At 60.0% G+C, this 47,108-nt stretch carries 42 protein-coding genes, 1 tRNA gene and 1 pseudogene; 5 read left to right on the forward strand and 39 right to left on the reverse strand.

Annotated elements, in window-relative coordinates; all coding sequences use genetic code 11:
• Nucleotides 1–78: 78 nt before the first annotated feature.
• The 29 genes and pseudogenes from ABJ99_RS00185 to ABJ99_RS00325 all read right to left on the reverse strand — a co-directional run bounded on the left by ABJ99_RS00185 (nucleotide 79) and on the right by ABJ99_RS00325 (nucleotide 26,616).
• Nucleotides 79–154, reverse strand: a tRNA-Val gene (locus ABJ99_RS00185).
• Nucleotides 155–303: 149 nt separating this feature from the next.
• On the reverse strand, nucleotides 304–1,098 hold the full coding sequence (locus ABJ99_RS00190; RefSeq protein WP_054084097.1) for an SDR family oxidoreductase: 795 nt from the start codon (nucleotides 1,096–1,098) through the stop codon (nucleotides 304–306).
• An 8-nt stretch (nucleotides 1,099–1,106) separates the two neighbouring features.
• The gene (locus ABJ99_RS00195) at nucleotides 1,107–2,318 is read right to left on the reverse strand and encodes an O-succinylhomoserine sulfhydrylase (RefSeq protein WP_007253372.1); all 1,212 of its coding nucleotides are present in this window, start codon (nucleotides 2,316–2,318) and stop codon (nucleotides 1,107–1,109) included.
• Between the two features lie 20 nt (nucleotides 2,319–2,338).
• Nucleotides 2,339–3,847, reverse strand: coding sequence for an amidophosphoribosyltransferase (purF, locus tag ABJ99_RS00200; RefSeq protein WP_054084098.1), 1,509 nt, complete (start codon nucleotides 3,845–3,847; stop codon nucleotides 2,339–2,341).
• A 10-nt stretch (nucleotides 3,848–3,857) separates the two neighbouring features.
• Nucleotides 3,858–4,445, reverse strand: coding sequence for a CvpA family protein (locus ABJ99_RS00205; RefSeq protein WP_007253374.1), 588 nt, complete (start codon nucleotides 4,443–4,445; stop codon nucleotides 3,858–3,860).
• A gap of 118 nt (nucleotides 4,446–4,563) precedes the next feature.
• Nucleotides 4,564–5,238: an SPOR domain-containing protein gene (locus ABJ99_RS00210; protein ID WP_054084099.1), complete on the reverse strand. Its 675-nt coding sequence runs from the start codon at nucleotides 5,236–5,238 to the stop codon at nucleotides 4,564–4,566.
• A complete protein-coding gene (folC, locus tag ABJ99_RS00215; protein ID WP_054084100.1) occupies nucleotides 5,222–6,526 on the reverse strand; it encodes a bifunctional tetrahydrofolate synthase/dihydrofolate synthase in 1,305 nt (434 codons plus the stop codon). Before folC ends, ABJ99_RS00210 begins: the two co-directional genes overlap by 17 nt.
• A complete protein-coding gene (accD, locus tag ABJ99_RS00220) occupies nucleotides 6,523–7,443 on the reverse strand; it encodes an acetyl-CoA carboxylase, carboxyltransferase subunit beta (RefSeq protein ID WP_007253377.1) in 921 nt (306 codons plus the stop codon). Before accD ends, folC begins: the two co-directional genes overlap by 4 nt.
• Nucleotides 7,444–7,691: 248 nt before the next feature.
• Nucleotides 7,692–8,312: a phosphoribosylanthranilate isomerase gene (locus tag ABJ99_RS00225; protein WP_054084101.1), complete on the reverse strand. Its 621-nt coding sequence runs from the start codon at nucleotides 8,310–8,312 to the stop codon at nucleotides 7,692–7,694.
• Nucleotides 8,313–8,373: 61 nt separating this feature from the next.
• Entirely contained in the window at nucleotides 8,374–9,198 is an 825-nt protein-coding gene (gene truA, locus ABJ99_RS00230; RefSeq protein ID WP_054084102.1) for a tRNA pseudouridine(38-40) synthase TruA, read from the reverse strand.
• A gap of 146 nt (nucleotides 9,199–9,344) precedes the next feature.
• On the reverse strand, nucleotides 9,345–12,158 hold the full coding sequence (locus ABJ99_RS00235) for a FimV/HubP family polar landmark protein (protein WP_054084103.1): 2,814 nt from the start codon (nucleotides 12,156–12,158) through the stop codon (nucleotides 9,345–9,347).
• 109 nt (nucleotides 12,159–12,267) lie between these two features.
• Nucleotides 12,268–13,281, reverse strand: a complete 1,014-nt coding sequence (locus ABJ99_RS00240) for an aspartate-semialdehyde dehydrogenase (RefSeq protein WP_054084104.1) — start codon at nucleotides 13,279–13,281, stop codon at nucleotides 12,268–12,270.
• 85 nt (nucleotides 13,282–13,366) lie between these two features.
• Nucleotides 13,367–13,927, reverse strand: coding sequence for a DUF1285 domain-containing protein (locus tag ABJ99_RS00245; RefSeq protein ID WP_054084105.1), 561 nt, complete (start codon nucleotides 13,925–13,927; stop codon nucleotides 13,367–13,369).
• Nucleotides 13,928–13,969: 42 nt separating this feature from the next.
• Nucleotides 13,970–14,572, reverse strand: coding sequence for a DUF4823 domain-containing protein (locus ABJ99_RS00250; RefSeq protein ID WP_054084152.1), 603 nt, complete (start codon nucleotides 14,570–14,572; stop codon nucleotides 13,970–13,972).
• 123 nt (nucleotides 14,573–14,695) lie between these two features.
• The gene (locus ABJ99_RS00255) at nucleotides 14,696–15,358 is read right to left on the reverse strand and encodes a TetR/AcrR family transcriptional regulator (protein WP_054084106.1); all 663 of its coding nucleotides are present in this window, start codon (nucleotides 15,356–15,358) and stop codon (nucleotides 14,696–14,698) included.
• Between the two features lie 76 nt (nucleotides 15,359–15,434).
• A pseudogene (locus ABJ99_RS00260) lies at nucleotides 15,435–16,084 on the reverse strand (LysE family translocator).
• A 397-nt stretch (nucleotides 16,085–16,481) separates the two neighbouring features.
• Entirely contained in the window at nucleotides 16,482–17,267 is a 786-nt protein-coding gene (locus tag ABJ99_RS00265; protein WP_054084107.1) for a TatD family hydrolase, read from the reverse strand.
• Between the two features lie 14 nt (nucleotides 17,268–17,281).
• Complete coding sequence (locus ABJ99_RS00270; RefSeq protein ID WP_054084108.1) at nucleotides 17,282–17,638, reverse strand: PilZ domain-containing protein; 357 nt, start codon at nucleotides 17,636–17,638, stop codon at nucleotides 17,282–17,284.
• Nucleotides 17,639–17,688: 50 nt separating this feature from the next.
• Nucleotides 17,689–18,675, reverse strand: coding sequence for a DNA polymerase III subunit delta' (locus ABJ99_RS00275; RefSeq protein WP_054084109.1), 987 nt, complete (start codon nucleotides 18,673–18,675; stop codon nucleotides 17,689–17,691).
• Nucleotides 18,668–19,300, reverse strand: a complete 633-nt coding sequence (tmk, locus tag ABJ99_RS00280; RefSeq protein ID WP_054084110.1) for a dTMP kinase — start codon at nucleotides 19,298–19,300, stop codon at nucleotides 18,668–18,670. The genes ABJ99_RS00275 and tmk overlap by 8 nt, the downstream gene beginning before the upstream one ends.
• A 19-nt stretch (nucleotides 19,301–19,319) precedes the next feature.
• On the reverse strand, nucleotides 19,320–20,441 hold the full coding sequence (gene mltG / locus ABJ99_RS00285; protein ID WP_054084111.1) for an endolytic transglycosylase MltG: 1,122 nt from the start codon (nucleotides 20,439–20,441) through the stop codon (nucleotides 19,320–19,322).
• 3 nt (nucleotides 20,442–20,444) lie between these two features.
• Entirely contained in the window at nucleotides 20,445–21,260 is an 816-nt protein-coding gene (gene pabC, locus ABJ99_RS00290; protein ID WP_054084112.1) for an aminodeoxychorismate lyase, read from the reverse strand.
• Complete coding sequence (gene fabF, locus ABJ99_RS00295) at nucleotides 21,260–22,504, reverse strand: beta-ketoacyl-ACP synthase II (protein WP_054084113.1); 1,245 nt, start codon at nucleotides 22,502–22,504, stop codon at nucleotides 21,260–21,262. Before fabF ends, pabC begins: the two co-directional genes overlap by 1 nt.
• A 113-nt stretch (nucleotides 22,505–22,617) precedes the next feature.
• Nucleotides 22,618–22,860: an acyl carrier protein gene (acpP, locus tag ABJ99_RS00300; RefSeq protein WP_054084114.1), complete on the reverse strand. Its 243-nt coding sequence runs from the start codon at nucleotides 22,858–22,860 to the stop codon at nucleotides 22,618–22,620.
• A 191-nt stretch (nucleotides 22,861–23,051) separates the two neighbouring features.
• A complete protein-coding gene (gene fabG / locus ABJ99_RS00305; RefSeq protein WP_007253395.1) occupies nucleotides 23,052–23,795 on the reverse strand; it encodes a 3-oxoacyl-ACP reductase FabG in 744 nt (247 codons plus the stop codon).
• A gap of 15 nt (nucleotides 23,796–23,810) precedes the next feature.
• Nucleotides 23,811–24,749, reverse strand: coding sequence for an ACP S-malonyltransferase (gene fabD / locus ABJ99_RS00310; RefSeq protein WP_054084115.1), 939 nt, complete (start codon nucleotides 24,747–24,749; stop codon nucleotides 23,811–23,813).
• A gap of 116 nt (nucleotides 24,750–24,865) precedes the next feature.
• Complete coding sequence (plsX, locus tag ABJ99_RS00315) at nucleotides 24,866–25,888, reverse strand: phosphate acyltransferase PlsX (RefSeq protein ID WP_054084116.1); 1,023 nt, start codon at nucleotides 25,886–25,888, stop codon at nucleotides 24,866–24,868.
• Nucleotides 25,889–25,892: 4 nt separating this feature from the next.
• Entirely contained in the window at nucleotides 25,893–26,075 is a 183-nt protein-coding gene (gene rpmF, locus ABJ99_RS00320) for a 50S ribosomal protein L32 (RefSeq protein ID WP_002552688.1), read from the reverse strand.
• A 13-nt stretch (nucleotides 26,076–26,088) separates the two neighbouring features.
• Nucleotides 26,089–26,616, reverse strand: coding sequence for a YceD family protein (locus ABJ99_RS00325; RefSeq protein WP_002552687.1), 528 nt, complete (start codon nucleotides 26,614–26,616; stop codon nucleotides 26,089–26,091).
• Nucleotides 26,617–26,722: 106 nt separating this feature from the next.
• On the opposite strand from ABJ99_RS00325, the gene ABJ99_RS00330 reads away from it, so the two are divergent.
• A complete protein-coding gene (locus tag ABJ99_RS00330; RefSeq protein ID WP_054084117.1) occupies nucleotides 26,723–27,301 on the forward strand; it encodes a Maf family protein in 579 nt (192 codons plus the stop codon).
• A 66-nt stretch (nucleotides 27,302–27,367) separates the two neighbouring features.
• Here the strand turns inward: ABJ99_RS00330 and sppA are convergent, their stop codons facing one another.
• The 3 genes from sppA to rluC are packed head-to-tail and all read right to left on the reverse strand — an operon-like array spanning nucleotide 27,368 to nucleotide 29,999.
• A complete protein-coding gene (gene sppA / locus ABJ99_RS00335; protein WP_054084118.1) occupies nucleotides 27,368–28,366 on the reverse strand; it encodes a signal peptide peptidase SppA in 999 nt (332 codons plus the stop codon).
• A 24-nt stretch (nucleotides 28,367–28,390) separates the two neighbouring features.
• Complete coding sequence (locus tag ABJ99_RS00340) at nucleotides 28,391–29,053, reverse strand: HAD-IA family hydrolase (RefSeq protein WP_054084119.1); 663 nt, start codon at nucleotides 29,051–29,053, stop codon at nucleotides 28,391–28,393.
• Nucleotides 29,043–29,999, reverse strand: a complete 957-nt coding sequence (gene rluC, locus ABJ99_RS00345; protein WP_054084120.1) for a 23S rRNA pseudouridine(955/2504/2580) synthase RluC — start codon at nucleotides 29,997–29,999, stop codon at nucleotides 29,043–29,045. The genes ABJ99_RS00340 and rluC overlap by 11 nt, the downstream gene beginning before the upstream one ends.
• Before the next feature lie 726 nt (nucleotides 30,000–30,725).
• On the opposite strand from rluC, the gene rne reads away from it, so the two are divergent.
• Entirely contained in the window at nucleotides 30,726–34,010 is a 3,285-nt protein-coding gene (gene rne / locus ABJ99_RS00350) for a ribonuclease E (RefSeq protein ID WP_054084121.1), read from the forward strand.
• Nucleotides 34,011–34,194: 184 nt separating this feature from the next.
• Here rne and murB read toward each other — a convergent pair whose 3' ends face one another.
• Genes murB through ABJ99_RS00385 form a run of 7 tightly spaced genes read right to left on the reverse strand, consistent with a single transcriptional unit; the run spans nucleotide 34,195 to nucleotide 40,611 of the window.
• A complete protein-coding gene (gene murB, locus ABJ99_RS00355; protein WP_054084122.1) occupies nucleotides 34,195–35,214 on the reverse strand; it encodes a UDP-N-acetylmuramate dehydrogenase in 1,020 nt (339 codons plus the stop codon).
• A 34-nt stretch (nucleotides 35,215–35,248) separates the two neighbouring features.
• Complete coding sequence (gene kdsB, locus ABJ99_RS00360; RefSeq protein ID WP_054084123.1) at nucleotides 35,249–36,013, reverse strand: 3-deoxy-manno-octulosonate cytidylyltransferase; 765 nt, start codon at nucleotides 36,011–36,013, stop codon at nucleotides 35,249–35,251.
• A complete protein-coding gene (locus ABJ99_RS00365; protein WP_007253405.1) occupies nucleotides 36,010–36,195 on the reverse strand; it encodes a Trm112 family protein in 186 nt (61 codons plus the stop codon). The genes kdsB and ABJ99_RS00365 overlap by 4 nt, the downstream gene beginning before the upstream one ends.
• A gap of 17 nt (nucleotides 36,196–36,212) precedes the next feature.
• Complete coding sequence (gene lpxK, locus ABJ99_RS00370; RefSeq protein WP_054084124.1) at nucleotides 36,213–37,208, reverse strand: tetraacyldisaccharide 4'-kinase; 996 nt, start codon at nucleotides 37,206–37,208, stop codon at nucleotides 36,213–36,215.
• Entirely contained in the window at nucleotides 37,208–37,639 is a 432-nt protein-coding gene (locus ABJ99_RS00375) for an ExbD/TolR family protein (protein WP_007253407.1), read from the reverse strand. Before ABJ99_RS00375 ends, lpxK begins: the two co-directional genes overlap by 1 nt.
• The gene (locus ABJ99_RS00380; RefSeq protein ID WP_080377951.1) at nucleotides 37,636–38,352 is read right to left on the reverse strand and encodes a MotA/TolQ/ExbB proton channel family protein; all 717 of its coding nucleotides are present in this window, start codon (nucleotides 38,350–38,352) and stop codon (nucleotides 37,636–37,638) included. Before ABJ99_RS00380 ends, ABJ99_RS00375 begins: the two co-directional genes overlap by 4 nt.
• 42 nt (nucleotides 38,353–38,394) lie before the next feature.
• Nucleotides 38,395–40,611 carry a DNA internalization-related competence protein ComEC/Rec2 gene (locus ABJ99_RS00385; RefSeq protein WP_054084125.1) on the reverse strand — a complete coding sequence of 739 codons (2,217 nt, stop codon included), beginning with the start codon at nucleotides 40,609–40,611 and terminating at the stop codon, nucleotides 38,395–38,397.
• Nucleotides 40,612–40,837: 226 nt separating this feature from the next.
• Here ABJ99_RS00385 and ABJ99_RS00390 point away from each other — a divergent pair, with 226 nt between their 5' ends.
• Genes ABJ99_RS00390 through ABJ99_RS00400 form a run of 3 tightly spaced genes read left to right on the forward strand, consistent with a single transcriptional unit; the run spans nucleotide 40,838 to nucleotide 47,027 of the window.
• Nucleotides 40,838–42,868, forward strand: coding sequence for a type VI secretion system Vgr family protein (locus ABJ99_RS00390; RefSeq protein WP_054084126.1), 2,031 nt, complete (start codon nucleotides 40,838–40,840; stop codon nucleotides 42,866–42,868).
• Entirely contained in the window at nucleotides 42,865–43,716 is an 852-nt protein-coding gene (locus ABJ99_RS00395; RefSeq protein WP_054084127.1) for a DUF4123 domain-containing protein, read from the forward strand. Before ABJ99_RS00390 ends, ABJ99_RS00395 begins: the two co-directional genes overlap by 4 nt.
• On the forward strand, nucleotides 43,713–47,027 hold the full coding sequence (locus ABJ99_RS00400; protein ID WP_054084128.1) for a toxin VasX: 3,315 nt from the start codon (nucleotides 43,713–43,715) through the stop codon (nucleotides 47,025–47,027). Before ABJ99_RS00395 ends, ABJ99_RS00400 begins: the two co-directional genes overlap by 4 nt.
• Nucleotides 47,028–47,108: the final 81 nt, after the last annotated feature.

The raw sequence follows: 47,108 nt of genomic DNA on the forward strand, positions 1-47,108 counted from the left end.
CGACTGAACTACCGCTGCGCATTGTGTGCTGTTTGCTGCATTTGAAAGCCCTCCTACTTCAGCTTTCAAACTCAACGATGGTGGGTGATGACGGGATCGAACCGCCGACCCGCTGCTTGTAAGGCAGCTGCTCTCCCAGCTGAGCTAATCACCCTTTGCTTCGTTGAGGCCGCGAAATTTACGCACCTAACGAACCTAAGTCAATAGCCTGATTGAAGTTTTTTAAAAAACCGCCTCAATCGAAAATCCCTTACCACACATCAAAAGCACCGCACAGAGCCAATATCGACCCATCGCCGGAAACTACTCGGCATACACCATCTTTCTGGTCATCCCGCCGTCGACAACGAATTCCTGGCCGGTGACAAAACCTGCATTGCGCGACAGCAACCAGGCCACCATTGCCGCAACGTCTTCCACCGTCCCGACCCTGCCCGCAGGGTGCTGGGCGTGATCGGTCTCGGAAAGCGGCTCGGCGCGACGCAGAGAAGGATCGCGCGCGTCGATCCAGCCAGGGCTGACCGCGTTGACCCGAATCTCAGGCCCGAGACTGATTGCCAATGCATGCGTCAGGGCCGTCAGACCGCCCTTGCTGGCCGCATAAGCTTCTGTATCTGGCTCGGACTGCCTGGCACGCGTGGACGTCAGGTTGACGATACTGCCGCAATGCGCACGCAAGTAAGGCGCGCAGTGCTTGGCCAGCAGCATCGGACCACTCAGATTGACCGCCAGCACCCGATTCCAGTGCGACAGTTCCAGGCTTTCCAGCGTGGTGTTGTGCGGATCGGCAACCGCCGCGTTGCACACCAGCGCATCCAGCCGCCCGAACTTCCTGAGCACTTCGGCTACGCCTTGCGCCACCTGCTCTTCACTGGCAACGTCCATGCCGATGAACAAGGCATTTTCACCCAGCACAGTTGCAACCTTCGCACCCCGGGCACGATCCAGATCGGTCAGGACCACTTGCCAGCCCTCGGCAATCAGCCAGGCGGCAATGCCCAGACCGATGCCGCGAGCGGCACCGGTCACCAGCGCAACGCGACCATTGTGGGTGCCCGCAAATTTCAGCGCCCACTCCTGACCTGCTTCTGCGCTCATCGGGTCACTCACAACGCAGCCAGGCCACGCGCAAGGTCAGCCTGAAGGTCAGCGACGTCTTCAAGGCCTACCGCCACGCGGATCAGGCTGTCACGAATCCCGGCCGCTTCACGCTCTTGCGGCGCCAGACGGCCATGCGAAGTGGTGCTCGGGTGGGTGATAGTGGTTTTGCTGTCGCCCAGATTGGCGGTGATCGAGATCAGGCGTGTAGCATCGATAAAGCGCCATGCGCCGTCCTTGCCACCCTTGACCTCAAAGCTCACGACCGCACCGAAGCCCTTTTGCTGACGCTGGGCCAGCTCGTGCTGCGGATGGCTCTTGAGCCCGGCGTAGTGGACCTTTTCGATACCGTCCTGCTGCTCCAGCCACTCGGCCAGTGCCTGTGCATTGGCGCAATGAGCGCGCATGCGCAGGTTCAGGGTTTCGAGGCCTTTAAGGAAGATCCAGGCATTGAACGGGCTCAGCGTCGGCCCGGCTGTGCGCAGGAAACCGACCACTTCTTTCATCTGCTCGCTGCGACCGGCAACCACACCGCCCATGCAACGCCCCTGGCCGTCGATGAACTTGGTCGCCGAATGCACGACGATGTCGGCACCCAGCAGCAGCGGCTGCTGCAAGGCCGGCGTGCAAAAGCAGTTATCGACGATCAGCATCGTGCCCTTGGCATGCGCGATCTCGGCCAGACCGGCGATGTCCACCAGCTCGGCCAGCGGGTTGGACGGCGATTCGACGAACAACATTTTCGTGTTGGACTTGATCGCCGCGTCCCAGCCGCCCAGATCAGCCAGTGGAACGTAATCCACCTCGATGCCGAACCGCTTGAAATACTTGTCGAACAGGCTGATGGTCGAACCAAACACACTGCGCGACACCAGCACGTGGTCTCCCGCACTGCACAGGCTCATGACCACGGCCAGCGTCGCGGCCATGCCGGTGGCCGTGGCGACCGCCTGCTCGGCGCCCTCAAGCGCAGCAATACGCTCTTCGAAGGAGCGCACGGTCGGATTGGTGTAACGCGAGTAGACGTTGCCCGGCACCTCGCCGGCAAACCGCGCGGCAGCATCGGCAGCCGTGCGGAACACGTAGCTGGAAGTGAAGAACATGGGGTCGCCATGTTCACCTTCCGGTGTGCGGTGCTGCCCGGCACGTACGGCGAGGGTATCGAAACCCACGCCTTCAAGGTCGCTGTCCAGCCGACCTGCATCCCATTCCTGAGTCATGCCGCCCACTCCTTGTCCGATTAGTTGTTGTACAGATCGATGATCGCGCTCACTGCCTGGGTCTTGACCTTGGAAGCGTCGTTACGCGCATGCTCGATCCGGTTCAGGTAGTGCTCGTCGATATCGCCCGTCACATACTTGCCGTCGAAGACCGAGCAATCAAAGTTGTCGATCTTGATTTTCTTGCTACCGCTGACTGCCTCGATCAGGTCGTTCAGATCCTGATAGACCAGCCAGTCGGCACCGATGAGGTCGGCCACGTCCTGAGTGGAACGGTTGTGAGCGATCAACTCGTGCGCACTCGGCATATCGATGCCGTAGACGTTGGGGTAACGCACTGCCGGGGCAGCCGAGCAGAAGTAGACATTCTTGGCACCGGCTTCGCGGGCCATCTGAATGATCTGCTTGCAGGTGGTGCCGCGAACGATCGAGTCATCCACCAGCATGACGTTTTTACCGCGGAATTCCAGCTCGATGGCGTTGAGCTTCTGACGCACGGATTTCTTGCGCGCAGCCTGACCCGGCATGATGAAGGTACGGCCGATGTAACGGTTTTTGACGAACCCTTCGCGGAACTTGACGCCGAGGTGATTGGCCAGCTCAAGTGCAGCGGTGCGGCTGGTGTCCGGAATCGGGATGACCACGTCGATGTCGTGATCCGGACGCTCGCGCAGGATCTTGTCGGCCAGCTTCTCGCCCATGCGCAGGCGCGCTTTATAGACAGAGATGCCGTCGATGATCGAATCCGGACGCGCCAGATAGACGTGCTCGAAGATGCACGGCGCGTATTTCGGGTTGGCAGCGCACTGACGGGTAAACAGCTTGCCGTCTTCCGTGATGTAAACCGCTTCGCCCGGTGCCAGATCGCGGATCAGGGTAAAACCCAGCACGTCCAGCGAGACGCTTTCCGAGGCGATCATGTACTCGACGCCCTCGTCGGTGTGACGCTGGCCGAACACGATGGGACGGATGGCGTCCGGATCGCGGAAGCCGACGATGCCATAACCGGTGATCATCGCTACAACGGCATAACCGCCACGGCAGCGATGGTGCACGTCGGTCACGGCGGCGAAGATGTCCTCTTCGGTCGGCTGCAATTTGCCGCGCACGGCAAGTTCGTGGGCGAAGACGTTAAGCAGCACTTCCGAATCGGAATTGGTGTTCACATGGCGCAGGTCGGATTCGTAAATCTCCTTGGCCAGTTGCTCGACGTTGGTCAGATTGCCGTTGTGCGCCAACGTGATGCCGTAAGGCGAGTTGACGTAAAACGGCTGGGCTTCGGCCGAAGTCGAACTGCCCGCAGTGGGATAACGCACATGGCCGATGCCCATGTGCCCGACCAGACGCTGCATATGGCGTTGATGAAACACATCACGCACCAGCCCGTTGTCCTTGCGCAGAAATAACCGGCCGTCATGGCTGGTTACGATACCGGCAGCGTCCTGGCCGCGGTGCTGGAGGACGGTAAGCGCGTCATACAGCGCCTGATTGACGTTCGACTTGCCGACGATACCGACGATGCCACACATGCCACAACCCCTACTTAGTGGAACTGGATTTACCGAACACATCCTGCGGTGGTGTAGACGGCAGGATCTGTTCCTTGAACGGCAAATCAGCGGGTACGCTGATGCCGCTGGCAAGCCACTTGCTGGACATCCCGAGAATCAGGTTTTTCGACCAGTCAGCGACCATGAGAAATTGCGGCACCAGCCTCGACTGCTGCCACCATTGATCCTGTTGCACCGGCCCGAGGCTCAACAGCCCCACCGCTACAACGACAAGCAGACCTCCGCGCGCTGCGCCGAAGACCATGCCGAGAAAACGATCGGTCCCGGAAAGCCCGGTGACGCGAATCAGTTCGCCAATAAGAAAGTTGACCATGGCGCCCACCAGCAAGGTGGCGACGAAAAGGATGGTGCAGCTCGCGATGACGCGGGCCGAAGGTGTTTCTATGTAATTGACCAGATACTGCGACAGCCCCGCGCCAAACATCCAGGCTACTACACCTGCAATGATCCACGTCGTCAACGACAGTGCTTCTTTGACGAAGCCGCGTTTCAGACTGATCAGGGCGGAGATGGCGACAATTCCCAGAATTGCCCAGTCAACCGGAGTAAATGGCACGTTGCAGCCTGCAGACAGATAAGGCGGCGCATTTTAGCAGAGCGCCCGCCTGCCGGTAAGCAGCGATTACCGGCGAAAGGCATTTTACTTCACTGCAGCCGCACGAGGCGCCGGACGGTCAGCCACGCTCGGGCTGAAAGCGCACGACAATACCTTTGAGCTTCTGCTGCTTGTCCAGCTGATCACGCAGACGATCGGCCTCGGCACGTTCGATCAACGGCCCGACGAACACCCGGTTCACGCCATCAGATGTACGGATGTAGGCATTGTAGCCCTGAGTGCGCAAGGTTTTTTGCAGGTTATCGGCATTGGCGCGATTGGACATGCTCGCCAACTGCACCGACCAACTGATCGACAGGCCGTTGGCATCAACGCCAGCCGGTGCGGCAGGCTTGGCGGGAGCGGCCGGTGCGGGCGCCGGAGCAGACGGCGCTGCTGCCGGTGCGGGCTTGACCACCGGTTTCTGTGCGGGTGCCGAAGCTACAGGCGGCGCTGACTGGGCGGGTGTCGCCTGGTAGGGTGCCGGGGCGATCGGCATCGCGGGTGGTTGATTGCTCGCCGTGTCGTCGCCGGGAACCGGTTCCTGAGGCAATACCTGCGGTTCCGGGACAGGAACAGGATCGACGCGCACCTGTGACGTCGCCGGAGCCTGAGGTGCCGAAGGCGCTTCGACCTGCACGTGACGCGTTTCATCTTCACGCGTAAAAAGCATGGGCAGAAAGATGACCGCCACAGCGATCAACACCAGCGCTCCAACCATCCGCTGCTTGACTACGTTATCCAGCAAAGCCATTTGCAGCTTCCTCGTCGGTGTGCAGGGCCAGCCATTCAAGGGCCTCGGCAACACAGTAAAAAGATCCGAACAGCAGAATTTCATCATCGGCTGTGGCGTGCGCGCACTGAGCCTCCAATGCCAGCGCAATACTCTGATAGGACGTCACGCAAGCGCCAAGGTTCTGCAAAGCCGCCTGCAACTCTTCGGCAGGCCTGCTGCGCGGAGTAGGCAGCGGCGTGACGGCCCATTCGTCGATGACGGGCACCAGGGGAGCGACCACGCCTGTAAGGTCCTTGTCACTCAGCAGACCGAACACGGCGTAGCGCTTGCCGACAACCGGGAGCTGCGTCAGACGCTGGTGCAGAAACTGCGCGGCATGCGGATTGTGGCCCACGTCCAGAAGCAGATTGAGGCGCTTGCCCTGCCAGTGGACGATGCGGCGATCAAGCCGCCCGGCAAGCCGCGTGCGGGCCAGCACTTGCCCAAGCGCGGCGGACTCCAGCGGATAGCCCAACAGGGCATACAACTGGAGGGCCAGCGCAGCATTCTGCATGGGCAAGTCGAGCAACGGCAGACCCCGCAGCTCAACCTGTTCGCCATGCGCAACGCCGCGCCAGGCCCAGCTGTCCGGACCCACGGTCAGGTCGAAATCCGCGCCGCGCAGCAATAGCGGGCAGCCCAGTTCACGGGCTTTCTCCAGCAGCGGCGCGGGTGGAGCCGGATCACCGCACAGCGCGGGGCGTGCAGACCGAAAAATACCGGCTTTTTCGAACGCAACCGATTCGCGGCTATCGCCCAGCCACTCGGAATGATCGACACCGATGCTGGTCACCAGCGCGAAATCCGCGTCAATCAGGTTCACCGCGTCCAGACGGCCACCCAGGCCAACTTCCAGTACCACGGCGTCAAGCTGAGCCTGCTCGAATAGCCAGAAGGCTGCCAGCGTGCCCATTTCGAAATACGTCAGGGTGACGCCATCACGCGCTGCCTCGACAGCTGCAAAGGCTTCGCACAACTCGGTATCGGTCGCTTCGACACCCTGAACCTTTACCCGCTCGTTGTAGCGAACCAGATGCGGCGAGCTGTAAACCCCGGTTTTCAGCCCTTGGGCTTGCAGCAACGCGGCGATAAAAGCGCAGGTCGAGCCTTTGCCATTGGTGCCGGTGACAGTGATGACCCTGGGTGCAGGCCTGGTCAGGCCCAACTGTTGCGCTACCTGTCGCAAGCGATCCAGCCCCATGTCGATGGCCGACGGATGCAGTTGCTCCAGATAGGCGAGCCAGTCGCCCAGGGTTGCAGGGGTCATATCGAGGCCGGAGCTGGCGGTACGACGATCGGCTCGATGACAGGCGCAACGAAGCGCGGCGTAGGCAGGTTCATCATCTGTGCCAACAGGTTGCCCAGACGTGGACGAAGCTCGCTGCGTGCGATGATCATGTCGATGGCGCCATGATCCAGCAGGAATTCGCTGCGCTGGAAGCCTTCAGGCAGCTTCTCGCGAACGGTCTGTTCGATGACGCGAGGACCGGCGAAACCGATCAGCGCCTTGGGCTCGGCAACGATAACGTCACCCAGCATCGCCAGACTCGCAGAGACGCCGCCGTAGACCGGATCGGTGAGCACGGAAATGAATGGCAGCCCCTCTTCGCGAAGACGCGCCAGCACTGCGGAAGTCTTGGCCATTTGCATCAGCGAGATCAGGGCTTCCTGCATGCGCGCACCACCGGATGCAGCGAAACAGATCATCGGGCAGCGATTTTCCAGTGCGTAGTTGGCGGCACGTACGAAACGCTCGCCGACAATGGCGCCCATCGAACCGCCCATGAAAGAGAACTCGAACGCCGCTGCGACCACCGGCATGCCGAGCAGGGTGCCGCTCATCGAGATCAGCGCGTCTTTCTCGCCGGTCTGCTTCTGGGCTGCGGTCAGGCGGTCCTTGTATTTCTTGCCGTCACGAAATTTCAGACGATCGACCGGCTCCAGGTCAGCGCCCAGTTCGGCACGACCTTCGACATCGAGAAAGATGTTCAGACGCGCGCGCGCGCCGATACGCATGTGGTGGTTGCACTTGGGGCAGACGTCCAGGGTCTTTTCCAGTTCAGGGCGATAGAGCACCGCTTCGCAGGATGGGCATTTGTGCCAAAGACCTTCAGGAACCGAGCTTTTCTTGACCTCGGAACGCATGATCGATGGGATCAGTTTGTCTACCAACCAGTTGCTCATGCTTTATCTCTCCAGTACCGGTGTGGCTCGAACGGCTGACAATCACACGTCAGTCGCATGCCCTCGGGTAAATTCTTATGGACGATGATGAAGGGGCAGCGGGCGACCCATGGCCTGACCTGCACACCCTTCAGCCCGGTTTTCATAACAACGACGGTGCACACTGGCACCCTCGCCTACTTGATTCGACCCGCATCTGTAGCGTCGGGAACAGGCTTATGGACGGCGGCCGAAGCGCAACCGTCACATCAGACGCCCTGCACCGCGCTCATGAACGCCAGGATCTTTTCGCGATCCTTGATACCCTTGCTCTTTTCCACTCCGCCGCTGACGTCCACCGCATAGGGCCGGACCTGAGCAATGGCCTGAGCCACGTTGGCCGAGGTCAGCCCGCCCGCCAGAATGACCGGCTTGTCCAGATCGTCCGGAATCAGCGCCCAGTCAAAGGTTTCGCCAGTGCCGCCAGGGACGCCTTCGACGTAGGTGTCGAGCAGCACACCCCGCGCATTGCGATAGGCGCGGCAGGCCAGGGCAATGTCGTCACCCGCCTTGACCCGCAAGGCCTTGATGTAAGGGCGATGATAACCGTCACATTCTTCTGGCGTTTCATCGCCATGAAACTGCAGCAGATCCAGCGCGACAGCCTCCAGCGTTTCGTTGAGCTCGCAGCGACTGGCATTGACGAACAGGCCGACGGTGGTCACGAACGGCGGCAAGGCCGCAATGATCGCGCGCGCCTGCTGGATCGTCACCGCGCGCGGGCTTCTGGGGTAAAACACCAGGCCAATGGCGTCAGCTCCCGCCTCGACGGCGGCCAGAGCATCTTCTATGCGGGTAATCCCGCAGATCTTGCTGCGAACGGCTGACATATGGTGGAAAACCTCAGTCCTTGCGGAAAGTCCCGGATGTTAGCAAATGCTGTTCAGGTCGTCAGCCGTCAAGTTCTGCAAAGCCTGTAAGAAAGTGCGGACCAATGTAGCGGTCCGGCAGCGGAAACTCGTCGCGATACTCCACCTGAACCAGATACAGCCCGTAAGGATGGGCCGTCACGCCGCCAGTACGCCGCACCTTGCTCTCCAGTACCTCACGCGCCCATTCGACCGGCCTTTCACCCGCACCAATGGTCATCAGAACGCCAGCGATATTGCGCACCATGTGGTGCAGAAAGGCATTGGCGCGCACGTCGATCACAATCATCTTGCCGTGACGAGTCACGCGCAGGTGATGCAATTGTTTGACCGGCGACTTGGCCTGGCACTGACCGGCGCGAAAGGCGCTGAAGTCATGAGTCCCCACCAGATGCGTGGCGGCCTGCGCCATCCGCTCCACGTCCAGCGGACGATGATTCCAGGTGATTTCCTGATTCAGATGCGCCGGACGGATCTGATCGTTGTAAATCACATAGCGGTAGCGACGGGCGATGGCCTTGAAGCGCGCATGAAAGGTCGCGGGCATGACCCGCGCCCAGCTCACGCTGATGTCATGCGGCAGGTTGATATTTGCGCCCATGACCCAGGCTTTCAGTGAGCGCTCTGCCTGAGTATCGAAATGCACCACCTGCCCGCAGGCATGCACGCCCGCGTCGGTACGCCCGGCACACATCAGCGAGACGGGCGACGCAGCCACTTTCGAAAGCGCGTCTTCGAGGGTTTCCTGCACGGTCAGCACACCGGACGCCTGCCGTTGCCAGCCGCAATAGCGCGAGCCCTTGTACTCCACGCCCAGCGCGATTCGGGAAAAGCCCTCAGCCGCCATCTCGGCAGCCGGGTTATCTATGTTCGCCAATGTGGAAGAGCCTGTCGGTTCGCGAAAAGTCGGCCATTATACGGTCGCAGAAAAAACACGCCAGGTGAAAGGCCAACGGCCGCATAAGCGGCCGTTGGCAGGTTGGCAGGCTTGAGTCAGACCAGGCGCGAAAGCATCTCCCGCGCTTCGGTCTTCTGACCGTCATCGCCCTCGGTGACCACTTCGTCGAGAATATCCCGCGCCCCGTCGGCATCGCCCATGTCAATGTAGGCGCGTGCCAGATCAAGCTTGGTCGCCGCCTCGTCAGTACCGGACATGAAATCGAAGTCGGGCTCGTCATCCAGTGCTGCTGCGTCCTCGGCAGTAAACCTTGGCTCATCGAGCGGCGGATGCTCAAGGTTTTGCGCAAGACGGTCCAGCTCGGCATTGACGTCATCGATTTCGCTGGCGAACGCCTGACTTGCCTGATCGGTTTCAATCTCGTCAGCCAGCGACAGGTCGAAATCTTCCGGCAGTTCCAGATCGTCACTGACCGGCGGTGGCGTGGTCTTGCCCAGATCAAGCGAATCGTCGCCAAGGCCCAGCAAGAAGTCGTCTTCGTTCTTCAATGCCGGGTCTTCTTCGGAAAGATCCAGATCGAAGTCGGCCAGCTCTTCAGTCGATGCTGCGGCGCGGGCCTCTTCCTGCTGTTGCATGATCGACTCGAATGTCAGCGCTTCGTCGTCGGGCACAGCAGCTGCTTGCGGCGTGTCGGGTTTTGGCTCGTCGAGCGTCAGGTCATCAAGATCGTTCATGGTCGAGACTTCAGGCGTGGATGCTTCTTCGAACTCATCCAGGCTCAGGTCAAAATCATGATCGAACTCATCCGGCTCTGACGTCACGACCGGCTCTGGCGCAGGCACAGCGGCCTGTTCCGCAGGCTCGTCGGGATTATCGTTGTCCGCCAGCAACTCTTCGACGTATTTGGCATCAAGCTCGGCAGCCAACGCCGCAGCACTGGCCGCTGCAGCCGCAGCCGCGACGGCAGGCGCCGCCGATGGCGTCGAGACAGGTTCAGAAGCCAGTGGCGCCGCAGGCTTCGGGGTCGAGTGACGTTCTTCTAGCTGCTCGACCTCAGCTTCAGGCTTTCCCGCAGCCACCAGCTTGCGCTCGTGAGCGGCGTAGGCTTTGTTATTGCCCTGTTCAGCGTAGATTTCCATCAGCTTGAGGCGAATGTCATCGCGCTTCGGATCTTCCTGCACCGCTTCCTCAAGCAACTCGACCGCCTGATTCATGCGCCCGTAAGCGATATGAATCTCGGCCTGCACCAGCGGATCAGCCTGACGCTCACGCGTCGCTGCTGCTGCGGCTGCCGCACCGGCAGCCCCCATGCGGACATTCGGCGGCGACACATCAAGCCCGTCGAAACTGGCCTGCGGCGTATCCAGATCCATATCGGAGACGAAATCGGACTCTTCAGCCAGCGCCCGCGCCATGCGCTTGTGTTTCTCGGCTTCGGCTTTTGCCGCGCGACGACGGGCGAGAAACAACAGCAGCAAGGCCAGAATCAGCAACACTGCGCCACCGATGAGCCCCAGCAGAACCGGGTTATCGAGGATCTTCTGCAGCGAATCATCTTCTTCAGGTACTGCAACCGGCTCGACGGCCAACGGCTGATCTGCCGCAGGCGTCGCAACCTGAGCGGCACCTGCCGGCAAGGCATCTTCGGGAGCGACCTCACCTGCCGGTTTGACCGGGGCGCCATTGGCATCGACCAGCGAAGCAGGTACCGCCGCGTTTGCTGGCGTCGTTGCGTCAGGCGTCGCAGCAGCAGGCGGCACGGCTACACCAGCGGCCTGCATTTGGGCCAACTGACCGTTTTTCAGCTCGATCAACCGCTGCAACTTGTCGAGCTGGCTTTGCAGGTCGTTCATGCGGCTTTTCAGCTCGGCATTGTCACGACGCGTGGTATCGAGTGCTTCCTGAGCGACAGCCAGCTTGTTACCGAGATCGCTGTCACCCGCCGCACCTTTGGCTGCGGGTTTACCGCTGGCCGACACCAGACTGAGGTTGTCCGGGGTTTCGACCCGTGACGGCGCTGCACCTGCACGATCACGGCGGGTCGCGTCGACTTGCCGTGTGCCGGTCGCGGGCGAACGACGGCCGCCGCGCCACTCGGTGTACTGGCGGGAAACTTCGGTAACTGCCTGCGGTTGCGGCAATGCAGTGGTCTGCTGAGGCGTCGGCAAGCGCAGCACCTGGCCTTTCTTCAGACGGTTGATGTTGCCGCCGATAAATGCATCCGGGTTCAGCGCCTGAATCGCCAGCATGGTTTGCTGGACTGTTCCGGCAGTACGCACCTTCGCGGCAATTTCCCACAAGGTGTCGTTATTGGCAGTGACGTATTGCGCCGGTTTATCTGCGGTGGGCGGCGGCAGTGCGGTTGCGCCTGAAGGCGCTGCCGGAGCAGGTGCTTCAGGTGCTGCAGCCTCGACCGGTGGCGCTACCGCTGCCAATTGGGCAGGTGCTGCGGGAGCGGCAGCGGGCGCAGGAGCAGGTGCCGCCGCAGCGGCGGCCGCCTCTGGCGAAAACTTCGGCGGATCGAGCAACAGGCTGTACTCACGCAGCAAGCGCCCATTCGGCCACAGCACCTGAACCAGAAACTTAACGTAGGGCTCGCGCACCGGCTTGCTGGAGGTGATCCGCAAGACACTCTTGCCGCTGGCGTTGATCACCGGGGTAAACGTGAGGTCGTTGAGAAATGCCTGACGCGTGACACCCGCCTGAGCGAAGTCGGCTGTAGTTGCCAGGCTGGGCACGACTTGCGTCGCGTTGAGCCCCTGCGCTTCGGTCAACTCGATTTCCGCTACCAATGGCTGATTCAGGGTCGACTTGACCGACAATTCCCCGAGCCCCAGCGCCTGCGCCATACCCGATGACAGCGCTGAAGCCGCAGCGATTGCTAATACCAGTTTACGAACCTGAACCATAGCCCATCCCTTGTTTAAAGATTCCCCGACATCCGGGGAGGTAGTCCTGCATTTGGGTGTAAGGCGTGTCGCCGCTAAAACAATTGTTCAAATTATTGCCAAGTATCTTTTACACATAGCCTTTTATCAACAATTCGCCAACCTGCACAGCATTGAGCGCCGCGCCTTTGCGCACATTGTCTGACGTCAGCCACAGATTGAGTTGCTCGGGGTCATCGATTCCGCCCCGGACACGACCGACATACACCACATCCTGGCCTACCGCATCGCCAACCGGCGTCGGGTAATCGCCCGCATCGACCAGCTCCAGACCGGGTGCTGCCTCGAGCGCGGCATTGACTGCAGCCAGATCGACCGGCCCCGTGGTGCGCAACGCAACGGTGAAACTGTCGCCGAAGAACACCGGCACTTGAATGCAGGTAGCGGAAACCTTGAGCGATGGCTGTCCCATCAATTCGCGCAGCTCATCCACCAGGCGTCGTTCCAGCGGCAAGTGACCGGAATCGTCGGGCGTACCGACCTGAGCCAGCACGTTAAAGGCCATCTGACGATCGAAGAAACGGGTTTCCAGCGGGCGTACGTTGAGCAGTTCAGTGGTCTGCCGCGCCAGCTCGCTCACCCCCTCGCGCCCCAATGCCGATACAGCCAGACACGCCGTGACCGATACACTGTGCAGGTCGAGCATGGCGCGCAACGGGGCCAGCGCCAGGGCGACCGCAGTAGCCGCCGCGCTGGGGCTGGCGACCAGATGCGCACCAGCGCCGCTTGCGCTCAACAACGCTGCGTTGATCTCCGGCACGATATTGGCCGCTTGCCCGGCCGGGAACGCGCCTGCCAGGTCGACGACCGAACAGCCCGCCGCCACGGCTTTTTCTGCATAACTGCGGCTGATCGCCGGGCCGGCGGCAAAAAATGCCAGGCGGACTTTACTGAAATCGAACTCGTCGACTTCACGCACGCGTACATTCTTGCCCCGGAACGGCACGGAGTGACCGGCGGACTCGATGCTCGCCAGCAGGTGCAGATTGCCGACAGGAAAATCGCGCTCCTCCAGAACCTGGACAAGGGTTTCGCCGACAGTTCCGGTTGCGCCGACTACGGCGATATCAAAGGACTGGCTCATGCAAAAACCTCAGGAAAATCAGGGAGCGGCACTTTAACCGCGGCAGTGCCCGCAGGCAATTCAAGCGCGCCAACCACGGGGCATTTCAAGGCTCCAGACCGATCTTGAAAAACATTCCGTGACTCCAGACGCCCAACCAGCGCTGCCCGTCGATCTCGCGGGCCATCGCGAGTTCGACCAGTTGATAGAACACGTTGCGGTGGATCAACGCTTCAAGATTGTTGCGCACCAGAACGTAAGGCGCAGGCTCCTGAGTCTCAGGGTCCGTCACGACCCGCAGCGGATGCTGCGGCCCGGCTTCGGTTTGATCCTCGACGTTGGTCAGGAAACGCAGTACCTGTCCCTCGCCCTCGCCCTGCACATCGAGACTGACCGCCACGAACGGCGCGTCATCCACCTTGATGCCGACCTTTTCGACCGGCGTGATCAGAAAGTAATCGTCACCATCGCGCCGCATGATGGTAGAGAACAGCCGCACCATCGGCTTGCGCCCGATCGGCGTGCCCTGGTAATACCAGGTGCCGTCGCGGGCGATACGCATATCGATATCGCCACAGAAATCCGGATTCCACAGATGAACAGGCGGCAACCCCTTGGTTTTGGGAATCTGCGCAAAAAGATCGCCCGCCTTGCTTGAATCAGTCACTCCACTCTCCTGAGATTTCTCAAGGCTCGACGCCAGATGTTTCTAGCGCTCGACCCCCAGTAGAGTACGAGCGTAGTCTTCAAGAGGCGGACCTAGCAAATCTTCGGGGTTGGTATCGTAAAGCGTCAGCAATCCGCCACGGCTGCGAATGCGGGCGCTGTCGATGAGGTAGCGCGTGCTGGTCTCGATCAACATCAGTTGAATCACACCACTGTCGACGCCCAGGCGATCAACCGCTTCCTGATCGGACCATTGATCCCAGTTGCTGATCCGGTCATCGGCCCGGGCAAAACGGGTGTAAAGCAGATAATGCGCGCCAGCGCTGCGCGCCTCGGTCATTGCGTCATCCAGCCCCATCGGCGCTGGCGCACGGCGGACCATCGGGAAGTACTCGACGAAGCCTTTGAAGGCTTCTTCGGCAACGACGTTGGGACGCGGGTAGGCTTTGCCGGGAGGTACGAAAGCGCCTTGGGCGATGTAAATGAATGAGTCAGGCTGTACACGCCAATTGGCGGTACGACGGGTGCTGCTATGGTCGAGCAGACCTGCATCGCTGAATTGCTCGCGAACGCCTTCACCCATATCACTGACTTTCATGCAGCCATTCAGCGCCAACAGCGCGAGCAGCAGAACCAGGCTACGCATTATCCCCTCCCAGATGCCGGTGACGGAAAACCGGCGAATGGTCGTCGGATGCAGCTTCCGCGCCATCTCCGGCGCGGCGGCAGCAAAAGCCTCGAGCCAAAAGCTAAAGGCCGGCCTGGTGGGTTACGTGCCGGCGGGATCAGGCTTGATTTCGACAGGGGTCTCACTGTCGCGCTTGCGCTTGTTGCCCATACGCACGCCGATGTCCATGAGGAAGTTGAAGAAACCTTCCTGATCTTCCAGCACATTGCTCCAGAACGGCGAGTGGTAGAGCGCGACCGCGCCGTGCACCAGCGCCCAGGCTGCGCAGTAGTGGTAATAAGGCGGGACATCTTCGAGTTTGCCTTCGGTGATGCGCCCCTTGATCAGCAAGGTGAGGTGTTCGAAGTTGGATGCGCGGATCTTGTGCAGCTCCTCGACCAGCTCGGGCACCTGATTACCCTTGACCACCTTCTCTTCCAGGCGGTCGAACAAGCGGTAGCGCTGCGGATCACGCATGCGGAACTCGAAGTAGGCACGCGACAGCGCCTCTTTGTCCTTGTCGACATCGGCAGAGTGCAGCAGCTCGTTCAAATCCCGCTCGTAGTCGAGCATCAGGCGCAGGTAGATTTCCGCCTTGGACTTGAAGTGCTTGTAAATAGTGCCTTTGCCAATGCCGACGGCGTCCGCGATCATCTCGACGGTGACGCTGTCTTCGCCTTGCTCCAGGAACAGCTTTAGCGCGGTGTCGAGAATTTCCTGCTCACGGCGGCGAAATTCACGGACCTTACGAGGTTCTTTCTGCATGAGAAGGTCTGTCAGAGATCGAAATCGAAGCGGGCTATTATGCCCATTCGGCGCTAAATTGCACGGCTCATCAGAATTAGTCGACCTGCACCGGAACGGCAGCGACAAACTCCATGTATCCGCTGATCACCACATACAGCGTGAAATACGCGAATATCAGCGCTGACGCGATGTAGGACCAGCGCAATATCCGCTCGCCCATGAAGCGCCCACCTTGGTGGGCCAGTGCACAGATGGAGATCGACCAGACAACGCCTGCACGAGGAAGCCCGCCAGAAAGGTCGATGCAGTGGCCAGATCCGAGCCTTGCCGGGCAATCAGCGCACCGCCGACTGCGGCGAACCAGAGAATGGCGCTGGGCGAGGACATCGCCAGAAAGATACCGCGCAGAAACAGCTTCGGCGCCGACTCGCCCGATTGAGCATCCTGACCGGCAATGCCGGTGCTGACGGTGGTCGCACTCATCACCATCTTGAAGCAAAAGTACGCCAGCACCGCCGTGCCACCCAGCCAGAGCACAAAGCGAACCGTTTCATACTGAAGTAGCACGGCCATGCCGAGCATTGCCAGAATCGCGTAGGCCAGATCACCGACGCAGGTTCCGAGCCCCAGCCACAGGCCTTTGGAGAACCCGCGCTGCATGGACAGCGTGATCATCGCGATATTGGCCAGACCGATATCCAGACACAACGACAGACTCAGCAAAAAACCGTTGGAAAATTCCACCCGCAACCTCGACCCGATTCAAATGACCGTCGCACATCTGAAATGGCTATGCGCCCGGAATCCTTGATGTTTTTACCATCGCGCAGCGTTGCCCTCGCTTTCATCAGCTTATAGAGGACTCAAGAAGCGTTTTAGTATTCCAAAACTGTTTAAAAAACGAACAGAAGACACTGGACGAGACGCCATCCTGGGCAATACTTAAGGCGCTGGTGCCTCATTCCCCCAAATGACGCGCCCGTAAGGGTACCAACGGATGGAGTGCCTTTGTTTTACTCCTAATGGTCTTAACCCGGCTTCACCCCCCCAGAATCCGGGTTTTTTTTGCCTGTGATTTGACGGTTGCGGCCTAGGGTCTGTTCCCGTTTCATCGCGAGCCGCGATGAAACGGGAACAGACCCTAGTGCTTCAAATGGGCGAGCGGAAACAAACGGGCAAAGTTGGCGGTAGTCTGCTCTGCGAATCGCTCGTAAGACTCGCCGCGCAACATCGCCAGAAACTCGGCCACCTCGCGCACATACTGCGGCAGATTCGGTTTGCCTCGATAAGGAATGGGCGCGAGATACGGCGAGTCGGTTTCGACCAACAGGCGGTCGGCAGGTACCTGCCGGGCCACGTCACGCAAGGCGTCGGCGTTGCGGAAGGTCACGATGCCGGACAACGAGATGTAGTAGCCCATGTCCAGCGCTGCCTTGGCCATGTCCCAGTCTTCGGTGAAACAATGCAGCACGCCTGCGCGGGGCAAGGCTGCTTCACGCAAAAGGCTCAGAGTATCGGCGCGCGCGCCCCGGGTGTGGATGATCACCGGCTTTTCGGTGATTCTGGCGGCCTCCAGATGCACCCGGAACGACGCCTGCTGCAATTCGGCCGCTTCTGGCTCATAGTGGTAATCCAGACCGGTCTCGCCAATCGCCACCACACGCGGGTGATCCAGTTCCTTGAGCAACCAGTCCAGCGGCGGCATCTCGCCGGGTTTGACGTCAAGCGGATGAATGCCTACCGAGCAATCGACGTCAGCATAGCGCTCAGCGACTGCCTTGACTGCGCCCGCATTGTCGGCGCTGACGCCGATGCACAGAAAATGCCCGACGCCCCGGCCCCGCGCGGCTTCAAGCGCTGCGTCCAGAGAGCCATCGTGCTGGGTAAGGTCAAGACGATCAAGGTGGCAGTGGGAATCTACAAGCATGGGCAACACTACAACTACATCGTATGGGTGGGACGATCGGACTTGAGAGCGCCGACCAGGTGGGTTTCGATCAGGTTGCGTGCGGTGTTGTCGCCGTCATTGAATTGCACACCGACACCGGCAGTCCGGTTGCCCTGTGCGCCCTTCGGCGTGATCCAGGTCACGCGACCAGCGACGGGAACCTTCTCGGGTTCGTCCATCAGATTGAGCAGCATGAACACCTCATCGCCCAGCTTGTAGCTTTTGCTGGTGGGAATGAACAGCCCGCCGTTTCTGATGAATGGCATATAGGCCGCGTATAGCACAGACTTGTCCTTGATAGTCAGGGACAAGATGCCATTACGTGGACCTGGGTTCAACGGCTCACTCATCACAACACCTCAGCGTTTCCGAATAATGCACAGTCGGGTTAAAACGGAGTCTACGCCTGTCCTGGCAGCCCTGCCCACTGCACCAGCAGCGCTTCAAGCAGCAAGACCCGATTGAGATTGGCCTTGGACATGACTTTCTGTCGTTGCGCGAGTATCCAGTCCTGAATCTCCAGCACCTTGCCGCGAGAGGATTTCTGCGCCAGATACTGCACCACCTTGCGCATGTCAGGCAAACCAAGGCCCTCTTCGTCCTGGGTCATCTGATAGCGCAGAGTCAAATGCGACCAGTCGCAGAACCAGTCGAACAGCAACAATAGCGGAATGTCTTTCCAGCCTTCAGCCAGCTGGGTTGCCGACTGCTGCTGTTTGAGAAGCTTTTTGACGCCGTCAACCACCAGCGCGCGCTGCTCGCGAACACCCTGGGCGTGCAATGAAACCGCGGCCAGCGGCGAACCGGCGGCCAGGGTCAATAATTCGATGCGCTCCTCCGCCGTGCAGTCAGGCAAGGCACTGCCCAACCAATCCAGGCTCATCTGCTCACCGGGCAGCGGGCAGGCCTGCTGCACGCAACGGCTTTTGACGGTCGGCAGCAGGCGGCTCGGCTGATGGCTGACAAGCAACAGCACGGTGTTGCCCGACGGTTCTTCAAGACTTTTCAGCAAGGCGTTAGCCGCATTGACGTTCATGGCCTCCACCGGCTCGACGAGCACGACCTTGCGACCGCCCATTTGCGCGGTCTGCACCACGAAACTGACCAGATCGCGGACTTGATCGACCTTGATCGGCTTGTCAGCCTCTTCCGGCTCCAGCACGTAATTGTCCGGATGGCTGCCCGCCAGCAGCAACAGGCAAGACTTGCACTGACCGCAGGCGTCCAGCCCGGCGGGCGTCTTGCACAGCAGACTGGCCATCAACCGCTCGGCCAGCGCGCGCTTGCCGATACCGGCCGGGCCATGCAAAAGATAGGCGTGGGCATGCTGGGCACGACCGGCCATTTGCTCCCAGAGCGACGCCTGCCACGGGTAGGCTTCAGCCACGTTGCAGCTCCAGCAACTGAGGCAGCAACGTGTCGAGCGACGCCTGGACTTGTGCCAGGGTCTGCGAGGCATCCACCAGACGATAACGCGCAGGCTCGGCCCTGGCGCGGTCCAGATAGGTTGTGCGAACGGCGTCGAAAAAAGCTCGCCCTTCCTGCTCGAAGCGATCCAGACGGCCCCTCGCTGCAGCCCGCGACAGTCCGATTTCCACCGGCAGATCAAAGACCAGCGTCAGGTCGGGGCGCAGATCGCCCTGAACGAATTGCTCCAGCGCGACAATGCGCTCGCGGGGCAAACCACGTCCGCCGCCCTGATAGGCGTAAGTGGCATCGGTAAAACGGTCACACAGCACCACTTCGCCACGCGCCAGCGCCGGACGAATGACCTCGGCCAAGTGTTGCGCACGGGCTGCGAATACCAGCAGCAGCTCGGTGTCGGCGCTCATGGCTTCGTCACTCGGGGCCAGCAACAGCTCGCGGACACGCTCGGCCAGCGGCGTGCCGCCCGGTTCGCGGGTCAGCAAGACCTTAACGCCCTGCGCACGCAACCTGGCGGCAAGGTAGTCGCGGTTGGTACTTTTGCCAGCACCTTCCGGGCCTTCGAGGGTTATAAACAGGCCAGTCACAGGCAATCCTTAATCGTCATCATTCTGCATTCGGCTCGGACGGCTGGGCATCCGGGGCAGTCGCGGGTGGTTGTTCTGCAGGCGTCGCCTCGGCGTCGGGCGTAGGCGCAGCCGCCGGGCTGGATCGATAATCAGCGCGGCGCTTGAGCTGATACTCGCGCACGGCTGCATTATGCGCGTCCAGATCGTCGGAAAATACGTGACTGCCGTCCCCCTTGGCGACGAAATACAGACTGCTGCCGGCCACCGGATTGAGCGCGGCATGAATCGCTTCGCGCCCTACCAGTGAAATCGGTGTCGGCGGCATACCGGCGATCACGTAGGTATTGTACGGCGTGGCTTCTTTGAGATTGGCCCGGGTCAGCTTGCCGTTGTAGCGCTCACCCATGCCGTAAATCACGGTCGGGTCGGTCTGCAACTGCATGCCCAGTTTCAGGCGACGCACGAAGACGCCGGCAATCTGGCCACGCTCCTGTGGCACGCCGGTCTCCTTTTCAACCAGCGAGGCCATGATCAGCGCCTGATAAGGATTGGAGTACGGCGCCTCTGGCGACCTGGCATTCCACTCTTCATCCAGCACCTCTTCCAGACGGCTGTAGGCCTGTTTGAGCAGCTCGACATCACTCATCCCGCGCACGTAACGATAAGTGTCAGGGAAGAAGCGGCCTTCGGGAAAGACATCGGGATGGCCGATTTTTGCCATCAGGTCGCTGTCGGACAGGCCTGTCAGGGTCTGTTCGAGCTTGGCCTGTTTGGCCAGGGCGGCGCGAACCTGGCGAAAATTCCAGCCTTCGACCAGTGTCAGGCTGTATTGCACGACTTCCTTGCGTTTCCAGACGTCGAACAGGCCTTTTACGTTCATGCCTGGCACCATGCGGTACTCACCGCTGTGCAGCGGCTGGCTGGCCAGATTGAAACGCCAGTAGAGGCGCAGCCAGAAAGCGTCCTTGATCACGCCATCGGCCTGCAGACGATTGAGCACGCTGGTTGGCGTCGAGCCGGCCGGTACGTCCAGCAACTGCTCCTGAGCCACTTCAAGCGGCTGATTCAAGGCTTCGTTCTGCTGCCAGAACGCAAAGCCGAGCAGCAGGCCAGCAACTACAATGCCGGTTTCCAGCAACAGCAATAGTTTTCGGATCACGAATCAGATATCCAGAAGGGCGCGAGCGATGCCTTGCAGTTTACGGGTCAACGGACCAACCGGCCAGTTCAGTGCCGCAAAGCCGCGAACTGGCCAGACGCCATAAACGCTATTGCACAAAAACACCTCATCCGCTGCTTCAAGATCGGAGAGATGCACGTCACGAATGTCGACCGCCATACCCAGAGCGGGTGCCTGATCCAGCAGCTCGGCGCGCATGACGCCTGCCACCCCGCAACGGCTGAGGTCGGCAGTCAGCAAACGGCCATGAGTGACCAGAAACAGATTGCTGTAGACCCCTTCGATCAGACGACCAGACGTGTCACGCATCAGCCCTTCGGCATGATCGCTGTCGCTCCATTCGGAACGCGCCATCACTTGCTCCAGACGATTCAGGTGCTTGAGCCCTGCCAGCAGCGGCTGCTCGGCAAGACGGGTCTGGCAGGCAAACAGGCGAACACCCTGTTCGGCATGGGTAGCGGGATAAGCGGGTGCCGGGCTGCCCTGGAGGATCCGACGCGAGTGTGTATCAGGAGCTGGCGCATAACCGCGCTGGCTGTCGCCACGGGTGACCAGCAGCTTCATGACCCCCTCACCCAGTTCAGCGGCAAAGCGGGTCATTTCAGCACGAACCTGCACAGGGTCGACAGTGATCTTCAGTTGTTGGCACCCGCGCTCGAGACGCTGCAGGTGCCGCTCCAGAAGCACCGGCTGCCCGGCCCTGACGGCGATGGTTTCAAACAGTCCGTCACCGTAGGCCAGCCCGCGATCCTTTACAGACAGGGTGTCTGCAGGAGAGCCATCAACCCAACTGGGCATTACTCGGCGAACCGGCGGAACACCAGCGAGCCATTGGTGCCACCGAACCCGAAGGAGTTCGACAGCACGACATCGATCGGCATCTGGCGCGCTTCATGCGGTACGAAGTCCAGGTCACAGCCTTCGTCCGGTTCGTCCAGGTTGATGGTCGGTGGCGCGACCTTGTCGACCATTGCCAGCACGCTGAAGATCGCTTCGACAGCACCGGCAGCACCCAGCAGGTGACCGGTCATCGACTTGGTCGAGCTGACTGCCAGCTTGTAGGCGTGATCGCCAAATACCGACTTGATGGCCGAGGCCTCCGCCAGATCGCCCGCCAGCGTCGAAGTGCCGTGCGCATTGATGTACTGCACCTGCTCGGGATTGACTTTGGCATCGCGCAATGCGTTTACGATACAACGCGCGGCACCGGCACCGTCATCCGGCGGCGACGTCATGTGGTAAGCATCGCCGCTCATGCCGAAGCCGACCAGTTCGGCGTAGATCGTCGCGCCACGCGCCTTGGCGTGCTCGAGTTCTTCGAGGACCATGGCGCCAGCCCCGTCGGACAGGACGAAGCCGTCACGGCCCTTGTCCCACGGGCGACTGGCGCGCGCCGGATCGTCGTTGCGGGTGGACAGCGCACGCGCTGCGCCAAAGCCGCCAAGACCCAGACCACAAGCTGCCATTTCGGCACCGCCCGCGATCATCACGTCAGCCTCGTCATAGGCAATGTTGCGTGCCGCCATGCCGATACAGTGCGTAGCCGTGGTACAGGCTGTCGCGATGGCGTAGTTAGGCCCCTGTGCACCCAGATGGATGGACAGAAAACCGGAAATCATGTTGATGATCGAGCCTGGTACGAAGAACGGAGAAATCCGTCCCGGACCCTGCTCGTGCAGCAGACGGCTGCTGTTTTCGATGTTGGTCAGCCCACCGATGCCCGAACCCATTGCAACGCCGATGCGCTCGCGGTTTGCATCCGTGACTTCAAGGCCAGCGTTACGCACCGCCTGAAAGCTGGCCGCCAGGCCATACTGAATAAAGAGATCGAGCCGGCGTGCCTCTTTGGGCGCCAGGTACTCTTCGACGTTGAATCCCTTGACCGAACCGCCGAAACGGGTCGTGAAGGCTGACAAGTCCGTGTGCTCGATAAGGCCAATGCCACTGCGGCCCGCCAGAATACCTTGCCAACTGCTGTGCACATCAGTGCCCAGTGGCGAAAGCATGCCCATCCCGGTGACCACGACGCGTCTACGCGACACAGGACTCTCCTTCTCTCTTGTTAACGGAACAATCACAGCGTTTTTTAAAGAAAAAACCGCACGCCGGTTAAAGCAGTGCGGTTTTCCCGTGACAGCAGGTGCGATTACAAATCTTATGCCTGATGGGCAGTGACGTAATCGATGGCTGCTTGAACGGTCGTGATCTTTTCCGCTTCTTCGTCAGGGATTTCGGTCTCGAATTCCTCTTCCAGAGCCATCACCAGCTCAACGGTGTCCAGGGAGTCAGCGCCCAGGTCTTCAACGAAAGAAGCAGTGTTGACAACCTCGTCTTGCTTGACGCCAAGTTGCTCGGCAACGATTTTCTTGACGCGCTCTTCGATGGATGTGGTGCTCATACCTAGTTTTAACTCCTAGTGGAAATGTTCAGGCATCTGGCCAGCGGGTAAGTGTATAGAAGAGGTTTTGCGAATTTCAAGCTAAACGCTCCTCTCTTATGCCCAACCGTACCTTTGCCCATTCATAGATTGCAGCTTTATAACGGATTTTAGACAGCTCGTATGACATTTTTTTGAAACAGTTCGTCACATCAGCTCATGTACATGCCGCCGTTGACGGGAATTGTCGCCCCCGTAACGTAACCTGCGCCTTCTGAAGCAAGAAAAGCGACCACATGAGCGATCTCTTCAGCCTGCCCCAGACGACCCAGGGGAATCTGGGTTATCAGGGACTCTCGCTGAGCCTCTGGCAACTCACGTGTCATATCAGTATCGATGAAACCCGGTGCCACCGAATTCACGGTCACCGCACGCGAACCCACTTCTCGGGCCAGGGCCCGGCTGAAACCTTCCAGCCCGGCTTTCGCGGAAGCATAGTTTACTTGACCGGCGTTGCCCATGGCACCCACAACCGAACCAATGCTGATGATACGCCCCCAGCGAGCCTTGGTCATGCCCCGCAGAACACCTTTCGAAAGACGGAAAAGGCTGTTCAGATTGGTGTTGACCACGTCATACCATTCGTCATCTTTCATGCGCATCATCAGGTTATCACGAGTGATACCGGCATTATTGACGAGAATCAACGGCGCACCGACACGTTCCTGAATGGTCGACAGCACCGAATTGACCGATGCGGCGTCGCACACATCGAGCATCAGGCCAAAGCCTTCGATGCCGTTTTCCTTGAACGTCGCGCTGATGCGCTCGGCGCCGGACTCGGAAGTCGCAGTACCCACGACAACAGCACCGTTGCGTCCCAGTTCCAGGGCAATGGCCTGGCCAATACCACGGCTGGCACCGGTCACCAGTGCAACTTTACCTTGAAGGCTCATGCAGTCTTCTCCTAATCAGGCCAGTGCCGCGCGTGCGGCGGCAAAGGCATCCGGGGTGTCAAGGTTGTAGGTCATCACGCCTTCGGCGCAACGCTTGTTCAAACCTGCCAGCACTTTGCCAGGGCCGCATTCCACCAACTGTGTTGCCCCCTGGCTCGCCAGAAATTGAATGGATTCAACCCAGCGTACCGGCTTGTACAACTGTTCAAGCAAATCGCGCTTGAGTGTCGCCAGATCGCTGACCGCGCTGGCGCTGACGTTCTGCACCAGAGCAATTTCCGGCGCCTGCCAGTCGATCGCCTCGATGGACTCGGCAAAACGCTCTGCAGCCGGGCGCATCAGTTCGCAATGCGAAGGCACGCTGACCGGCAACGGCAAGGCGCGCTTGGCGCCACGGGCCTTGCACAATTCCATGGCGCGCTTGACCGCTTCGGCGGAACCGGCGATGACCACCTGCCCTGGCGAGTTGAAATTGACCGCACTGACGACCTCACCCTGAGCCGCTTCGACACAGGCTGCGATCACGTCAGCATCATCAAGACCAAGAATCGCCGCCATGCCGCCCTGACCGGCCGGCACGGCTTCCTGCATCAATTGACCCCGACGCTCAACCAGCTTGACTGCGTCCGCCAGACTAAGGCTTTGCGCAGCGACCAGCGCACTGTATTCACCCAGGCTGTGACCTGCAACAAAAGCGGGAATTGCACCGCCCTCGGCCAGCCACACGTGCCACAAGGCCACAGAAGCGGTCAGAATTGCAGGTTGGGTCTTGTCAGTCTGATTGAGCAGCTCGGCCGGGCCGCTTTGGGTCAACGCCCACAGATCGTAGCCAAGGGCCTCGGACGCTTGCTCGAACGTATCGAGAATCAACGGATGCTGCTGGCCTTGCTCGGCAAGCATGCCCAGCGATTGCGAACCTTGACCCGGAAATACAAATGCGAGGGATGCAGACATGTGACAAGCCTCTGAATTATTGTCGCCAAAATGGGCGTCCGGAATGGCCGAACGCAGGTTTCCAAACATGCATGACTGATCGGTTGGATGACTGACCAGTCGAGCACGTCACATTTTCACCCCCGAGCGTCACGAAACATCGCTTCAAGCTGGCAGCTCAAGCGTTGCGGCAGGTTTTCCGAGACCTCGGTCATGGCCCGGTAAATTGCACTCTGGAACCCGGAAACACTTGCCGAACCGTGACTTTTCACGACGACGCCCTGCAACCCCAAAAGACTTGCGCCATTGTGTCGCGCGGGAGCCAGCTCGACCTGAAGCCGCTTCAACAACGGCAAGGCCAGCGCCCCCACCGCCCTGCTGAGCAGATTGCGATTGAACAACGTGTCGATTCTGGCAGCAATCATGGTTGCCAGCCCTTCGCTCGATTTGAGCAGCACATTACCGACGAAACCGTCGCACACCACAACATCCGCCTCGCCCCGGTACACACCGTCACCTTCAACGTAACCGATATAGTTGAGCTGCGCGGCTGCCTGTAACAGCTCTGCCGCCTGCTTGACCTGCTGATTGCCCTTTATGTCTTCCGTACCGACATTGAGCAGGGCAACCCTGGGCTGTGCAACGCCGAGGATTTCAGCAAGGACCGAGCCCATCACGGCAAACTGATAGAGCGCCTCGGCACTGCAATCGACATTCGCCCCCAGGTCCAGCAACTGGCAATGACCTGTGCGGGTGGGAATGGCGGCGATCATTGCCGGCCGATCGATACCTGGCAAGGTCTTAAGCACATGCCGGGAGAGCGCCATCAGCGCACCGGTATTGCCAGCACTGACACAAGCCCCGGCCTCCCCGCTCGCTACAAGCTCAAGGGCCAAACGCATCGACGATTCGGGTTTGCCACGCAAGGCCTGCGAAGGACGCTCGCCCATGGCGATGACTTCGCTGGCGTTGACAACACGCAGACGCGAGCGATCCACACCACGATGGCTGGCGATCAGTTCTTCAATCAGTGGGGCCTGGCCGACGAGGGCCAAATGGAGCGAGGGCGTAGCTGTCAGGCACGCAAGGCTAGCCTGAACAATGTTGCGGGGACCGAAGTCCCCGCCCATTGCGTCGATCGCGATGATCGGAGCGGACAAGAAATTACTCGTCAGCGCCCTTGTCGATCACTTTACGACCACGGTATACGCCTTCTGGCGATACGTGGTGACGCAGGTGAATTTCACCAGTGGTCTTTTCTACCGACAGAGTGCTTGCCTCAAGAGCATCGTGCGAACGACGCATGTCACGGGCAGAGCGGGATTTTTTGTTCTGCTGAACAGCCATAATTGATTAACTCCTAAACGTTTGGGTCACGCTTTAACTGCGCCAATACACTGAACGGGTTGGACCGCGTTACCTCGTCCACGCTCGGTTCGGGCTCATCGAGACCCGCCGGTTGCTGGCATTCTTCAGGATGATGAGCAGGCACAATGGGCAAGGCGAGCAAGAGCTCCTCCTCGATCAATGCCAGCAGATCCAAAGGATCTTCGCCCAGTTCCAGCACGTCATAACCTTTCGGTAACGACTGGGTATTCGCACCCTCCTTCACCACGGCATAACTGCATTCGCTGTGGATCGGCAGGGTGACCAGCTCAAGACAACGCTGGCAAACCATCTTGACCGGGACGTCTATCGAACTGTGGATAACCACAGAACGACGTTCGTCACGCTCAAAAACGAATTTCGCCTGCACCGTACCGACAGTGTCGGCAAGCGGGTCGCAGAGTCTTTTCAGATCGCCCAGCAGCACTTCACCCTGAAGGGTAGTGCCGCGATCGGACAATTTGCGCGGGTCAACGTGAGATGGAATCGGGTCATTCAACATAGGCGCAGCATTCTAGGGATGCCCCCTTGGCATGTCAAAGGAAATTCAGGCCTGTTCGTCACTCTGGTCACTGATTAGAATCGCCGATCAGAAAACGGAGAACCGCATGCCATCCCTGCTCCTTGCCTCCAGCTCCCCATACCGCCGCGAACTGCTTGCCCGCCTGCGCTTGCCGTTCACCTGCAAATCCCCGGATATCGACGAAAGCCCTCGCCGCGACGAAGCCGCGCGCGACCTGGTCATGCGCCTTGCCAGGCAGAAAGCCGAGGCGCTGGCAGGTGAATATCCGCACCACCTGATTATCGGCTCCGATCAGGTCGCAGTCCTCGATGGCCGGATACTGGGCAAACCCCACACATTCGAGCGCGCCATGGAGCAGCTTGGCGCCGCGAGCGGCGCCAGCGTGACCTTTCTGACCGGCCTGGCGCTGCTCAACAGCTCGACTGGCGAATGCCAGATCGACTGCGTACCCTTTACCGTGCACATGCGCGAACTGGACCGAGCCAGCATCGAACGCTACCTGCGCGCAGAAGAGCCCTACGACTGCGCTGGCAGCTTCAAGGCCGAGGGGCTGGGTGTCAGCCTGTTTCGCAGCACCGAAGGCAGTGACGCGACCAGCCTGATCGGGCTGCCGCTGATTCGCCTGGTGGACATGCTTATAAAGGAAGGAATCAGCACCCCCTGAGCCGCCCGCCCCCCAATAAAAAACCCTGACCGGCGACGATCAGGGCTTTTCGGAGCGACAACGGTATCAGCGCAGCACAGGACCGTTAAAGCCCACCAGCATGGCGATCCGCTCGGCAATACTGGCGCCCAGTTTCTTCGAGAAACGATCAAAAGGAGACTCTTCGACGGTGTACTCGACGATATTCTTCTCCTTGATCACATCCCGCGCCACATAACTCGCGCTGCCCAGACCGTCCACCAGCCCCAGCCCGACCGCTTGCTCACCCGTCCAGATCAGGCCGGAGAACAGCTCGGGATGATCCTTGTCCTTCAGACGGTCGCCGCGACCTTGCTTGACGCTGGCGATGAACTGACGATGGGTTGTGTCCAGCACGCTCTGCCAGAACTGCGTCTCGTCGGCTTTTTGCGGCTGGAACGGGTCAAGAAATGCTTTGTGCTCGCCCGACGTGTAAGTGCGACGGTCCACACCCAGCTTTTCCATCGCCCCCACAAAGCCGAAACCGGCCGCCGTCACACCGATGGAACCCACCAGGCTCGCCTTGTCGGCATAGATCTGATCGGCCGCACTGGCGATGTAGTAAGCACCCGACGCGCCCAGATCGGTTATCACCGCATAGACCTTGATATCCGGCTTCTCGGCACGCAGACGACGGATCTCGTCATACACGTAGCCGGATTGCACGGGGCTGCCACCCGGACTGTTGATACGCAGGATGACACCCTTGGTCTTTTCGTCCTCGAACGCATCGCGCAGCGCAGTGACGATGTTCTCGGCACTGGCCGATTCCTTGTCGGCGATCAAACCCTGCACGTCGATCAGCGCCGTGTGACTGGCGCGACGCGAGGTACCGCCTTCGAAATCCAGCATCGGCAGGACCACGGCCACAAACAGAAACACAAATGTCAGCAGCTTGAAAAAGATCCCCCAGCGCCGTGCACGTCGCTGTTCTTGAACACTGGCGAGCAACGTTTTCTCGAGAAGCTTCCAGCTTTTAGCCTCTTCCCTGCCATTGATGCCCTCGTCCGCGCCTTGCGAACCAGGTGCTTTCCATTCGTCAGACATGCTTTTTTTACCCTTAAGCGAAAACTAGACGCTGCGCCGGCTCAACCAGGTACGCAGCTCGGAAAAATGCTCGATGGCCAGACACGGCTCGAACTGACGCAACGACTCCAGCGGCTGCGCGCCATAGCCCACTGCGACGCAATCCATACCGGCATTGCGCGCCATCAACAAATCGAAAGAGGCGTCGCCAATCATCAGCGAGCGCTCGGGCGCGACACCGCAGTGCGCCATGATCTCGTTGAGCATCAACGAATCCGGCTTGCTCGCCGTCTCGTCGGCCGCCCGGGTGATATCGAAGTAATCAGCCCAGCCATTGGCTTCCAGCACCCGATCAAGCCCGCGACGCGCCTTGCCGGTCGCCACCGCCAGACGATAGCCGTCCTCGCGGAACGCCTGCATGGACTCCACAACCCCCTCGAACAGCGAAGATGGCACGTTATCCATCGCCATGTAGGCATCAGCGTAGCGCTGCCGAAACCCGATCAAAAGGCTGTCGTCGATCTGCGGATACAAGGTCCGGATCGCCTCGGGAAGCCCCAGACCGATAATGTCCTTGATCGCAGAATCGTCACGCACCCCAAGGCCGCTCTCGACAGCCGCGGTGTTCATGGACTGGACAATCCGACCGACCGAATCAGCCAACGTACCGTCCCAATCGAAAATCAACAGATCGTAATCACGTTGCACTCAGACGCTCCACTGTCTTTGCCCACATCTCGTCGACGGGCGCTTGTACATTCAGCTTGCTGCCATCAGGCATCGGCACGATCAGCATGTAGGCATGCAGAAACAGACGCTTGCCGCCCAGGTCGCGAATTTCACGACTGAAATTCTCGTCGCCGTATTTGGTGTCACCGGCGATGGCGTGACCAGCGTGCAGCGTATGCACCCTGATCTGGTGCGTACGCCCGGTGACCGGCTTGGCCTCAACCATGGTGGCGAAGTCGCCGAAACGACGCAGCACCTTGAAGAGGGTCAGCGCTTCCTTGCCCTCTTCATTGACCTCGACCATGCGCTCACCGGAGCGCAGGTTGCTCTTGAGCAGCGGCGCGCGCACCTGTTTTTGCGCAGTAGCCCAGTTGCCACGTACCAGCGCCATATAACGCTTGTCGACACCATCGCCGCGCAGGGCTTCATGCAGATGGCGCAACATGCTGCGTTTCTTGGCAATCATCAGCAACCCGGAGGTGTCGCGGTCGAGGCGATGCACCAGCTCAAGCTCCTTGGCGTCCGGACGCAACTGGCGAAACGCCTCGATCACGCCGAAGCTCAGACCACTGCCGCCGTGCACGGCAATGCCCGCAGGCTTGTTGAGCACGATCAGCGCCTTGTCTTCGTAGACAATCGCCGCCTCGAGGCGCTGCAGCAGGGCCTGCGCAACCGGCACCGGCTCGTCGCGCTCGGGCACGCGCACAGGAGGAATGCGCACGATATCGCCTGCCTGCAACTTGTACTCGGGCTTGATCCGCCCCTTGTTCACACGCACTTCGCCTTTGCGCAGAATGCGATAGATCAAGGTTTTGGGCACACCCTTGAGATAAGTGATCAGAAAGTTATCGATGCGTTGACCGGCAAGTTCCGGCGCAACCTCAACCAGCTGGACGCCGGGGGTTGGAGGGGCAATATTCGTCATGCCGCAAATCATAACAATTTTTTATGGATTTGAAGCACTTAATGATTGCTGATATAGTCGCGAACGCCGCCATAAGCGGCCGGACAGCGGATCAACGGTTGACAACCGGCCCTGACCAACGCAATTCACAAGGACGCGAGGCCGTCCTACGGGGCGTTCGGTGACAACGGAGCACGACGAAAGCGTAACGAGCGCAGGTGACATGAGGCCGGATACACGCCTGACAGCAGAGCAGACAGCTCGCCGTCAGTGCGGACAGTTCATGGCCAGTTCACAAAGTGCAGTCGCTTCCAGACGCAACGAGCGAACGTTTCGGGAACAACGCCTTAAGCCATGATGCGCGGTCTTCCCTTTCGAAGACTGCGGTAAATGCCAACCCGCTGCGGATTCTGCGCGCGGCAGCACCCGAATTATCAGGGATACGTGTAGGGTGGAGACGCACAACCATCGGACTGTGTAGCACAAGGCTTGTTCTAGACGCTTCATCTCGTCCGCTACCGATGGTCGATTCCTCCTCCTGACAAAGCTTTTGCTGAAAAGGGTGTCTTATGCCACCACAGCAAGCAGGAAACGTCGTCGCGACCCTCCGCCCCCTCTGGGCGAGGACCTCGCTAGACACTGGAGTGTTCAACCACTCCTGACGTGCCCTGACACCGACCGTGAGAAGTCGTGTGTGCCGAACGCCGTTTCCGGCAGCCCGGAAACCGACGGTACTACATGAAAAGAATGCTGATTAACGCAACTCAACCCGAAGAGTTGCGTGTTGCACTGGTAGACGGCCAGCGCCTCTACGACCTGGACATCGAGTCAGGTGCACGCGAGCAGAAGAAGGCCAACATCTATAAAGGCCGAATCACTCGTATCGAACCCAGCCTCGAGGCTGCCTTTGTCGATTTCGGCTCTGAGCGCCATGGCTTCCTGCCCCTCAAGGAAATCTCCCGCGAGTACTTCAAGAAAGCCCCTGAAGGCCGCGTCAACATCAAGGACGTCCTGAGCGAAGGCCAGGAAGTCATCGTTCAGGTCGAGAAAGAAGAACGTGGCAACAAGGGCGCAGCCCTGACCACCTTCATCAGCCTTGCCGGCCGTTATCTGGTTCTGATGCCGAACAACCCGCGTGCCGGTGGCATTTCGCGTCGTATCGAAGGCGAAGAGCGTAACGAATTGCGCGAAGCGCTGAACGGCCTGATCGCCCCTGCCGACATGGGCCTGATCGTTCGCACCGCAGGTCTGGGCCGCAGCAGCGAAGAAATGCAGTGGGACCTCGACTACCTGCTGCAACTCTGGACCGCCATCAAAGAGGCGTCCCTGGATCGCTCCGCTCCTTTCCTGATCTACCAGGAAAGCAACGTCATCATCCGCGCCATCCGCGACTACCTGCGCCAGGACATAGGCGAGGTCCTGATCGACAGCATCGAAGCCCAGGAAGAAGCCCTGACCTTCATCCGTCAGGTGATGCCGCAGTACGCCAGCAAGATCAAGCTGTACGAAGACAGCGTTCCGCTGTTCAACCGCTTCCAGATCGAAAGCCAGATCGAAACCGCCTTCCAGCGCGTCGTTGAACTGCCTTCCGGTGGCTCCATCGTTATCGATCCGACCGAAGCGCTGGTGTCCATCGACATCAACTCGGCGCGCGCCACCAAAGGCAGCGACATCGAAGAAACCGCCCTGCAGACCAACCTTGAAGCGGCTGAAGAAATCGCCCGTCAACTGCGTCTGCGTGACATCGGCGGCCTTATCGTCATCGACTTCATCGACATGACGCCTGCCAAGAACCAGCGCGCAGTGGAAGAGAAAGTCCGCGAAAGCCTGGAAGCCGACCGTGCCCGCGTTCAGGTCGGTCGCATTTCGCGCTTCGGCCTGCTGGAAATGTCCCGTCAGCGCCTGCGTCCATCGCTCGGCGAGAGCAGCGGCATCGTTTGCCCGCGCTGCAACGGCACCGGCATCATCCGCGACGTCGAATCACTGTCGCTGGCGATCCTGCGCCTGATCGAAGAAGAAGCCCTGAAAGACCGTACTGCCGAAGTGCGCGCTCAGGTGCCGATCCCGGTTGCTGCGTTTCTGCTCAATGAAAAACGCAACTCGATCACCAAAATCGAACTGCGTACGCGTGCCCGCATCATCATTCTGCCTAACGATCATCTGGAAACTCCGCACTTCGAAGTTCAGCGTCTGCGTGATGACAGTCCGGAAGCGCATAACAACCAGACCAGCTACGAAATCGCTGCTGCGGCTGCCGAAGTCGAAGAAATCGCTCCGCTGGCCGCTGCAACCCGCACCCTGGTACGTCAGGAAGCTGCGGTCAAAACCGCTCCGGCACGCGCCAATGCGCCAGTCCCGGTTGAAGTTGCCGAACCTGTTGCGGCTCCGGCCCCTGTGGTTCACGAACCAAGCCTGTTCAAAGGCCTGGTGAAGTCCCTGGTCAGCCTGTTCGCGAGCAAGGAAGAGCCTGCTGCACCGGTGGTGGTTGAAAAGCCTGTTACCGAGCAGCGTCCTGCGCGCAATGAAGAACGCCGCAACGGTCGTCAACAGAGCCGTGGCCGCAACAATCGTCGTGATGAAGAGCGCAAGCCTCGTGAAGAACGTGCTCCACGCGAAGAGCGTGCCGAGCGCGCCCCTCGCGAAGAGCGTGCGCCGCGTGAAGAACGTGCACCTCGTGAAGAACGCGCTGTACGCGAACCGCGCGAAGCCCGTGAAGAATCGGCACCGCGCGAAGAGCGTCCGGCCCGCACCTCTCGCGAGCGCAAGCCGCGTGAAGCTCGCGAAGACCGTCCGGTCCGCGAACTGCGTGAGCCGCTGGATGCCGCGCCTGCCGTGAACCTCGCCCGTGAAGAACGTCCAGAACGCGCTCCGCGTGAAGAACGCCAGCCACGCGCTCCTCGCGAAGAGCGTCAACCACGCGCCGAACAGGCCGCGGCTGCCGTGAGCGAAGAAGAGGAAGCACTGCTCAACGAAGAGCAGGCACAAGAGGACAATCAGGAAAGCAACGACGGCAACGACGGTGATCGCCCTCGCCGCCGCTCCCGTGGTCAGCGTCGTCGCAGCAACCGTCGCGAGCGTCAGCGTGATGCCAACGGCAATGTGATCGAAGGCTCTGAAGAAAACGGTAGCGAAGAAGAAGGCAGCGCCGACCTGTCGGCAGGCCTGGGCTTCACCGCCGCAGCCTCTGCCGCCAGCAGCGTGATCAGTGCTCCGGCTGAAGCCAATGCGCATCAGCAGGCCGAACGTGCCAACAATGCCGCAGCCGCCCCGGATGCAGAGCCTGCACAACAGACGCCGGTTGCCGAAGCGCCTGCAACTGAAGCATCTGTCGCTGAAACAGCCATCACTGACACTGAAGCGCCGTCGCCAGCGGTAGAAATGCCCGCTGCGGCAGAGCCGACCGTTGAAGTGCCGGCCGTCGAAGCCCCGCTGGCAGACGATGCTCCAGCAGCCCAGACGGCTCCAGAAGTTGAAGTTCAGCCAACGGCAGTGGAAGCACCTGCTATCGCCGCACAGTCCGAGCTGTTCGAAGCACCGCACGCAGAACGCGTCGTGCCGTTCAAACCAACGCCAGAGCCGACGCCAGAAGCGCCGGTCGAAGCTGCGGTCCATGAGGAAGTGCCTGCCACTGAATCATCTGAACTGCCAACGCCCGCGCCTGCTCCGGTCGCTGAACCCGTCGTTGTCGAGCCGGTGGCCGAGAAGGAGGAGTCAGCTCCTTACGTCGCACCTCAGGCCGCCATCGAAGAACAGACACCTGCATCGCAAGAGCAAGAGCCGGCAGTTGCAGAAGCGCCTGCTGCGCCAGCGGTCAGCAGCACCGGCCGCGCGCCTAACGATCCGCGTGAAGTTCGTCGCCGCAAGCGCGAAGAAGAAGCACGTCGTCAGCAAGAAGCCGCTGGCAACAGCGCTCCAGCCGCTGAAGCAGAATCGGTCCAGCCTTCACCGGCAACCGAGGAAAAAGCTGAAGATTCCGTGATTCAGCTGCAACATGAAGCCGAGAAAGAGACCGAGCATAAACCCCTCGCCTAACCCCGGCCCATGAAAAAGCCCCGCCTGTGCAAGCAAGCGGGGCTTTTTTATGTCTGTCAGTTTGGTGCTGCGCTCACCTTAAATACGTGGCACTTGATCTGGCTTCTTCGCGAGCAACACGGGTCGCTCGTTCGCAAAAGACTTATGATCCCGGCGCTCGATTTCGAGTACGCAAAGCCGTATCTCAGTAGAGGTTCGGCTCCATCTCCAGCGTCACGCCAAAACGTTCGACGATATCGGTCTGTATGCGGCGGGCCAGTTCCAAGAGTTGCAGGCCGGTCGCCTGGCCGTAATTGACCAGCACCAGCGATTGAAGCGTGTGCACCCCTGCGTCGCCGTCACGGTAGCCTTTCCAGCCAGCCCGCTCGATCAGCCAGCCTGCCGCCAGCTTCACGCGGCCATCGGCCTGCGGATAGCCGACCACATCGGGATGTTCATGCTTGATCGTCGCGTACAGATCAGCAGAAACCAACGGGTTCTTGAAAAAACTGCCCGCATTGCCCAGCACCGCCGGGTCCGGCAGTTTTTCGCTGCGGATGGCAGAGATTGCGCGACTGACATCGAACGGAGTCGGCTTATCGACACCCAGCTCATTCAGGCGCTGACGAACCGGACCGTACTCGAGGTGCAAATTGGCTTCACGGGTCAGCTTGAAGCGCACACGCAGAATCAACCAGCGCGCCACCTGATGCTTGAATACGCTGTCTCGATAACCAAACGCGCAGTCCTCCAGGGAAAACTCACGCAGCTCGCCCGTCTCGCGATCCAGCGCCGTCAGACTGTGGAAAACATCCTTGATCTCGACGCCGTACGCGCCGATGTTCTGCATGGGCGCAGCGCCGACAGTGCCCGGGATCAGGCTGAGGTTTTCCAGCCCCGCCAATCCCAGCTCCAGACAGGACTGAACGAACGGATGCCAAGGCTCACCGGCCTCGGCTTCGACGATCGACTCCATGCAGTCTTCACGTACGATACGAATGCCGCGACTGGCCATGCGCAGCACAAGCGCCTGCACATCTGCGCTCAGCAACAGATTGCTGCCGCCGCCAATCACCAGCAGCGGCAGATCATGCCCGGCGCAATACGCCAACGCCTCGCGAACGTCTTGATCGTTGTGCGCTTCGGCAAACAGACGCGCCCGCACATCGACGCCGAAAGTATTGAACGGTTTCAGGGAAACCGCAGAGCGGGTCTGCAAGGTCATGCCCGCACCTGCCCGCTCACCTGAATAAACTGCATCACACCTCCAGCAGGCGTCTTACACGCTCAAGGTCTTCAGGCGTGTCGACGCCGCCCGGCGGGGCTTCCAATGCATCGGCAACGTGTATCCGCACGCCGTTCCACAGCGCGCGCAGTTGTTCGAGGCTCTCGGTGTTTTCCAGCCAGCACGGCCCCCAACTGACGAAGTCATGCAGAAAACCTGCGCGGTAGGCATAGATCCCGATATGACGACGATACGGCACACCGGCCGGCAGCTCGTCATTGCTCCTGGCCAGCGCATCACGCGCCCACGGCAGCGGCGCACGGCTGAACGTCAGCGCCAGCCCGTTGATGTCCGTCGAGACCTTGACGACATTCGGATTGAACAGCGCCGCCACGTCATCAATAGGCTCGGCAAGCGTCGAAATACCAGCCTCGGGATGAGCGGCAAGGTTGGACGCCACCTGATCGATGACTGCGGGCGGAATCATCGGCTCATCGCCCTGAACGTTGACCACGATCGCGTCAGCCGCCAGCCCCAATTGGGTGGCCACTTCGGCCAGACGGTCGGTGCCGGAATTATGGTCATCGCGTGTCAGCAGCACTTCGGCACCAAACGCCTGGCAGGCCTCGACAATGCGCGCATCGTCGGTGGCGATCACCACGCGTTCGGCGCTGCTTTTGCGCGCTTGCTCCCAGACCAGCTGGACCATGGGCTTGCCCGCGATAAGTTTCAGCGGCTTGCCCGGAAAGCGGCTGGAGCCATAGCGCGCCGGGATGACAACGGTAAAGGCTGCTGTCATTTTTCCAGGCGCTCGTCGGTGGTCAGGGTACGGGCTTCGGTTTCCAGCATGACCGGAATGCCATCGCGAACCGGATAGGCCAGGCCCGCGCCTTTGCTGATCAGCTCGGTCTTGTCGGCGCTGAGCTTCAATGGTCCCTTGCAGACAGGGCAAGCGAGGATGTCGAGTAGTTTGGTGTCCATAGGAGATCCTGAAGCAATCATGGAGAAAGACGTAGCAGTTGCTCGTCGAACCAGCTGACGAAGGCATCGGACGGCACTGCATCCACCGCCAGATACCACCAGTCATCGGCCGCGAACGTCCGACATTTCACCGCATCTTTCTCGGTCATGACCAAGGGTAGCGACGGGGTGAAGGTCAGCGCCTGAGCACTGTAGACCGCATGGTCGGCGAACGCGTGAGCCACCGGCCGCCAGTGTAGTCCTTCGAGGGTATTGAAGAAACGTTGCGGGTTACCGATTCCCGCGACTGCGTGCAGCGCCTGCCCGGCCGGGAAGTAATCCACTGGCTGGCGTTCACCGCTGCGCAGGTTGATCAGCGCAGCGGGTTTGAGCGTAAACCCATAGCCATCGTCGCGGTCAGACGTCGCCCCGTTGTACAGCAGGGCATCGACACTGCCCAGCCGCTCGACCGGCTCGCGCAATGGGCCGGCGGGCAGGCAGCGGCGATTGCCCAGACCGCGAGCGGCATCGATCAGCACCAGTTCCAGGTCACGGGCCAGACGGTAATGCTGCAGGCCGTCGTCGGAAAGAATCAGGTCCAGCGGCTCGGCCGCGAGCAAGGCCTGAACGGCGCGACTGCGATCCGGATCGATCATCAGCGGCACGCCGCTGCGCTGCACGATGAGCAGCGGCTCGTCACCCGCTTCGCTGGCGTTTTGCCCGGGCAGTACGCGCCACGGCAGGCTTGGCGGTCTGGCACCGTAACCACGACTGACGACGCCCACCCGCAGGCCGCGTCGACGACAGTGTTCGATCATCCAGAGAATCAGCGGCGTCTTGCCGGTACCGCCGATGGTAATGTTACCGACCACGATCACCGGCACCGGAGCGCGATAGATATCCCCCTCACCGGCGAGAAAGCGCGCACGTTTGCCGTCGACCACCCGCCGATAGAAACTTTCCAGCGGTCGCAAAAGCGCAAGCGCGGGGTGGCCCTTGTACCAGGCGGCAAGCAAGCGATCGGTAAGTGCCATCAGTTAGCCGATGTGGCCTCGACAGTGGTCATGCGCAAATGACTGAAACCCAGTTTGCCCGCGGCGTCCATGGCGGTGATGACCGACTGGTGCGGCGTCTTGCCATCGGCACTGATCGACAGCGGCAAACTGGTGTCGCCCGCCGACTCGCGCTGCAAGGCTTCGATCAGCGTCGCCAGATCGTTTTTCGGCAACAGCTGATTGTTCAGTGAAAAGATCCCGTCGGCGTTGATGGCGATGTCCAGATGTTTAGCCGCAGCGTCAACCTCAGGCGTACCGGTTACCGCCTGCGGCAGGTCCACGCGCAATTGGGTTTCACGGGTGAAGGTGGTGGTCACGATGAAGAACAGCAGCAGGATGAACACCACGTCAATCAGGGAAACCAGATTGATGTCGATGTTTTCGCGGGGTCTGCGGCGGCGAAATTTCACTTCTTCTTGCTCCCGCCCGCTCTGGCCAGCGACTTGAGATCAACCTTGGCGTTGATCAGATCGACATCACGGTCGCCCTGCACCACTTCAACCAGACGAATCGCCTGCTGCTCCATGCCGACCACCAGTTCGTCGACACGGCTTTGCAGAAAGCGATGAAAGAAAATCGCCGGGATCGCGACAATCAGGCCCGATGCGGTACAGATCAGCGCCTTGGAAATGCCGCTCGCCAGTACGCCGGCATTGGCGGTCGCGCCGGAACTGTTGAACGAGCCAAAAATCTCGATCATGCCCAGCACGGTACCGAGCAGGCCGAGCAGTGGCGCCATGGCAGCAATCGAGCCCAGCGCGCTCAGGTAGCGCTCCAGGTCATGAATGACACGGGCGGCGGCTTCTTCGATGCACTCTTTCATGATCTCGCGGCCATGCCTGGAGTTGGCCAGACCTGCGGCGAGGATTTCACCCAAAGGCGAATCGGCGCGCAGTTGCTTGAGCTTTTCGCTGTCGAGCTTGTTTTCCTGGATCCACTGCCAGGCCTGCCCCAACAGATGCGGCGGGGCAATCCGGCTGGCCCGCAGCGTCCATAAACGCTCGATGATGATGCCGGCAGCGGCAATGGAACTCAAAATGATCGGCAGCATCATCCAGCCGCCAGACTTGACCAGTTCCCACACAGTGATCACTCCATCGAAAAATTGGCGCCACTCTACCATAGGGCCGCCGGATGCCGAGCGCCGAGATCGATATCCGCGCACTCAATCACGCCAGAAACGCCGCTGCGCACGCTCTGCGCGGGGCGGACCGAATGTGCCCAGTTGCAGACTGATGGCACCCAGCTCAGCGCTGTCGTAACTCGCTATGCCCAGCCATCGGTAACGCGCCATGACCCGCGGGTGCGGATGTCCGAACGCATTGTTGCGCCCTCGGGAAATCAACACGCCGACGGGCGCGACGGCCTGAAGAAAGGGTTTCGATGACGAAGACCGACTGCCATGGTGCGGGGACTGCAACCAGTGAGCGCGCAGATCGAAGCCACTGTCCATGGCCGCACGTTCGGCGTGAACATCGATGTCGCCCGCCAGCAGCAAGCGCTCGCCACCGGCGTCGACACTCAGGATGCAGGAGGCCGCATTACCGTCGGGAGCCTGCTCCCAGCGCCAGGTGCTGAAGATCACGCCATCCCATTCCCAGCGTTCGCCGCTCTCGCACAGCGCTGCGTTGAGTTGCGGGGCGAGCCTGGCCCGCTCACCGCCCAGCACCCGAGTCACCGGGAAGGCCTGATGAACCGCAAGGGCCCCACCGGCGTGATCTGCATCGGCGTGGCTGATCAGCATCAGATCAAGGTGACGAACACCGGCCTTGCGAATGGCGGGCACGACCACACGCTGACCGATATCAAACTCACCGAAGCGCGGCCCCGCGTCATATAACAAGGTGTGATTGCGCGTACGCAACAGAATCGCCAGACCCTGCCCCACGTCCAGTTGCAAGACTTCAACCTGCCCTTCTGGCACTGTTTCAAGCGGCGGGAACACGCACAACAGCAGCAGCGGCCAACCCAGCGGACGCATCGGCACGCCTCGGGGCAGCAATAACAACAAGGCCCCCATAAAACTCAGCCCCCAGGCCCAACCCGGCAAGGCACTGGGCAACCAGGCAGGCAGCACTGCGCCGACCCGGTCGAGAAACATGAACAGCCATTCCAGCGCGCCTCCGGCCAGCCACAACAACCCCTCACCCAGCAGCGGGACCGGCAACAGCAGCGTCCCGACCAATGCGGGCGGCAGAACGATCACGCTGACCCATGGCACAGCGATAAGGTTGGCAAACGGACCGCTGAGGCTGATCGGCAGGTTCAGCGCCAGCAGAATCGGCAGCAGCCCAACAGCGATCAACCATTGCGCACGCGTCCAGCTTTGCCACCAGCGCCAGGCGCCCAGCCGGCCGCTGAAAATCAGCAACAGGATGCCGACCGCAGCAAATGACAACCAAAAGCCCGGTTGCAACGTGACCAGCGGCTCGAAGAACAGCACCGTGTTAAATGACAGCAGCAACGGCCAGACCATGCCCAGATGCCGGAAACGCAAACGCCAGAACAGCACCATGGCGACCATCACACAGGCGCGCCGTACTGGCACTTCGAAACCGGCCAGCAGCCCGTAACCCAACGCCGCGCCAAACGCCAGTACACATGCACTGGGTAACCAGGGCAACGCTTGCGGCCAAAATCCCCAACGCGCCAGGCCGGCAACCAGCGCATAGACCACCCCGGCGAGCAAGCCAATGTGCTGGCCGGAAATCACCAGCAGATGCACGGTGCCGGTGTCTTGCAGTACCTGCCAGTCGGTGCGCGACAAACCCGAGCCATCGCCCAGCACCAACGCAGCCAGCCCGCCTTCCCGGCCCTGCGCATCGACCGCCAGCAGCCGCTGTCGAATGCCGTCGCGCCACGCCCCACGCGCCGGGGCCAGACGCTGGCCGTCTGCCACAGTGCCGGTCGCGCCGATACGCTGCGCCAGCAACCAGGCCTGATAATCGAAGGCATCCGGATTGACCAGCCCGCCAGGACGCTTGAGTTTGAGCGCCAGACGCCAGCGCTCGCCACTGCGTATCTCGGGACCTCCATACCAGGCCACACGAATCAACTCAGGTAAAGTCGCCCGCCGTGAGCGTGCATCCTCCAGTTCAAAACGCACCACGCCCTCGGCGACACTCGGCAGCCCGACCACCTTGCCCTGCACCCACAGCGTCTGCCCGTCCAGCCGCTGCGGCAGACGATCATTCAATGCCCACTGCGCCGAAACGCACGCCCACGTGAAACCGAGCATAAACAACGCCACTGGATAGGTGCGAAACGGCAGCAGCATCAATGCCACCACCGGCATCAGCAGCAACAGCCAGGTCGGCGGCAAGGCAGGCAGAAAACGCAAGGCCACCAGCCCCAGCGCGAGCGCGATCATCCCTGTGCGCATGACGGATCCTTAAAGCGGAAAGCGTTAAGGATTAGCGCAATCACAGATGCTCGTCAGGATTGAGTGTTGCGAGATTTGAAAGCTTGCAGCTCAACGAGCTTAAAGCCCGTCTTTATAAGCGAACTGTCCAATGTCCACCCTGAAACTCGGAAATTTCCTGCATTTTTTTCGGCTAAGGATTGTTAGCGTGCCCTCCGCCGAAAAACACACACACCGGGACACCTGCATGCCTGCGCCAGCTCATCGCTTCAGCCTGTCTATCGAAGACTCGATCCCTGCATTTCAGGTCCTCGCCTTCGAGGGCACGGAAGGCATCAGCAGGCCCTACGTCTTTACGATAGATCTGGTCAGCGAATGCGCCGATCCAGATCTTGAGCGACTGTTGCACCAGCAGGCGTTTCTGACGTTCGACGGCAGCGACTCAGGCATCCACGGACAGATTTACCAGATCAGGCAACGCGACTCGGGCGCACGACTGACCCATTACAGCGTGACGCTGGTTCCACACTTCAGTTATTTGGCACATCGCACCAATCAGCGCATTTTTCAGTCTTTGACGGTCCCGCAAATCATCAGCCGGGTCCTCAAAGACCACGGCATTCTCGAAAACGCTCATCAGTTTCAACTCAACGGCACCTGTCTGCCCCGCGAATATTGCGTGCAGTACCAGGAGACCGATCTGCATTTCATCCAACGCCTGTGCGAAGAGGAAGGCATGCACTTCCACTTCCAGCACAGCCGCAAGGGTCATGTTCTGGTCTTTGGCGATAACCAGAGCCTGTTCCGCAAACTGTCCCGAGCGACGCCCTATCACCAGAACAGCGGCATGATCGCTGAAGAGCCTGTTATCCGAAGCTTCAGTACGCGGCTGGAAACCCGTACCAGCCACACCGCCAGGCGCGACTACGACTTTGAACACGCCGGATGGCAACCACACGCCGAGTATCGTCCTGGCAACAACAAGGCTCAGCCTGACCTTGAGGACTACACCTGGCCGGGTCATTTTCAAACCAGCGAGCGAGGGCGGCTTTTAAGCCAGCAGGCGCTGGAGCGCCACCGCTGTGACTATCAACAGGCCGAGGGAGAAAGCGACCAGCCCCTGCTGGTCAGCGGACACTTTCTACCGCTCAGCAATCATCCTCGCGAGGAGTGGAACAAGCTCTGGCTGCTGACACACATTCACCATCAGGGCAGACAACCGCAGGTGCTGGAAGAAACCTTCAGTGGTACCAAAACTGGTGATGAGGAGGACCTCATTCAGGGCTACAGAAACAGATTCCTTGCGACGCCCTGGGATGTGTTTTTCAGGCCTGCTCTCCTCCACCGCAAGCCTCGCATTCCGGGCAGTCAGACAGCCCGAGTCACCGGTCCTGAATCGGAGCAGGTCTACTGCGATGCTCATGGCCGAATCAAGGTCAAGTTCCATTGGGACCGTGAGAGCACCCTCACCGACACAAGCAGCACCTGGCTGAGAGTTGCGGCTCACTGGGCCGGAAACATGCACGGCGGCGTCACGATTCCGCGTGTAGGCATGGAAGTGCTGGTGACCTTCATCGATGGAGACCCGGATCAACCGATCGTCAGCGGTTGCCTGCCCAACAGCCTGAACCCTGTGCCCTACGCATTACCTGCTCATAAGTACCGCAGCGTCTTTCGCAGTCGCAGCGCGCCAACAGGCAGCGGTTTCAACGAACTTCATCTGGAGGATCGCAGCGAGCAAGAACTTATCTACGTGCGTGCGCAGCGTGACATGGAGCAGAAAATCATCCATGACAGCCGTTTGGAGGTGGGTAATGAGCGGTCGGAAACCATCAAGGGCAACAGTATCAGCGTTGTAGAGGCAGAAGAACGACGCACTACAGGCGCAGACCGCAAAGTCAGGGTCAAAGCAAATGATTATCTGCATGTCGATAACAACAGCTATCTGCGTGCCGGCCAGATTCTGGTTGCCGAAGCAGGACAGCAAGTTCACATCAAGGCAGGCGCCAATCTGATTCTGGATGCAGGCGCGAGCATTACGCTCAAGGCAGGTGGTCAGCATATCGTCATCGGTGCCGGGGGGATTTTCAGCAGCAGCCCTATTGATCAGGGAGGTGCTCCTGTCACCGGGGCAAGTTCGGTATCAGGGCTGCCTACGCCAGTCGCGGCGCTATTAAACGCTTCTCTTGTCACTCAGAAACAAGCATTCCGGAGCGCTGCAGAAAAAGCCGCTCCAGTGTGTGCGATATGCCTGAAAGTGAAGGAGCAGCAGGCATGAACCGCACCTATCTGTTACTGGATGCGGCCCTGATCGATGATCTTGCCCAGCGTCTTCTGCACATGAAACAGTTCGCGTTGTGCCAACCACTTTATGTGAACACCGCCTACGAAACACTTGCAGACTGCGGCCCCATGCTGGTCGACGTCACGTCAAACAGACCATTGCAAGAAATGTTCAAGCAGAAATGGCGTGCTGAATCGGGAATCTGGCTGGAATCTGCAGCCAAAGAGTCCGAGCTAATCGAGCATTTGCGCAGCCTGGTGCATGTTCAACTGGACAGTGGCATAACCGTTCTTTTTCGTTATTACGATCCGCGCATCACGCGACTGTGGCTTGCCTGCGTGGAGAACCATGAGCTTGACCTAATGCTGGGCCCAATCAGATCGATTCGACTTCCTGGCAAAGACGATAGCGACCTGACGATTTGTCGACACGGACCAGAACAAGACGCTGCACGCTATTCAGATACCCCTTGGCTGACCCTGAGCAGCAGACAGCTCGATATCCTGTGCCAGGCGCAGCACCAGCGGTTCGATCAGCACCTGATTGATCACTGCCAACGGTTTTTCCCTGAAGCACTTGAGGGGCTTGGCCACGACGAAAGACATCAATGGGCCCAGGCCTGTCGAAAAAGCGCAGCACGCCATGGCTACAGCACCGACAGTCAGGTTACCCGATGGGTCGCGCTCTTTGCCTGTCTGGGTGAAAGCTTTCCTTATGGCAATACTCACGCGCCCTATCAAAGAATTCTCGAGGAGCAGTTCATATCGCCTGAACAACGTCTGGACAATCTGCTTGCTGAACTGCCCCGCCGACTCATCCGCAACATGGAGTCTGCCGTATGAGCAGTCAGGAGACACACGCAGCGATCATCAATCTGGCTGACGCCGATCGCGTCGCCAGCATGAGACCTCACGACGATATCAACAGTCCGGTGGCAAGCTGTCCGGCCAGCCAGGCCCACGTGTTTGTGGTGCCCGTACGTTATGCACTTGCGGAGGAGGCAGCCACGCATGATGCCTGCCAGCCCGGCGTTACACCGCAGAGCCACGCGATGGCTGCTCGTCGACTGCGCAGCGGCTTTCTCTATGTGTGGCAACGGCGTGGACCGCTGCAACGCTATGCCGTATCAGCGCAGGGCTTGCTCGAGCCTCAATCACCGGCTGACAGTGACACCTGTCTTGAGGCCGGCTCCCTTTCGGGGCTGAAGCTCGACAAGTTTGATGAAACCTGGCTGCTCTATACCGAGCAGCCGCTCGATGTAAAGCACTGCGCCCGCCTTGGCGAGCGCGAAGCCCGCCAGCAATACATGCGCGCCATCGACCTGCGCGAAGTAGCCGACAATCTTCATGCGCCGCACTGCCCGCCGCTTTCAGCGGCTGAGCAGGTCATTGCCGAATTGATACCGGACACCTTTGCCTGGGCCGTGACAGTCGATCAGCGGCGCAACGGTGAGATCAACCGAGAGCAAACCGAGAAGCTGGCCGAGGCCATGAGGCGCGACCCGTCCTCCGCCAACATCAACGCCTACGTCAAGATGACACGCGATAATAAAGAGCGTGAAAGCATGACCAGGCACTATCCCGATGCCCGGGAAGATGGCATAGCTCCGGGGGATTGGAGCACCCAGCCCTGGGAAGCACTCCGCACGCAAGACTGGCTGGAAAACACCCGCAAACAGGCGCTGGGGCTATGGTCGGTATTCGCGTGCCTGGACGATGATCTGGGCGTACTGCGCGATATCAATCATGAGCAGGAACAAGTAGAGGTTTCTCACGCCAGATGGCAGGAGGATCACAATCTGCATCTGGGCATTGGCGGCTTCATTCGCACCCTGGTCACCGAGGAGCCGGGCGAGGTAGCGAGCCTGCTGAATTACCGCTACCGCGAGCGGGATATTCAGATCACTGCGGAGCAAAGTCAATTACTGCTGGACGCAAGCCAGCGTGTAGACCAACTCAACAAAGAGGCGGTCCGGGTAAGTCGTGGTAGAGGACGTCAGTACAGCCGCGAACAAGCCGACAGGCTTATCGAAGAGCTGCGGATCAAACGCCAGGAAGCTGTGGAGCCGGTCAAAGCGTTCATTCCCGCCGATCTGAGTGACGAAGTGGAAAGCGTGGTGCGCGAGTACCGGAAAGAAAAGGTCAGCAACCTGGAAAACCATCACGTAGGCGCCAAGGTCGGCGAGTACATCGATCTGCCATTGATGAATGACTGGCTCGACCAGACTGCGCCTGCTCACTACCAGCGGGTCGAAGCTCGCCACACGACACTTTATGCCGATCGTGGTCAGTTTCTGACGCGGCATCAAAGCGGTACGTGGTTCGTGGATTACACCAACCCGGCGCACCGCTCGTGGCTGGATGAGCTGGCGATGGCCTGCCTGAGCGCTCAGTGCGTGCGCAGCCTGGGTGCCGAACAATACGCCGAGTATGTACGTACTGCAGACTCCGGCGCATTGCGCCAACTGTTCTTTGCCTGGAGTCCGACGCTGGAGGGCGCGCTCACCAGTGAAACCCGACTGGGCGAGGTACTGGCCGCATTGAGCCTGGAAAATCAGGACAACGCACGTCAGGCCATGGCCAAAGTACTGGAACATCTGGCAGAACCTGTCCTCTCCGACATGAGCACTATGGCGCGCGACGCCACAGGCGTCTGGAACACGCTGGTCAAACGCCTTGGTGCCGCGTTATTGCTACTCAAAGGCGAACATGCCGACCGCCTGAGCGGGGCCTGGACCACAATTCTGATGGCTGCCCGTCTGGGGAATAATGTCGGAACCCGCCTGATCAGTGAAGGCGGGACAAGACTGCTCCAGGCCTTCGGGCCAGGCATCGACGACCTGGTGCACTGGGTCAAAACAACTGCCCATGCAATCTCCATCGGCCAGGTAGCAAAAATCGTCAACTCGCCCGCCGTCCAGAACAGTGGCGGTCTGACACCGATGGTCGTACTGCTACTCAACACTTTGAATACCAACAACTACCTGAATCAAGCGAGCGCGCTTGAAGAAATGGATGAGCAGAGGATCAACGATACAGCTTCTGCGGCGCTGTATTGGGGAGCGGCGTTGGTGGCGGTGCTGGATAGTCAGGTGCGCAAGGGGATGGGGATCAAGCAGATAAATCTGCGTTTCTCTGCTACTCCAACTTTGACGGTATTTGGGGCAGTTATTGGAGGACTTTCAATGGCAGGAGCAGCCGCAGAGTTCCTATCTCTCGGGAAGCAGTTAGAGCGCGCGCATGGCTCCTCTGACCCGTGGCTAGAAATAAGGCAAAACGTAGTGGGCGGCCAGATAGCGGCATATGGAGCGCAGGCTGTGCTGGGCATCGCCTACACATCTCGCGCACTCCTAGGCATCATTTCCGCCGACGCAGCAATTGCGGGCTTCATGCTCTGGATGGGGCCTGTTACGTGGATTATCGCCATTCTGGGTGTGCTGTATCTGATCGCCTGGTATCTACGGCAAACCCCTTTACAAAACTTTCTGGGCAATTGCTGCTGGTCCAGACAACGTGCCCATGACCAGTCACCCAGTGACTCGAAGCGCCAGCTCGAAGAACTGGATCGCCTTTACCTCATTCTTTACGCCCCCCGTGTCAGCTTCACGGTCAATGAAGAAAGCCTTGCAGCGGACAATCGTGACGGCATCCGCTACGAGCTTTATATCCAGACCCTGACCATCGACCTGCCGGGCGCGACGCCTGGCAACACCCGGCTGGACCTGTCGATGATCGGCGACCCTGTGGACTATCAGCTATGGCTGGAAATAAGAGGTGCTCCGGGATTGACCGGCAAGCCTTACACCCTGCGCGACATGGGTGCTCACTGGCTGAACAACAGCACCTGCGAGTGGATTCCCGCAGATCAGGGACAAGGATTGCGTCTCACAGGCGTATTCAAGCCTGTCTATCGTGAATTCGGTTCGCTGCCACGCAGCGTTTCATTGCGGGTGCGCTACGGGACCCCATTTACTGCGCTTTACGGTGTTCAGGGCTTCATAGGCGGCGCACGCGGTCTGGCCTTTACCGTAACGCCCGAAAATGGCGTGATCGCACTGCGCAACGATCCCACGCCGAAACTGGACAGCGCACAGGTCTACAAGCTGGGTGAGCAGCAATGTTCTGTATTCCTGCAACCCGGGAGCAGACGGTGAGCAGCCATCCCGCTGGCACCCGCCAGAAAAAACTGTTCTCGCAGAACGATTACCTGGCACCCCTGCCACTGCCTACCGGCC

Origin of the sequence: Pseudomonas syringae pv. cilantro (assembly GCF_001293775.1) — a bacterium.
Classification (GTDB): domain Bacteria; phylum Pseudomonadota; class Gammaproteobacteria; order Pseudomonadales; family Pseudomonadaceae; genus Aquipseudomonas; species Aquipseudomonas syringae_P.

What these genes read in the sequence shown, in the direction of transcription:
- ABJ99_RS00255 (WP_054084106.1), bottom strand. Translation starts at nt 15,358, where the DNA reads ATGCAGAAAGAACCTCGTAAGGTCCGTGAATTTCGCCGCCGTGAGCAG.
- accD (WP_007253377.1), bottom strand. Translation starts at nt 7,443, where the DNA reads ATGAGCAACTGGTTGGTAGACAAACTGATCCCATCGATCATGCGTTCC.
- ABJ99_RS00190 (WP_054084097.1), bottom strand. Translation starts at nt 1,098, where the DNA reads ATGAGCGCAGAAGCAGGTCAGGAGTGGGCGCTGAAATTTGCGGGCACC.
- ABJ99_RS00390 (WP_054084126.1), top strand. Translation starts at nt 40,838, where the DNA reads ATGCCTGCGCCAGCTCATCGCTTCAGCCTGTCTATCGAAGACTCGATC.
- ABJ99_RS00400 (WP_054084128.1), top strand. Translation starts at nt 43,713, where the DNA reads ATGAGCAGTCAGGAGACACACGCAGCGATCATCAATCTGGCTGACGCC.
- ABJ99_RS00250 (WP_054084152.1), bottom strand. Translation starts at nt 14,572, where the DNA reads ATGCGTAGCCTGGTTCTGCTGCTCGCGCTGTTGGCGCTGAATGGCTGC.
- ABJ99_RS00195 (WP_007253372.1), bottom strand. Translation starts at nt 2,318, where the DNA reads ATGACTCAGGAATGGGATGCAGGTCGGCTGGACAGCGACCTTGAAGGC.
- acpP (WP_054084114.1), bottom strand. Translation starts at nt 22,860, where the DNA reads ATGAGCACCACATCCATCGAAGAGCGCGTCAAGAAAATCGTTGCCGAG.
- ABJ99_RS00225 (WP_054084101.1), bottom strand. Translation starts at nt 8,312, where the DNA reads ATGTCAGCCGTTCGCAGCAAGATCTGCGGGATTACCCGCATAGAAGAT.
- fabD (WP_054084115.1), bottom strand. Translation starts at nt 24,749, where the DNA reads ATGTCTGCATCCCTCGCATTTGTATTTCCGGGTCAAGGTTCGCAATCG.
- folC (WP_054084100.1), bottom strand. Translation starts at nt 6,526, where the DNA reads ATGACCCCTGCAACCCTGGGCGACTGGCTCGCCTATCTGGAGCAACTG.
- ABJ99_RS00265 (WP_054084107.1), bottom strand. Translation starts at nt 17,267, where the DNA reads ATGCTTGTAGATTCCCACTGCCACCTTGATCGTCTTGACCTTACCCAG.
- ABJ99_RS00385 (WP_054084125.1), bottom strand. Translation starts at nt 40,611, where the DNA reads ATGCGCACAGGGATGATCGCGCTCGCGCTGGGGCTGGTGGCCTTGCGT.
- ABJ99_RS00330 (WP_054084117.1), top strand. Translation starts at nt 26,723, where the DNA reads ATGCCATCCCTGCTCCTTGCCTCCAGCTCCCCATACCGCCGCGAACTG.
- ABJ99_RS00270 (WP_054084108.1), bottom strand. Translation starts at nt 17,638, where the DNA reads ATGAGTGAGCCGTTGAACCCAGGTCCACGTAATGGCATCTTGTCCCTG.
- ABJ99_RS00395 (WP_054084127.1), top strand. Translation starts at nt 42,865, where the DNA reads ATGAACCGCACCTATCTGTTACTGGATGCGGCCCTGATCGATGATCTT.
- ABJ99_RS00325 (WP_002552687.1), bottom strand. Translation starts at nt 26,616, where the DNA reads ATGTTGAATGACCCGATTCCATCTCACGTTGACCCGCGCAAATTGTCC.
- pabC (WP_054084112.1), bottom strand. Translation starts at nt 21,260, where the DNA reads ATGCCCAGTTGGGTTGATGGCTCTCCTGCAGACACCCTGTCTGTAAAG.
- ABJ99_RS00235 (WP_054084103.1), bottom strand. Translation starts at nt 12,158, where the DNA reads ATGGTTCAGGTTCGTAAACTGGTATTAGCAATCGCTGCGGCTTCAGCG.
- murB (WP_054084122.1), bottom strand. Translation starts at nt 35,214, where the DNA reads ATGACCTTGCAGACCCGCTCTGCGGTTTCCCTGAAACCGTTCAATACT.
- kdsB (WP_054084123.1), bottom strand. Translation starts at nt 36,013, where the DNA reads ATGACAGCAGCCTTTACCGTTGTCATCCCGGCGCGCTATGGCTCCAGC.
- ABJ99_RS00240 (WP_054084104.1), bottom strand. Translation starts at nt 13,281, where the DNA reads ATGAGCCAGTCCTTTGATATCGCCGTAGTCGGCGCAACCGGAACTGTC.
- sppA (WP_054084118.1), bottom strand. Translation starts at nt 28,366, where the DNA reads ATGTCTGACGAATGGAAAGCACCTGGTTCGCAAGGCGCGGACGAGGGC.
- rpmF (WP_002552688.1), bottom strand. Translation starts at nt 26,075, where the DNA reads ATGGCTGTTCAGCAGAACAAAAAATCCCGCTCTGCCCGTGACATGCGT.
- ABJ99_RS00380 (WP_080377951.1), bottom strand. Translation starts at nt 38,352, where the DNA reads ATGGTAGAGTGGCGCCAATTTTTCGATGGAGTGATCACTGTGTGGGAA.
- rluC (WP_054084120.1), bottom strand. Translation starts at nt 29,999, where the DNA reads ATGACGAATATTGCCCCTCCAACCCCCGGCGTCCAGCTGGTTGAGGTT.
- fabG (WP_007253395.1), bottom strand. Translation starts at nt 23,795, where the DNA reads ATGAGCCTTCAAGGTAAAGTTGCACTGGTGACCGGTGCCAGCCGTGGT.
- ABJ99_RS00365 (WP_007253405.1), bottom strand. Translation starts at nt 36,195, where the DNA reads ATGGACACCAAACTACTCGACATCCTCGCTTGCCCTGTCTGCAAGGGA.
- ABJ99_RS00210 (WP_054084099.1), bottom strand. Translation starts at nt 5,238, where the DNA reads ATGGCTTTGCTGGATAACGTAGTCAAGCAGCGGATGGTTGGAGCGCTG.
- truA (WP_054084102.1), bottom strand. Translation starts at nt 9,198, where the DNA reads ATGGCGGCTGAGGGCTTTTCCCGAATCGCGCTGGGCGTGGAGTACAAG.
- rne (WP_054084121.1), top strand. Translation starts at nt 30,726, where the DNA reads ATGCTGATTAACGCAACTCAACCCGAAGAGTTGCGTGTTGCACTGGTA.
- purF (WP_054084098.1), bottom strand. Translation starts at nt 3,847, where the DNA reads ATGTGTGGCATCGTCGGTATCGTCGGCAAGTCGAACGTCAATCAGGCG.
- lpxK (WP_054084124.1), bottom strand. Translation starts at nt 37,208, where the DNA reads ATGGCACTTACCGATCGCTTGCTTGCCGCCTGGTACAAGGGCCACCCC.